This window comes from Curvibacter delicatus NBRC 14919, assembly GCF_001592265.1.
Classification (GTDB): domain Bacteria; phylum Pseudomonadota; class Gammaproteobacteria; order Burkholderiales; family Burkholderiaceae_C; genus Hylemonella; species Hylemonella delicata.
Map to the genome: position 1 here is coordinate 1 of NZ_BCWP01000013.1, position 56,981 is coordinate 56,981.

50 protein-coding genes and 1 pseudogene (1 of these 51 running past the window's edge) are annotated in these 56,981 nt (G+C 61.6%); 32 read left to right on the plus strand and 19 right to left on the minus strand.

The features are described from left to right. The first annotated feature begins 68 nt into the window (after nt 1-68). The 8 genes from CDE01S_RS07895 to CDE01S_RS07930 all read left to right on the plus strand — a co-directional run bounded on the left by CDE01S_RS07895 (nt 69) and on the right by CDE01S_RS07930 (nt 6,690). Entirely contained in the window at nt 69-785 is a 717-nt protein-coding gene (locus tag CDE01S_RS07895; protein WP_066705669.1) for a succinate dehydrogenase/fumarate reductase iron-sulfur subunit, read from the plus strand. Continuing rightward, nucleotides 782-1,138 (plus strand): succinate dehydrogenase, encoded by a 357-nt coding sequence (locus CDE01S_RS07900; protein WP_439648672.1) that lies wholly within the window; start codon nt 782-784, stop codon nt 1,136-1,138. Before CDE01S_RS07895 ends, CDE01S_RS07900 begins: the two co-directional genes overlap by 4 nt. Further along, a complete protein-coding gene (sdhC, locus tag CDE01S_RS07905; protein WP_066705672.1) occupies nt 1,135-1,491 on the plus strand; it encodes a succinate dehydrogenase, cytochrome b556 subunit in 357 nt (118 codons plus the stop codon). Before CDE01S_RS07900 ends, sdhC begins: the two co-directional genes overlap by 4 nt. A gap of 50 nt (nt 1,492-1,541) precedes the next feature. Further along, nucleotides 1,542-2,534, plus strand: coding sequence for a Bug family tripartite tricarboxylate transporter substrate binding protein (locus tag CDE01S_RS07910; RefSeq protein WP_066705674.1), 993 nt, complete (start codon nt 1,542-1,544; stop codon nt 2,532-2,534). Nucleotides 2,535-2,549: 15 nt separating this feature from the next. Further along, complete coding sequence (locus tag CDE01S_RS07915; RefSeq protein ID WP_066705676.1) at nt 2,550-3,425, plus strand: fumarate hydratase; 876 nt, start codon at nt 2,550-2,552, stop codon at nt 3,423-3,425. Nucleotides 3,426-3,435: 10 nt separating this feature from the next. After that, complete coding sequence (locus tag CDE01S_RS07920; protein WP_066705678.1) at nt 3,436-4,047, plus strand: fumarate hydratase C-terminal domain-containing protein; 612 nt, start codon at nt 3,436-3,438, stop codon at nt 4,045-4,047. Further along, nucleotides 4,044-5,780, plus strand: a complete 1,737-nt coding sequence (locus CDE01S_RS07925) for an L-aspartate oxidase (RefSeq protein WP_066705680.1) — start codon at nt 4,044-4,046, stop codon at nt 5,778-5,780. The genes CDE01S_RS07920 and CDE01S_RS07925 overlap by 4 nt, the downstream gene beginning before the upstream one ends. Nucleotides 5,781-5,940: 160 nt before the next feature. Beyond that, on the plus strand, nt 5,941-6,690 hold the full coding sequence (locus CDE01S_RS07930; protein WP_245636134.1) for a sulfite exporter TauE/SafE family protein: 750 nt from the start codon (nt 5,941-5,943) through the stop codon (nt 6,688-6,690). A gap of 63 nt (nt 6,691-6,753) precedes the next feature. Here CDE01S_RS07930 and CDE01S_RS07935 read toward each other — a convergent pair whose 3' ends face one another. Continuing rightward, complete coding sequence (locus CDE01S_RS07935) at nt 6,754-7,791, minus strand: LacI family DNA-binding transcriptional regulator (RefSeq protein ID WP_066705684.1); 1,038 nt, start codon at nt 7,789-7,791, stop codon at nt 6,754-6,756. A 149-nt stretch (nt 7,792-7,940) separates the two neighbouring features. Between CDE01S_RS07935 and CDE01S_RS07940 the strand changes: the two genes are divergently transcribed. The 15 genes from CDE01S_RS07940 to sorU all read left to right on the plus strand — a co-directional run bounded on the left by CDE01S_RS07940 (nt 7,941) and on the right by sorU (nt 22,498). Beyond that, the gene (locus CDE01S_RS07940; RefSeq protein ID WP_245636135.1) at nt 7,941-8,774 is read left to right on the plus strand and encodes an ABC transporter permease; all 834 of its coding nucleotides are present in this window, start codon (nt 7,941-7,943) and stop codon (nt 8,772-8,774) included. Between the two features lie 14 nt (nt 8,775-8,788). Next, a complete protein-coding gene (locus CDE01S_RS07945; RefSeq protein ID WP_369406358.1) occupies nt 8,789-9,556 on the plus strand; it encodes an ABC transporter permease in 768 nt (255 codons plus the stop codon). A 35-nt stretch (nt 9,557-9,591) separates the two neighbouring features. Further along, nucleotides 9,592-10,389 carry an ABC transporter ATP-binding protein gene (locus CDE01S_RS07950; protein WP_066705691.1) on the plus strand — a complete coding sequence of 266 codons (798 nt, stop codon included), beginning with the start codon at nt 9,592-9,594 and terminating at the stop codon, nt 10,387-10,389. Nucleotides 10,390-10,433: 44 nt separating this feature from the next. Then, nucleotides 10,434-11,483 (plus strand): ABC transporter substrate-binding protein, encoded by a 1,050-nt coding sequence (locus CDE01S_RS07955; protein WP_066705693.1) that lies wholly within the window; start codon nt 10,434-10,436, stop codon nt 11,481-11,483. 131 nt (nt 11,484-11,614) lie between these two features. After that, nucleotides 11,615-12,928, plus strand: a complete 1,314-nt coding sequence (gene hpsN / locus CDE01S_RS07960; RefSeq protein WP_066705695.1) for a sulfopropanediol 3-dehydrogenase — start codon at nt 11,615-11,617, stop codon at nt 12,926-12,928. Continuing rightward, a complete protein-coding gene (locus CDE01S_RS07965) occupies nt 12,925-13,692 on the plus strand; it encodes an SDR family NAD(P)-dependent oxidoreductase (RefSeq protein WP_066705697.1) in 768 nt (255 codons plus the stop codon). Before hpsN ends, CDE01S_RS07965 begins: the two co-directional genes overlap by 4 nt. Before the next feature lie 20 nt (nt 13,693-13,712). Continuing rightward, on the plus strand, nt 13,713-14,714 hold the full coding sequence (locus tag CDE01S_RS07970) for a galactitol-1-phosphate 5-dehydrogenase (protein ID WP_084382803.1): 1,002 nt from the start codon (nt 13,713-13,715) through the stop codon (nt 14,712-14,714). 225 nt (nt 14,715-14,939) lie between these two features. Further along, nucleotides 14,940-15,221 carry a UxaA family hydrolase gene (locus CDE01S_RS07975; protein WP_066705702.1) on the plus strand — a complete coding sequence of 94 codons (282 nt, stop codon included), beginning with the start codon at nt 14,940-14,942 and terminating at the stop codon, nt 15,219-15,221. Nucleotides 15,222-15,254: 33 nt separating this feature from the next. Further along, nucleotides 15,255-16,430: a UxaA family hydrolase gene (locus CDE01S_RS07980; protein WP_066705704.1), complete on the plus strand. Its 1,176-nt coding sequence runs from the start codon at nt 15,255-15,257 to the stop codon at nt 16,428-16,430. 109 nt (nt 16,431-16,539) lie between these two features. After that, the gene (locus CDE01S_RS07985; protein ID WP_066705705.1) at nt 16,540-17,508 is read left to right on the plus strand and encodes a Bug family tripartite tricarboxylate transporter substrate binding protein; all 969 of its coding nucleotides are present in this window, start codon (nt 16,540-16,542) and stop codon (nt 17,506-17,508) included. 140 nt (nt 17,509-17,648) lie between these two features. Further along, nucleotides 17,649-18,578 carry a hydroxyacid dehydrogenase gene (locus CDE01S_RS07990; protein ID WP_066705707.1) on the plus strand — a complete coding sequence of 310 codons (930 nt, stop codon included), beginning with the start codon at nt 17,649-17,651 and terminating at the stop codon, nt 18,576-18,578. A gap of 2 nt (nt 18,579-18,580) precedes the next feature. Continuing rightward, complete coding sequence (locus CDE01S_RS07995; protein ID WP_066705709.1) at nt 18,581-19,582, plus strand: Ldh family oxidoreductase; 1,002 nt, start codon at nt 18,581-18,583, stop codon at nt 19,580-19,582. A gap of 190 nt (nt 19,583-19,772) precedes the next feature. Continuing rightward, complete coding sequence (locus CDE01S_RS08000) at nt 19,773-20,789, plus strand: YeiH family protein (protein ID WP_066705823.1); 1,017 nt, start codon at nt 19,773-19,775, stop codon at nt 20,787-20,789. Between the two features lie 75 nt (nt 20,790-20,864). Next, nucleotides 20,865-22,094 carry a SorT family sulfite dehydrogenase catalytic subunit gene (gene sorT / locus CDE01S_RS08005; protein ID WP_084382804.1) on the plus strand — a complete coding sequence of 410 codons (1,230 nt, stop codon included), beginning with the start codon at nt 20,865-20,867 and terminating at the stop codon, nt 22,092-22,094. Nucleotides 22,095-22,135: 41 nt separating this feature from the next. Next, nucleotides 22,136-22,498, plus strand: a complete 363-nt coding sequence (sorU, locus tag CDE01S_RS08010; RefSeq protein WP_084382805.1) for a SorU family sulfite dehydrogenase c-type cytochrome subunit — start codon at nt 22,136-22,138, stop codon at nt 22,496-22,498. A 75-nt stretch (nt 22,499-22,573) separates the two neighbouring features. On the opposite strand, the gene CDE01S_RS08015 is transcribed toward sorU, so the two are convergent. The 3 genes from CDE01S_RS08015 to CDE01S_RS08025 are packed head-to-tail and all read right to left on the minus strand — an operon-like array spanning nt 22,574 to nt 28,429. Next, nucleotides 22,574-23,485 carry a hypothetical protein gene (locus CDE01S_RS08015; protein ID WP_066705713.1) on the minus strand — a complete coding sequence of 304 codons (912 nt, stop codon included), beginning with the start codon at nt 23,483-23,485 and terminating at the stop codon, nt 22,574-22,576. Continuing rightward, nucleotides 23,475-24,287, minus strand: a complete 813-nt coding sequence (locus CDE01S_RS08020) for a hypothetical protein (RefSeq protein WP_157077076.1) — start codon at nt 24,285-24,287, stop codon at nt 23,475-23,477. The genes CDE01S_RS08015 and CDE01S_RS08020 overlap by 11 nt, the downstream gene beginning before the upstream one ends. Then, entirely contained in the window at nt 24,284-28,429 is a 4,146-nt protein-coding gene (locus CDE01S_RS08025) for a hypothetical protein (protein WP_157077077.1), read from the minus strand. The genes CDE01S_RS08020 and CDE01S_RS08025 overlap by 4 nt, the downstream gene beginning before the upstream one ends. Before the next feature lie 629 nt (nt 28,430-29,058). Between CDE01S_RS08025 and CDE01S_RS08030 the strand changes: the two genes are divergently transcribed. Together CDE01S_RS08030 and CDE01S_RS08035 are read left to right on the plus strand one after the other, a co-directional pair. Continuing rightward, complete coding sequence (locus CDE01S_RS08030; RefSeq protein WP_066705720.1) at nt 29,059-30,192, plus strand: ABC transporter substrate-binding protein; 1,134 nt, start codon at nt 29,059-29,061, stop codon at nt 30,190-30,192. Nucleotides 30,193-30,251: 59 nt separating this feature from the next. Beyond that, complete coding sequence (locus tag CDE01S_RS08035; RefSeq protein WP_066705722.1) at nt 30,252-31,445, plus strand: M20 aminoacylase family protein; 1,194 nt, start codon at nt 30,252-30,254, stop codon at nt 31,443-31,445. Here CDE01S_RS08035 and CDE01S_RS08040 read toward each other — a convergent pair whose 3' ends face one another. The 4 genes and pseudogenes from CDE01S_RS08040 to CDE01S_RS08050 all read right to left on the minus strand — a co-directional run bounded on the left by CDE01S_RS08040 (nt 31,446) and on the right by CDE01S_RS08050 (nt 34,442). Next, nucleotides 31,446-32,222 (minus strand): type III pantothenate kinase, encoded by a 777-nt coding sequence (locus CDE01S_RS08040; protein WP_066705724.1) that lies wholly within the window; start codon nt 32,220-32,222, stop codon nt 31,446-31,448. 54 nt (nt 32,223-32,276) lie between these two features. Next, complete coding sequence (locus CDE01S_RS19020) at nt 32,277-32,684, minus strand: rhodanese-like domain-containing protein (protein ID WP_245636138.1); 408 nt, start codon at nt 32,682-32,684, stop codon at nt 32,277-32,279. A gap of 24 nt (nt 32,685-32,708) precedes the next feature. After that, nucleotides 32,709-33,401, minus strand: a pseudogene (locus CDE01S_RS19025) (MBL fold metallo-hydrolase); the annotation flags it as partial. 258 nt (nt 33,402-33,659) lie between these two features. Continuing rightward, complete coding sequence (locus tag CDE01S_RS08050) at nt 33,660-34,442, minus strand: fumarylacetoacetate hydrolase family protein (RefSeq protein ID WP_066705728.1); 783 nt, start codon at nt 34,440-34,442, stop codon at nt 33,660-33,662. A gap of 245 nt (nt 34,443-34,687) precedes the next feature. Between CDE01S_RS08050 and CDE01S_RS08055 the strand changes: the two genes are divergently transcribed. The 4 genes from CDE01S_RS08055 to icmF all read left to right on the plus strand — a co-directional run bounded on the left by CDE01S_RS08055 (nt 34,688) and on the right by icmF (nt 41,916). Beyond that, nucleotides 34,688-35,806: a TRAP transporter substrate-binding protein gene (locus tag CDE01S_RS08055; protein ID WP_066705730.1), complete on the plus strand. Its 1,119-nt coding sequence runs from the start codon at nt 34,688-34,690 to the stop codon at nt 35,804-35,806. A gap of 92 nt (nt 35,807-35,898) precedes the next feature. Then, the gene (locus tag CDE01S_RS08060; protein WP_066705731.1) at nt 35,899-36,519 is read left to right on the plus strand and encodes a TRAP transporter small permease subunit; all 621 of its coding nucleotides are present in this window, start codon (nt 35,899-35,901) and stop codon (nt 36,517-36,519) included. Next, nucleotides 36,516-38,474 (plus strand): TRAP transporter large permease, encoded by a 1,959-nt coding sequence (locus CDE01S_RS08065; protein ID WP_066705733.1) that lies wholly within the window; start codon nt 36,516-36,518, stop codon nt 38,472-38,474. The genes CDE01S_RS08060 and CDE01S_RS08065 overlap by 4 nt, the downstream gene beginning before the upstream one ends. Before the next feature lie 148 nt (nt 38,475-38,622). Then, nucleotides 38,623-41,916 carry a fused isobutyryl-CoA mutase/GTPase IcmF gene (gene icmF, locus CDE01S_RS08070; RefSeq protein WP_066705735.1) on the plus strand — a complete coding sequence of 1,098 codons (3,294 nt, stop codon included), beginning with the start codon at nt 38,623-38,625 and terminating at the stop codon, nt 41,914-41,916. A gap of 99 nt (nt 41,917-42,015) precedes the next feature. On the opposite strand, the gene CDE01S_RS08075 is transcribed toward icmF, so the two are convergent. The 4 genes from CDE01S_RS08075 to CDE01S_RS08090 all read right to left on the minus strand — a co-directional run bounded on the left by CDE01S_RS08075 (nt 42,016) and on the right by CDE01S_RS08090 (nt 46,515). Continuing rightward, complete coding sequence (locus tag CDE01S_RS08075; RefSeq protein WP_066705738.1) at nt 42,016-42,228, minus strand: hypothetical protein; 213 nt, start codon at nt 42,226-42,228, stop codon at nt 42,016-42,018. 132 nt (nt 42,229-42,360) lie between these two features. Next, nucleotides 42,361-44,457: a putative bifunctional diguanylate cyclase/phosphodiesterase gene (locus tag CDE01S_RS08080; RefSeq protein WP_066705740.1), complete on the minus strand. Its 2,097-nt coding sequence runs from the start codon at nt 44,455-44,457 to the stop codon at nt 42,361-42,363. A gap of 27 nt (nt 44,458-44,484) precedes the next feature. Next, nucleotides 44,485-46,080: a GMC family oxidoreductase gene (locus CDE01S_RS08085; RefSeq protein WP_066705743.1), complete on the minus strand. Its 1,596-nt coding sequence runs from the start codon at nt 46,078-46,080 to the stop codon at nt 44,485-44,487. Between the two features lie 18 nt (nt 46,081-46,098). Continuing rightward, nucleotides 46,099-46,515, minus strand: coding sequence for a potassium channel family protein (locus tag CDE01S_RS08090; RefSeq protein ID WP_066705745.1), 417 nt, complete (start codon nt 46,513-46,515; stop codon nt 46,099-46,101). 129 nt (nt 46,516-46,644) lie between these two features. Between CDE01S_RS08090 and CDE01S_RS08095 the strand changes: the two genes are divergently transcribed. Next, nucleotides 46,645-47,397, plus strand: coding sequence for a metallophosphoesterase family protein (locus CDE01S_RS08095; RefSeq protein ID WP_066705747.1), 753 nt, complete (start codon nt 46,645-46,647; stop codon nt 47,395-47,397). A gap of 14 nt (nt 47,398-47,411) precedes the next feature. Here the strand turns inward: CDE01S_RS08095 and CDE01S_RS08100 are convergent, their stop codons facing one another. Next, entirely contained in the window at nt 47,412-48,476 is a 1,065-nt protein-coding gene (locus CDE01S_RS08100) for an RNA-guided endonuclease InsQ/TnpB family protein (protein ID WP_066705749.1), read from the minus strand. Between the two features lie 104 nt (nt 48,477-48,580). On the opposite strand from CDE01S_RS08100, the gene CDE01S_RS08105 reads away from it, so the two are divergent. After that, nucleotides 48,581-50,047, plus strand: a complete 1,467-nt coding sequence (locus CDE01S_RS08105) for a bifunctional serine/threonine-protein kinase/universal stress protein (RefSeq protein WP_066705751.1) — start codon at nt 48,581-48,583, stop codon at nt 50,045-50,047. Nucleotides 50,048-50,088: 41 nt separating this feature from the next. Here the strand turns inward: CDE01S_RS08105 and CDE01S_RS08110 are convergent, their stop codons facing one another. Beyond that, a complete protein-coding gene (locus CDE01S_RS08110; protein ID WP_066705753.1) occupies nt 50,089-51,336 on the minus strand; it encodes an HD-GYP domain-containing protein in 1,248 nt (415 codons plus the stop codon). A gap of 57 nt (nt 51,337-51,393) precedes the next feature. Then, nucleotides 51,394-52,062 (minus strand): hypothetical protein, encoded by a 669-nt coding sequence (locus tag CDE01S_RS08115; RefSeq protein ID WP_066705755.1) that lies wholly within the window; start codon nt 52,060-52,062, stop codon nt 51,394-51,396. Between the two features lie 190 nt (nt 52,063-52,252). Here CDE01S_RS08115 and CDE01S_RS08120 point away from each other — a divergent pair, with 190 nt between their 5' ends. Then, on the plus strand, nt 52,253-53,290 hold the full coding sequence (locus CDE01S_RS08120; protein WP_245636136.1) for a serine/threonine protein kinase: 1,038 nt from the start codon (nt 52,253-52,255) through the stop codon (nt 53,288-53,290). A gap of 6 nt (nt 53,291-53,296) precedes the next feature. Here the strand turns inward: CDE01S_RS08120 and CDE01S_RS08125 are convergent, their stop codons facing one another. The 4 genes in view from CDE01S_RS08125 to CDE01S_RS08140 are tightly spaced (at most 57 nt apart) and all read right to left on the minus strand, a layout consistent with a single transcriptional unit that may run on beyond the window. Then, entirely contained in the window at nt 53,297-54,268 is a 972-nt protein-coding gene (locus CDE01S_RS08125) for a branched-chain amino acid ABC transporter permease (RefSeq protein WP_066705759.1), read from the minus strand. 14 nt (nt 54,269-54,282) lie between these two features. After that, entirely contained in the window at nt 54,283-55,167 is an 885-nt protein-coding gene (locus CDE01S_RS08130; protein ID WP_066705763.1) for a branched-chain amino acid ABC transporter permease, read from the minus strand. Between the two features lie 26 nt (nt 55,168-55,193). Next, nucleotides 55,194-56,390: an ABC transporter substrate-binding protein gene (locus tag CDE01S_RS08135; RefSeq protein ID WP_066705765.1), complete on the minus strand. Its 1,197-nt coding sequence runs from the start codon at nt 56,388-56,390 to the stop codon at nt 55,194-55,196. Nucleotides 56,391-56,447: 57 nt separating this feature from the next. Continuing rightward, nucleotides 56,448-56,981, minus strand: partial view of an ABC transporter ATP-binding protein gene (locus CDE01S_RS08140; protein ID WP_066705767.1) — the 3' portion only. Its footprint extends 183 nt past the window's final position; the window shows 534 of its 717 coding nt (coding positions 184-717); its start codon lies beyond the right edge, outside the window; the stop codon is at nt 56,448-56,450.

Sequence of the window (56,981 nt, forward strand, 5' to 3'; positions counted from 1 at the left end):
TAAATACTTTATCTAAAGTAAATTAATAATAGCTTTTATTTTCTATTGGGCGCATAAAAAATGTGCACATGCATAAAACTCTTAAAGTAAAGGTGTGGCGCGGCAAAGAGGTCGGGGGGTTCACAACTTACGACGTACCACGTAACGAAAGCCAGACTGTGCTGGATGTCGTTACCTTTATCCAGCGCAATCTTGAGCCGTCATTAAGCTATCGGTTTGCTTGCCGCGTGGGCATGTGTGGCTCTTGTGCCATGACCGTCAACGGTCAGGCGCGCTGGACATGCCGCACGCACATCTCCAAGGTGGCGCGAAACGGCGAATTGGAAATTGCACCGCTATCGAATTTGCCGGTGATCAAGGATCTCGCAACCGATATGCGTGAGTTCTTTGATAAATGGGCACGCGCCAAGGGTCAGTTCAAGGGCGCACTGACCCGCCATGATTCTTTTGCCAAGGTCGAGCCGGCTTCGAACGAACGGAAGGCGGCCGACGCTGGTATTGAGTGCATAGGCTGCGGCATCTGCTATGCATCCTGCGATGTGGTGAGCTGGCGGCCTGACTACCTTGGCCCGGCTGCGCTCAACCGCGCGTGGACGCTGGCCAACGACGTGCGAGATGTGCAGCAAGGCGAACGGCTCCGTGCGGTGGCCGGGGACGCGGGCTGTCATTCATGTCACACGCAGGGCTCATGCACGGAGCGCTGCCCTAAGCAGCTCGCGCCCACGCTGTCCATAGCCGGCCTAAAACGCAGGGTGGCCAAGGCGGCCGTGCGGGGTGAGCTGTGAGCGCCGTCCGTGCGGCTGGGGTCACGCAAGCCAAGCGCTGGTATTGGCAGCGGATCAGCGCAATGGTGCTGGCGTTGTGCGTGTTGGTGCATCTGTCGGTCATGGTCTATGCCGTACGCGGCGGGCTTAGTGCTGCCGAAATCCTGGGCCGCACACAGGGCAACTGGGGATTTGCCGCGTTTTACGCTGTGTTTGTCGTTGCCTGCGTGGTGCACGTGCCGGTGGGCCTGGCCAACATCGCCTGCGAATGGTGGGGAATGAGAGAGCCCGCTGCACTGTGGCTCTCGCGGGCGTTCGGGCTGCTGTTGCTCGTGACGGGCCTGCGCGCCGTGTACGCGGTGGTGGCAGTATGAAGCGCCGCAACGATCAACGCGCCCGCTCTCACCCGGCCTACTGGGCCTTTTTGATGCATCGTCTCTCTGGCCTCGGCCTTGCGGCTTTCCTGCCGCTGCATTTCTGGGCGCTGGGTCAGGCGTTGCATGGCGCTGCGGCCCTCGACGGTTTTCTGCGGTTTGCCGACCAGGGCTTCTTCAAGTTCGCCGAATGGGGCCTGGTGGTACTGCTGGCGCTGCACATGATGGGTGGCGTGCGCTTGCTGCTGATCGAATTCGGGAGCACATCGGGACTGCGCAAGGACTGGATCGCTGGCGCGGTGGGGTTCGCCGCTGCCGCCGGAATGGCCTTCGCCCTTTCCCTTTTTTCCTGACATCGCGCAGGCTACGCAATGCCTGTTTTTCACAGCAAGGAGACAACGATATGACCCTTACCCGACGTTCAGCCTTCGGCCGCGTTTTTGTGGCCACCGCCATCATGCTCGCCTCGTGGGGGGCCATACCCGCCACGGCGCAGGATCGCTGGCCCACCAAGCCGGTGCGCATTGTCGTTCCCTTTGCAGCCGGCGGCTCCACCGACGCGATCGCACGCATGGTAGGCCAGAAGCTTGCGGTGCTTTGGGGCCAGCCCGTCGTGATCGAAAACCGTGCAGGGGCGGGAGGTAACTTGGGCGCTGACGCAGTGGCCAAATCCAAGGCCGATGGCTACACGCTCCTGATGGCTTCAGGCAGCATCACGATCAATCCGTACATCTACAAGAGTATGCCCTTCGATACCAAGAAGGATCTGGTGCCGATCACGAATGTCGCCAGCGGACCAATGTTGCTGGTCGTGCCCGAGCGCTCGGCGGTCAAAAGCGTGAAGGAGTTGATTGCGCTGGCCAAGACCACGCCGGGTGCTGTGACTTTTGGCTCCGCCGGCGTGGGTAGCCAGGTGCACCTGGCGGCTGAAAACTTCGCCAATGCAGCTCGCATCGAAATCAACCATGTGCCCTACAGGGGAGAGGCGGTCGCCTACAACGATCTGATTGCTGGCCAGATTCACATGATGGTGGGTAACTTTGCAGCCGCCTCCGCATTGCTTGGCAGTGGCCGGCTGCGCGCGTTGGCCGTTACCGGCAAGGAGCGCTCGCAACAGCTGCCAGACGTTCCCACCGTTTCCGAAAGCGGGGTGCCGGGTTTCGAGAACTCCGGCTGGTTTGGTTTTTTTGCTCCCGCCGGAACGCCTCAGGACATTCTCTCCAAAATACAGAGCGACACAGCCAAGGTGCTGGCTGAGTCCGACACAAAGGCGCGCCTGTACGTTCAAGGCATGACCCCGGTGGGCAACACCTCGGCCGAATTTGCGAAGGCGATGGATGCAGAGTCCAAGCTTTGGGCTGCCGTGGTGAAAAACCGAAATATCACCACCAACTGACGCGAGGAGAACCCAATGAAGATTGACTTGAAAGCGGTGGAAGAGGCCGCCATGACGCTGTATATCCGCGCGCTGAAAGTGCTGCCACCGGATATTAAGGCGGGACTGGATCGTCTGACCACCACTGAAACGGCAGTTACGGCGAAAAGCGTTCTGGCGACCATGGTGACGAATATTCAGGTGGCGGAAGATACGACTAACCTCTTATGCCAGGACACCGGTATTCCCATTTACAACCTGCTGATCGGTTCGAATGTGCAAATTGACGGCTACGCGCTCAAGCAGGCGATACGCCGCGGTTGCGAGCGAGCAACCCGCGAGCATCCCTTGCGTTCTTCGGTCGTGCATCCGCTTACGCGCAAGAACAATCACACATCTTGCGGCATCGAGGTGCCGGTGATTCATATTGACTTTAGCGGGACACCCGACATGCTGGAGATCGAAATGATTCCCAAGGGGAGCGGTTCGGAAAACAATTCGTTTCTGAAGATGGCCATTCCGGCAGAAGGCATAGACGCGATCAAGACCTTTGTGATCGATTGCGTGCTTGCGGCCGGCGGCAAGACCTGTCCGCCGACCATCGTCGGCGTCGGCCTTGGCGGTACGTCTGATTTGAGTGTGGCTCTGGCCAAGCGTGCGGCAACCCGCGAATTGGGCAGCCGTTGCAGCGATCCGGAAGGCGCCAGGCTGGAAGAGGCGTTATCTGCTGCGGTGAACCAGCTGGGCGTGGGCCCTCAGGGTCTGGGTGGAGACTCGACGGCATTTGCGGTGCAGATCGAACTCGCCGCGACGCACATCACGATGAATCCGATCGCAGTCAATATGCAGTGTCATTCGGCGCGGCGCGCCCGCGCAACGTTTACCCCAGCGGGCGTGAGTTACGGCTTTTAAGGAATTTGGCATGGCGCATTACGAACTCCCGACGCCGGTCACTGAGGCGCAAATCCGGCAGCTGCGCATCAACGACACGGTCACTTTGCAGACAACGCTATTCGGCATCCGCGATGCGACTCAGATCCACATGTTCGACCACGGCCGCAAGACACGGTTCGATCTGAACGGTCATGCCGTGATACATACCGCGCCGAATGTGCAGCAGGTGGAGAAGTCCGCCGAGTATCCCGCAGGCTATAAGCCGATATGCATAGGCACAACGACCTCTGACCGAATGGAGCGCTTTACCCGACAGCTCATGACCGACTATGGCGTGCGCATGATCATTGGCAAGGGGGGCATGCGCGACGGTTCGCTGTCCGCATTCAGAGACCTGGGTGGTATCTATCTGGCGATAGTCGGCGGAACCGCCGCGCTGGAGACGACCTGGGTAGAGCAGATTGAAGATGTGGATATGGACGACTTGAACCCGGAGTCGCTGTGGAAATTCCGGATCCGGAATTTCGGTCCGCTGCTGGTGGCCATGGACAGTCATGGCGGCAGCCTGTATGACGTGCTCAGGGAAAGCATGGCCGGGAAAAGGGCCAAAGCGCTGGCCAGTCTTGGAGTGAAAGCATGAACGTTAAACGACTACAGACCGACATTCTGATTCTCGGTTCCGGAGGCGCCGGCCTGTTCGCAGCCTTGCATGCGCACCAGACGGCATCCGATTTGTCGATCACCGTCGCCGTCAAGGGCTTGCTCGGAAAATGCGGCTGTACCCGCATGGTGCAGGGGGGTTATAACGTTGCGCTGGCCGAGGGTGATTCGGTCGAACGCCATTTTATGGACACGATTGAGGGCAGCAAATGGCTGTCTGACCAGGATCTGGCCTGGACCCTGGTGACCAAGGCGGTCGAGCGGGTGCATGAGCTTGAAAACGAACTCGGTTGCTTCTTCGATCGCAATCCCGATGGCACTGTGCACCAAAAAGCCTTCGCTGGCCAAACTTTCGACCGCACCGTGCACAAGGGTGATCTAACCGGTATCGAGATCATCAGCCGGCTTTCCGAGCAGGTATGGTCGCGCGGCATAGCGCGGCTCGAAGAGCATCGCGCGATCGAGCTGATCAAGACGGCAGATGGCAGCGCGCTCGCGGGCGTGCTGATGCTCGATATGCAGGACGGTGGCTTCGTTTTCGTGCAGGCCAAGGCCGTGCTGCTCGCCACCGGCGGCGGCCCGACCATGTACAAGTACCACACCCCCTCCGGCGACAAGTCCTGCGACGGCCTGGCGATGGCGCTCCGGGCCGGTTTGCCGGTGCGTGACATGGAGATGGTGCAGTTCCATCCCACCGGCCTGCTCGCCGGCACCGGCACCCGCATGACTGGCACAGTGCTCGAAGAGGGCTTGCGCGGTGCTGGCGGCTATCTGCTCAATGGTGACGGCCAGCGATTCATGGATCGCTACGATCCGCGGCTTGAGCGCGCTACGCGAGATATTGTTTCACGCTCCATTTTTTCCGAGATGCGCGCCGGCCGCACGTCGCCGAACGGCGGCGTGTACATCCAGATGTCGCACCTGGGGCAGGAGAACGTGCGCAAGCAGTTCAAGGGCATGGTCGAGCGTTGCGGCGACTGCGGTTTTGACCTGGCGGGCGGCCTGGTGGAAGTGGTGCCGACGGCCCACTACATGATGGGCGGCGTCGTGTTCAAGGCCGACTGCACCACGGCGCTGACCGGATTGTTCGCCGCTGGCGAGGACACCGGCGGTGTGCACGGCGCGAACCGGCTCGGCGGCAACGGCGTGGCCAATTCCACGGTGTTCGGCGGCATTGCCGGCGATAGCATGGCGGTGTGGGTGCAGGAGCACGGGAGCCTGCGCGAGCCGGATGAGGCTGCCATTGAACAAAGCGTTGCCTGGCACCTCGCTCCGTTTGCGAATGCGCCCGGCAACCTCGAAGCGATCCGTGAGGCGCTGTTCGATTGCATGTGGCAGGACGTCGGCATCCTGCGCACCTCAGAAGGTCTGCAGCGCGCGCTCGTCACTCTGGCCGAGCTCGATGCGCGGCTTTCGCGTACCGGCGTGGCTGATGGCGACCGCGCGTTCAACCTGAGTTGGCACGACTGGCTCAACCTGAAGAGCCTGATCGCCGTGAGCCGCGTGATCGCAACCTCCGCGCTGGCCCGCGAAGACTCGCGTGGTGCGCATTTCCGGGAAGACCATCCGCACACCGGTGACCTGGCAGGCTCCAGCTACATTGTCGTAACGCAGGCAGGCCAAACGCTTTCGATGCGCCGTGAGCCAGTCCACTTCACCCGCGTCGGCCCCGGCCAGACGATCCTGGGGGAAGAGCCGGAAATTGTCTCTTGATTAGAGCGGCACTTATGGCTTTTGCTTGTGGGGCGAGGAGCAGTTCTCACTCTGCGGTGGCCGAAGTGTTGAGCACTCGGTTGCCTTCGGGCTACCGGGCGGGCACTGCAATGGTGGCGGCGCCTGCCGCGTGCGCGCGCCAAAGCAGAGCGGACAGCGCGTGATCGACCTGCCCTGGATCACGCTGCTGAGCGCGGCGCTGATCGTGACGGTCGCGTACACCGTGTACGGCCTGACCGGATTTGGCGCGGCCATCATCGCGATTCCGCTACTGGCGCACTTCTTTCCGCTGCGCTTTGCAGTGCCGATGATGCTGATTTTTGATCTTTTTGCCGGCTTTTTGCTCGGCCTGAAGAATCGTAAGCACCTGGATAAGCAAGAGCTGCTGCGTTTGCTGCCGTTTCTGTTGCTCGGTATGGCGGCCGGCGTGACGCTGCTTGTGCAGGCCAGCGAACGGTGGCTGTTGCTGGTGCTTGGCACTTTCGTGCTGAGCTATGCCAGTTGGAGCCTGCAAAGGAAGGTGGCGCCTGCACCCGTTTCGCCGGGATGGGCCATGCCTGCCGGCGTGATCGGCGGCGCCTTCACCGCGCTGTATGGCACCGGCGGACCGATCTACATGATCTACCTAGCACGGCGCCTGTCCGACAAAACCGTGATGCGCGCGACCATTGGCGTGTTGATCTTCGGTACCGCCTTGATCCGGCTCGTGCTCTTCACCGGCAGCGGATTCTACTTGCAACGCGGCCTGCTGCCTCTCGCATTTGCGTTGCTGCCCTGTGCACTTTTAGGCTATCTGGCGGGTAGTCATCTGCATGCACACATGCCCCCACAGCGCGCGGTGCAGGCCGTGTGGCTGCTGCTGATTGTCGGCAGTACAAGCCTGCTTTGGCGCGGCCTGACTATGTCCTGAGGGCTGGCTTTAAGGCGAAGAAGGCGTCGCGCACCGTGGAAAACTGGTGAATGCCGCCCTAAATCAGCCTGGTGTGCTTGAGTGCGCCGGCCCGGTTGACTGGCGCACCACCAGCGCCACGTCGATTTCCGTGCTGCGCGGAAACGCCTCGCCGCGAATCGCGGCCACGAGACGGTCGGCGGCGGTCGTCCACATGGCTTCGGTTGGAACCCGCACCGTGGTCAGGGCGGGTCGCAGATGGCGCGCCATCTCCAGGTCGTCAAACCCTACGATGGAGAGATCGGATGGAACCTGCAAGCCCAGGCTGGCCGCTTCCAGCATGGCACCAAAGGCCAGCACGTCGTTGCCACAGATCACCGCCGTGGGAGCTGGCTTTTGCGCCATCAGTTGGCGCAGTCCTTCTCGCGCATCGGCCAGGGCATAGGGGCGCTCCACCAGGCGCTTGCTTGGCAAGTCCAGTCCTGCCGCCTGCAGTGTCCGGCGCACGCCTTCGACGCGCTGCGTGGCACGGTCATTGTTTCGCGTCACACCGGCCAGCATGGCGATGTGGCGATGCCCCAAGTCAATCAGGTATTGAGTCGCCTGGGCCATGGCCGCGCTATTGTCGAAGCCGACGCTGATGTGTTCGCCGTCCGGTTCGTACACCATCACATGCACGCAAGGCAGGTCGCGCTGGCGCATAAAGCGCAGCAACTCGGCATGCTGGCTGAAGCCGCACAGCGCCAGCGCATCGGCGCCACGCGTTACCAGGTTGATGGCCTGGCGCATTTCATTCTCTATGTCGTAGCCGCTGGTGGCGATTAAAAGCTGCATGTCCGAGAGCGCCAGGCGGCGCTGCAGCGCATCGATGGCCTTGGCAAAGATGGCGTTGTCCACGGTGGGGAATACCGCGCCCACCGTGCCGGAGCGCCGGAGCATCAGGGCGCGCGCGCCAGCATGCGGCACGTAGCCTAGCCGCGAAACCGCCGTCGTAACTTTCTTGCGCAAGGCTTCGCTCACCGACTCTGGTCGGTTCAAAACACGCGACACCGTGGCGGTCGAAACGCCGGCCATGCGGGCGACATCGTCAATTGTGGGATGGCTATTGTCGGTGGTGGTCATGCAGGATTAAATGTACGCGCTTGCAGGATCAAATCCGGGCAAACAGTCCTCGGGTTAACGCTTATAAGTCAGTGCTTTTAGCAGATTGACAGCATCTGCGATAAAAGGAAATAATGAAAGCGCTTACAAATACATTGCAGGAGACTTCCTTGACAACTGCGCATACGGTTCCACTTACGGCTCGCTGGCTAGACCGCGCCGGTTCACGTTTTCCTGCGATGGGCCGGGCGGCACTGCGCGTGGCCGTGGTGCTGGGTGCCCTGCTTGTGGTGTGGTGGGGCCTGACTGACGCCACGGGTCTGATTTCCAGTATGCGTTTTCCCACGCCAGCCGAGACCTTCGCCGCCTGGCGGCAGATCTTGGTTGAAGGCTATAGTAACGCGCGCTGGCACGAGCATGTGCTGCGTAGCATACGGTTGGTGACGATCGGTTTTGTGGTCGCCTCCACACTGGGTGTGGCCTTGGGGCTGGCTATGGGCGCCAGTCGCACGGTAGAGGCGCTGGCCAATCCCGCCTTTCTTTTCCTGCGCCCCATACCGCCGCTGGCCTGGATTCCACTGGCCATTGTGTGGCTCGGTTTGGGTGATGCGGCAAAAGTGATGGTGATTTTCGTGGCCGCCTTTGTGCCTTCGGTCATTAACACCTTCAGCGGTGTTCGCCAGATCGACCGTCCTCTGTTCGAGGCCAGTGCAATGCTAAACATCACCGGCTGGCGATACTGCAAAGAGGTTCTGATTCCGGGCGCGCTACCCAGCATCTTCACCGGCCTGCGCCTGTCGCTGCAAGCGTCGTGGACCACGCTGGTCGCGGCTGAACTGGTGGGGGCCATCGCGGGCCTGGGGCAAATTCTGAACCAGGGATCCCAAGACATCTACCCACCCATGATCCTCGTCGGAATGATCAGCGTGGCCCTATGCGGCTGGCTGATGACACTGGTTTTGGGCTGGCTTGAGAGGCGCGTCATGCCCTGGAGGAGTCAATAATGTTGCAGCCACGTTTGCCTGCGGGCCGCTTCTGGGCGCTAACTGTGGTGGGCGCTGTCGGTTTCGTCTTCTTGTGGTCCGCCATGGCGGCGTCAGGATGGATGCCACGCACTTTTCTGCCGGCTCCATGGGAGATCCTAGAGCGGCTGGTCCAGTTGACCCGTGAGCCCTTTGCCGGCCACACGCTGCAAATTCACCTGGTTTCCAGCCTGCAGCGTTTCGCCATGGGCTTCATTCTGGCTGTGTGCGTTGGTATCCCGCTGGGTTTGCTAATGGCCTGGTTTCGCTGGATTGACAAGATTGTCGGACCCTTGTTTGAAGCGGTACGTTTTGTTGCCCCGATTGCCTGGGTGCCGTTTGCCGCGCTGTGGTTCGGCACTGGCATCGGGGGGCCGGTGCTGATCATTTTCATGGGTGCGCTGCCGCCTGTGCTCATCAACACTTACCGCGGCGCCAAATACGTGGACCGCAAGTATATCGAGGCATCGAGCATGTTGGGAGCGGGGCCATGGCGCGGCATCACGCAGGTCATGCTGCCGGCGGCGGTGCCGTCCATTGTGTCGGGCCTGCGCATCTCGGCCGGTCTGGCCTGGCAATCACTGGTAGGCGCTGAGTTGATCGTGGCGTCCAGCGGCGTAGGCTATTTGATGGTCAAGGGGCAGGCGGGCCTTTCCACCGCCACGGTGATGAGCGGAATGATCGCCATTGGCATCGTCGGCCTTGTCATTGACGTGCTGCTGCGGCGCGTACAGCAATTCATTGAAACCCGCCGCGGACTGTAAAGCGGCCTCTAAACAACGTTCCGTCAAGGAGACCTATGGCCATCATCCAATTCAACAACGTGGAGCGTACGTTCCGTCAGGGCAACCAAGACTTTGTTGCTCTCAAAGGGGTAAACCTGGAGGTGGGCGACCGCGAGTTCGTCGCCGTCGTGGGGCCGTCGGGCTGCGGCAAGACCACTTGCATGCGTATGGCTGCGGGCCTCGAGCATCCGAGTGGCGGCAACGTAATGGTGGACCGCGAAGTGGTCACCCGACCCGGACCGGACCGGGCGGTGGTTTTTCAGCAGTTCGCGCTATTCCCCTGGAAAACCGTCTGGGACAACATCGAGTTTGGGCTGCACTCTTTGAGTATCGCCTCGGTGGAACGGAAAAAGCGCATCGAGCATTACATCGAACTCATGGGCCTTAAGGGCTACGAAAAAGCTTACCCGCACCAGCTGTCGGGCGGCATGCAGCAGCGGGTGGCGATTGCCCGCGCCTATGTGCTGGACCCCAAGGTCTTGCTGATGGACGAACCTTTCGGCGCGCTCGACGCGCAAACCCGCGTGGTGATGCAGGAAGAACTGGTGCGCCTGGCACGGCGCCATCCCCGCACCGTGTTGTTCATTACCCATGCGGTGGAGGAGGCTGTGTACCTGGCTGATCGCGTGGTGGTGATGTCGCGCCGGCCCGGCACCATCCGGGAAATCATCGACATCAAATCCGTCCGCGAAGCCGAGGGCTGGGACGCCCTGCCGAGCATCGAGGATGTGATGGACCAGCCGTCCTTTGTTCACCTTCGCACCCAGATCTGGAAACTGCTGCGCGAGCATCAGGGTAAAGACGTCCACTGACGTTTCCGTTTTTTTGTCCACCAAACCGTTCTGAGGAGACTTTCATGAAAAACCCATTGCGCAAAACCCTGCTGGCCGCCTTCATCGCCATCACCACTGTGGGCGCACAGGCACAGGCCCCGCTGGTCGAAATCAAGGTCAGCTACCAGCCGGCGCTGTACTGGGCCTTGCCCTTCTTCGTCGCCACCGAGAAGAACTGGTGGGCCGAAGTGGGGCTCAAGCCCGTGTTCAGCATCTTTCCCGCCGGTGTGCCGCAGATGGCCGCTGCTGCGGCCAAGTCATGGGACGTGGGCGGCACCGGTTCGGTGCCTGCCGTGCTCGGCCATGTGCGCTTTGGGGTCAAGACCATTGGCCTGACCAATGACGAATCCGACGCCAACGCGTTGATGGTCAGCAAGACGGTGGCCGACCAGATCGCCAAGAACCCGGCTTCAATGAAAGGCCAGACAATCTTGCTCACCAGCAATTCCACCGGAGACTATGCGGTGCAGTCGTGTCTGAAGAAATATGGCCTGACCAAGCAGGACGTCACTATCAAGAACATGGGCCAGGCCGAAATCATCTCGGCCCTGGCCTCTGGCGGGGCCAACCTGGCCGGGCTGTGGGCGCCCAACACCTACGCGGTGGAAGAAAAAGCCGGCGCCACCCAACTGTGCTCGGGCAAGGACGGCGGTGCCATCGTACCGGGCGCCCTGATTGCACGCGGCGAATACGCCGAACAGAACCCCGAGAGTGTAGCCAAATTCCTCGCGGTCTATCTGCGTGCCTGGTCGTGGATGAATGCCAACCGACCCGAAGCCGTGGCGATGATGCGTAAGTTTTATGAGCAAGGCGGTGTAAACATCACCGACGTCTCTCTGCAGAAGGAATTTGCCAAGCGCCCAACCTTCAGTCTGGAGCAGCAGATCGCTCGCATGGACCGCAGCCGCGGCAATTCCGACATGGATACTTGGTTCGGTCAGATTTCCACCTTTATGCGCGGCACCGGCGCCATTAACACAATTCCGCTGAGCAGCGAGTACATCACCGACGCCTACATGAAGCGCGTCAACGCTGACCCAAAACTGCGCGAATTCGCCAACCGCGCCAAATAAACCGCCGGAAGTGCATAAACGCCCAGCGTTGACGTGCTTCCGCTTTTTTTAAGCCCTATTTGTAAGCGCTTACATATTCGCTTGGTTTTCGCACAAGTGGCTGTTGTTTACCGTAATTAAAGGAGATTGAAATGACCGTGACCTACCTGAAAAAAGCCGACAAGACGCCGGACACCGAAACTGCCAGCGCGCAGCAGGTGGTGACCACCATGCTGGCTGAGATTGACGCCAAAGGCGAGGACGCCGTCCGCGCCTACGCCAAACAGCTCGACAAGTGGGAGGGCGACATCGTGGTGCCGCGCGCGGAGATAGAGCGACGCAGCGCCGAGGTGCCTGCCCAGGTGCGGCGTGACATCGACTTTGCGATCAAGCAAGTGAGTGATTTCGCGCTCGCGCAGCGCGACTCGATGCGTGAGTTCTCCGTGGGCTTGCACCCCGGCGTTACTGCCGGGCAGCGCGTGCTGCCCGTCAATGTGGCCGGTTGCTACGCACCCGCCGGCCGCTACGCGCACATCGCCTCGGCCTACATGGGCGTGGCCACCGCCAAGGCCGCCGGTGTGAAGACCATCATCGCCTGTTCTGGACCGTTCCGCGGCGGGCCGATGCACCCGTATGTGCTCTATGCGTTCGACCGGGCCGGCGCCGACGTCATCATGACGCTGGGCGGCGTGCAGGCGATTGCCGCCATGGCCTACGGCCTTTTCTCGGGCAAGCCCGCGGATGTCATCGTCGGCCCCGGCAACAAGTTCGTCGCCGAAGCCAAGCGTACGCTGTTCGGCAAGGTGGGCATCGACGTGTTTGCCGGCCCGTCAGAAGTGGCGGTGATTGCCGACGACAGCGCCGATGCGGCGATTGTCGCCAGCGATTTGGTAGGCCAGGCCGAACACGGCCATGAATCGCCGGCGTGGCTTTTTAGTACCTCCAGGACGCTGGCCGAGAAGGTGATGGAGCTGGTGCCGGTATTCATCGACAAGCTGCCGCCGACAGCGCGCGATGCTGCCGCCAGCGCCTGGCGCGACTACGGCGAAGTGATCGTTTGCGACACCCGCGAGGAGGTGGTGGAAGTCTCGGACCGCTACGCCAGCGAACACCTGGAAGTGCACACCCGCGATCTCGATTGGTGGCTGGCCAACCTCACCTCCTACGGCTCGTTGTTCCTGGGTGAAGAGACCACGGTGGCCTTTGGTGACAAGGCCAGTGGTCCCAACCATGTGCTGCCGACGAAGGGGGCAGCGCGCTACTCGGGCGGTCTTTCGGTGCACAAGTTCATGAAGACCCTGACGTGGCAGCGAATGACACGCGAAGGCGCGCGCGACATTGGGGAAGTCACCGCTCGCATCTCGCGCCTGGAAGGCATGGAAGCCCATGCACGTACTGCCGACGACCGGCTGGGCAAATACTTTCCTGGCGAAACGTTTGAGTTGGGCGAGTCGGTGTCCGTATGAAGATTGAGAAGTTGTTTGACCTATCGGGCCGCCGTGCGGTGGTGACGGGCGGCAATTCCGGCATCGGTGAGGCCATGGCACGCGCGCTGGGTCTGGCGGGCGCGCAGGTGCTGCTGGTGGCGCGCCGACAACGCGAGCTGGATGCCGCCGCCGCGCGCCTGCGAGCCGAGGGTATCGCGGTCAGCACGCTGGCTGCGAATCTTGCCGACGCGGCAGCTGCGCGGCAGGCCGCGATCTCGGCCGAGGCGTCGTTTGGTGCGGTGGATATCCTTGTCAACGCGGCCGGCATCAATATGCGTCAGCGATTTACCGAGGTCACGCCCGAGAGTTGGGCCACGCAGATCGCGCTGCACCTTGCTGCGCCTTTTTTCATGACGCAGGTGCTTGCGCCCGGCATGAAAGAGCGCCATTGGGGCCGCATAGTCAACATTGCCTCGCTGCAAAGTTATCGCGCATTTGCCAACAGCGCGCCCTACGGTGCTGGCAAAGGCGGTGTGGTGCAACTAACGCGCGCCATCGCGCAGGAATGGTCGCCATACGGTATCACCTGCAACGCCATTGGCCCGGGATTTTTCCCGACGGCGCTCACGGCCGCTGTGTTCGACAACGCCGAGTTGGCGCAGCGCAATGCCGCGCAAACCTGCATTGGCCGCAACGGCGAACTGACTGACCTGTACGGCGCCACCGTGTTCCTGGCGAGTGACGCCAGCGCATATATCACTGGGCAAACGCTGATGGTGGATGGCGGCTTCACTGCGCGTTAAAACTTACAAAGGATGGATTGATGAAAGCCCTCGTTTACACCCAACCGAAAGAACTCCAATTGCAGGAGCGCCCGCAACCTGAGCTGGCCGACGGCGAAGTGGTGCTGAAAATCGACGCCGTCGGCATCTGTGGCTCCGATATGCATGCTTGGAATGGGCACGACCCACGCCGCAAGCCAGGGTTGGTGCTGGGCCATGAATTCGTGGGTACGGTGACCGAGTCGGCCGTGCCCGGTTTTACGCCGGGCACGCGCTTTACCGGCAACCCGCTCATTACTTGCGGCGTGTGCGACTACTGCGTGCAGGGCCGTAACAACCTCTGCTCCGACCGCACCATGGTGGGCATGACACGCCCCGGGGCTTATGCGGAGTACATGAGCATTCCGGCCGCTTCGCTGATCGCCATGCCGCAGGACATGTCCGATGTGGCGGCCGCCCTCACCGAGCCGGCGGCCACCGCCTGGCATGCCATCAACTTGTCCATGCGTGTCCTGCCGCGGCCCGTGCACGAGTGCTGCGTGTTGGTGATCGGCGGCGGCGCCATCGGCATGCTGGCAGGATTGCTGCTCAAGCACCTCGGTGTTGTCCGGCTCACCATCAGCGAGCCCAATCCTTTACGTCGCGAGACCTTGCAGACCTATGTCGGCTGCGAAACCCTGGATCCACGCCAGCAGGCGCCCGCCGAAAACCAGTACGACTACGTGCTCGATGCCGTGGGCGCCAAGGTGACGCGCCAGCAAGCCTTGGCCGCCATCAAGCCCGGCGGCGTGATCATGCATGTGGGCCTGCAAGACTGGGCCAGCGAAATCGACATGCGCAAACTCACGCTCGCAGAAATCACGCTCTTGGGAACTTACACCTACACCACGGCCGATCTGCGTGCCACCGTGGCGGCTCTGCATGCGGGCGTGTTTGGCGACCTTGCCTGGGTCGAACAGCGGCCGCTGGCGGAGGGGCAGCGTACCTTCGAAGACCTCGACAAGGGGCGTACCGCAGCGGCCAAGATCGTTTTACGGCCCTGATTCGCTGCAGCAAGGTTTCACCAGCCTTCAGGGCTGCCAGGTCTCTGTTTGTGTGAAGTGGGCCGCCGGTCCGCACGGCGCCGCGCGCCACCTGGCGAAAAGGCGTTCTTTTTTCTATTTTCAAGAGAGGAAACACTAATATCGCCAATAAGTCATATAGATGATATAGTTGACTTTGTGATTCGAAAGATCGACACGTCCCCAAATTTTTTTGAAGGAGCAAGCATGATTCACTGCGTATTGCACGACCCCAACGACAGCGTCGCGGTCGTGGTCACTGAAGGCGTCAAAGCCGGCCAGACCCTCACCGCGCTCATCCTCGATGAGGACCGCACCATTCAGATTCCCTGCGCGTCCGACATTCCGTTGGGTCACAAGGTCGCCATGAAAGACCTTGCTGTAGGCGACACGGTCATCAAGTACGGGACCGACATTGGCAAGGTGGTTGCTGCCATCAAGACCGGTGAACACGCCCACGTACAGAACATCAAGACCAAGCGCTGGTAAGCCCTCGTAGATAACGTTTCAAGGACTATCGTCATGTCATTTCTAACCAAAGACTCATCCTTTTGGGGATTCCGCCGCGAAAACGGCCGTGTGGGCGTGCGCAATCACGTCTTGATTCTTCCGCTGGACGATTTGTCCAACGCGGCTTCTGAGGCCGTGGCTTATGCCGTCAAGGGCACGATGGCCATCCCCCATCCTTACGGCCGCCTGCAATTTGGCGCCGACCTGGACCTGCACTTCGCAACCCTGATCGGTGCTGGTTGCAATCCCAACGTGGCGGCTGTCGTTGTCATCGGCATTGAAGACAGCTGGACCAAGAAAGTCGTAGACGGGATCGCTGCGACCGGAAAACCAGTAATCGGCTTCGGCATCGAAGGTCACGGCGATCACGAGACCATCATGAAGGCGTCCAAGGCTGCAAAGGAATACGTGCAGTGGGCCACCGAAAAGCATCGCGTGGAATGCCCGATTTCCGAGCTGTGGGTGTCCACCAAGTGCGGTGAGTCCGACACTACCTCCGGCTGCGGCGCTAATCCCACCGTGGGCGATGCATTCGACAAGCTGCACGCGCTGGGTACCACGCTGGTGTTTGGTGAAACGTCCGAGTTGACGGGCGGCGAGCAGATCGTGGCCAAGCGCTGCGCCAATGGCAAGGTGCGCGAGGATTTCATGAAGATGTTCAACCGCTACCAGGACATGATCCAGCGCAACAAGACGACCGACCTGTCCGAGTCGCAGCCCACCAAGGGCAACATTGCGGGCGGGCTGACCACCATCGAAGAAAAAGCCCTGGGCAACATCCAGAAGATTGGCCGGAAGTGCACCGTCGACGGTGTGCTCGACAAGGCAGAGCGCCCCAGCCACCCCGGCCTGTGGTTCATGGACTCGTCCTCCGCCGCCGCCGAAATGGTCACGCTGTGCGCGGCCTCGGGCTTCGTGGTCCACCTCTTTCCCACCGGCCAGGGCAACGTGATCGGCAACGCCATCGTGCCGGTCATCAAGATCTGCGCCAATCCGCGCACTGTGCGCACCATGAGCGAGCACGTCGATGTTGATTGTTCAGGCTTGCTGCAACGCGAGCGCACCATGGACCAGACCGGCGATCAGCTGCTGGAAGTGATGATGCGAACCATCAATGGTCGTTTCACCGCCGCTGAAGCGCTGGGCCACCGTGAATTCGTGATGACCCGTTTGTTCGAGAGCGCGTAAACCCCGCGAACGCGCGGCGACTAGCCGCGCGTCAATTGAATGGCACGCGGCTCCCCGCGTGCTGGATCCAATCAATGTTTTGTCGCCCACTGTTTTTCTGGAGAGTCGCATGAATACTCGCCGCAACGCGCTTCACGTCATGGCGGCCGCCCTGGCGGCCGTTCCGCTGGGCGCCCTGGCCCAAGCTGACTACCCGAACAAGCCGGTTCGCTACATTGTGCCGTTCGCCGCAGGCGGACTCACCGATGTGATGGCACGCCTTGTCGGGCAGAAGCTCACTGAGCCGCTCAAGCAACCCGTGGTGATCGATAACAAGCCGGGCGCCAACGCCAACCTGGGCGCCGACATGGCGGCCAAGTCGGCAGCCGACGGCTACACCTGGCTGGCCATCACGCTGACCCATGCGGTGAACCAGTCGTTGTTTCCTGGGTTGCCCTACAGCCTGGAAAAAAGCCTGACGCCGGTTGCTCATCTGGCGACAAGTCCCTTGGTGCTGGTGGTCAACGCGAGTAATCCGGCCAGGAATCTGCAGGAATTTCTGGCGCAGGCCAAGGCCAAATCACTCAATGGCGGTTCGTCGGGCAACGGCACGCCGCCGCACCTGGGGCTTGAACTTCTGGCGCTGAACGCCAAGATCGATGTGCAGCATGTTCCCTACAAGGGCGGCGCCCCGTCGCTCAACGACCTGCTGGGTAGTCAGCTTGATTTCATTGTCTCCAACCTGCCTGAATCGCTTCCCTACATCAAGGGCGGCAAGCTGCGTGCGTTGGCCGTTACGTCGGTAAAGCGACACGCCCTGCTGCCAGACGTACCAACCTTTTCTGAAGCCGGGTTGGCAGGTATGGAAATCGAGAACTGGACGGGCCTGGTGATGCCGGCCGGCACGCCCAAGTCCATCGTCGACAGGGTCGCAGCCGAGGCGATCAAGGCCGTCAAACTTTCCGATGTGAGTGAGCGCGTGGCCGGCATGGGCTTTACGCCCACCGGCATGGGGCCGAACGAATTCGGTGCCGTCATTCAGAAAGACGTGGCGCGTTGGCGCGAAATCGTCAAGGAACGCAACATTAAGGCGAACTAACGGTTCGGCCAAGAAGCCGTGCGCTTCAGGCAAGAGTGCTTTCGTACCCTTTGATCAATAGGTCGGCTTCAGCGATTAAAGCTGAAGCAACCAACATCTGTGTTTCATAGCCGGTTCACCGGTTATTTCTTTAGCCCATCATGAAGAAAATCGTCATCACCGAGTTCATGGACTTGCCTGCGGTCGAATCGCTCAAGCCCCAATTCAACGTCGTCTATGACCCCACGTTGGTCGATGACGCGGCCCGCCTCGTCGCCCTGGTGCAGGACTGCGACGCACTGGTGGTGCGCAACCGGACCCAGGTGCGCGGCGAGCTGCTGGCGGCGTGTAGGAAAGCCACCGTCATCGGCCGACTGGGCGTAGGGCTGGACAACATCGACGTGCCGGCTTGCGAAGCCCGCGGCATGAAGGTGATCCCTGCGACAGGTGCCAATGCGCTGGCTGTGGCCGAATATGTGATTGGCACCACCATGGTCTTGCTGCGCGGCGTGTACCAGGCCAGCGCAGAGGTTACCGCCGGCGCCTGGCCGCGCGCGGCACTCTCCAGTGGCCGTGAAATATCAGGTAAGACGCTGGGCCTGATCGGCTTTGGCGGTATTGGCCGGCTCACCGCCCGCCTGGCGCAAGGCCTGGGCATGCAGGTGATTGCGCATGACCCGATGCTGAAGAGAGATGACGCGGTGTGGGCGCAGACCGGTGTAAAGAGCGCTACGTTGGAGGAACTGCTGGCCCAGGCTGACGCCGTCAGCCTGCATGTGCCACTGACACCGGAAACCAAGAACCTACTCTCAAGCGAACGCATCGCCAAGATGAAGAAGGGCGCCATCGTTATCAACACAGCGCGCGGCGGTATTACTGATGAGGCCGCTGTCTCCGCCGCCATCAAGACTGGCGCGCTGGGCGGCGCGGCCTTCGATGTGTTCGAGCCTGAGCCGCTGAAAGCTGGCAACCCCTGGGTCGGCTGCCCCAACGTCATCCTCACGCCGCACGTGGCCGGCGTCACCGCCGAAGCCAACGAGCGGGTCTCCACCCTGATCGCCGCCGAAGTGGCGAAAGCTCTAGGGGTCTGACCATGGCACTTCACACCCTTGACCAACTGCAAACCCTGACCCAACGCGCGCTGGAGAAAGCCGGTGCCTCCGCCGTCCAAGCCGCGCCCACCGCCCGCGCGCTGGTGGCGGCCGAGGCGCAGGGTCTGGCCTCACATGGCCTCTCGCGCGTTCCCATGTACGCCGGTCATATCCAAGCAGGCCGCGTAATAGGCAATGCGCAGCCGCGCATCCAGGCCGAGCGCGCTGGCGCGGTGCTGGTGGATGCAGGTAATGGGTTTGCCTTCCCGGCCTGCGAACTGGCGGTAAAGGAAGCGATTGCCCGCGCCAAAAACTGCGGCATTGCCATTGGTGCCGTCTGTAACAGCCACCATTTCGGCGCCGCGGCCTACCACCTGGAGGCGGTCGCCGCCGCTGGGCTGGTGGGACTGGCCTTTGGCAACTCACCTGCCGCCATGCCGGCTGCGGGCGGCAAGCGCGCTATCTTCGGCACCAACCCCATTGCCGCGGTGTTTCCGCGCCAGGGCGCCAAGCCGGTCACCATCGACCTGTCGTTGTCAGAAGTGGCGCGCGGCAAGCTGATGGTGGCGGCCAAAAAGGGCGAGCCCATCCCGCTGGGCTGGGCGCTGGACGCCCAGGGAAATCCCACCACCGACCCGGCCAAAGGCCTGGAAGGCTCCATGCTGCCGGCGGGCGGCACCAAGGGGGCGATGCTGGCCTTGATTGTGGAACTGCTGGTCACTGCGCTTACCGGCTCGCAATTCGGCGCTGAGGCCGATTCCTTTTTTGTGAAGGAAGGCAACCAGCCCAAGCTGGGCCAGGTTTTTATAGCGATCGATCCGGGTGCTCTGGCCGGTTCTGCCACCTACGTCGAGCGGGTTGAGGCGCTAATTTGTGCCATGCTGGTGGACGACGGTGTGCGCGTTCCGGGCTATCGCCGCTTTGACCTGGCCGATCAGGCCACCAGCCAGGGAATCGAGGTGACCGAAGCGACACTCGCGCCCGTGCGCGCCATCGCAGGGTGATCCCGCACGCCCGCGCCGCGAAATCCGTGCCAGGCGCTCACGCTTTTTTCACCGCCAATCTGCCGAGCTTGATGGTCTGCACAGTGATCGCGCTGGCAGCCACGTTTCTTTCCTTGATGCATGCACGGACCGCAAGCACAGGGCAAATGACATGAGTGCAACCCCCGATGCCAAAAAAAACGTCGTGCCCATGGCTCAACTTGGTTCGCCTCTGCAGCAACTGCTGCTCTTTCTCCCTGGTGCCGCCCTGTCCTGCGTGATCGCCATGGCCGCCACCTTTGTATCCACCCTGCATGGTGGTCCGCAATTGCTGTACGCCTTGTTTTTTGGGGTGGCGTTTCACTACCTGAGTCAGGATCCGAAAGCCAAACCGGGTATTGAGTTCTGCTCGCGTACCGTGTTGCGCCTCGGTGTTGGTTTGTTGGGTGCGCGCATCACCGCGTCCCAGATTGCCGGATTGGGCTGGTCGACCGCCGCCATTGTGATTGCCGCCGTGGTGACTACCATGCTGTGCGGCAGCCTGCTAGGGCGGCGCCTGGGCCTGACGCGGGCGCAGGGCGTGTTGTCGGGCGGTGCGGTCGCCATTTGCGGTGCTTCCGCCGCGCTGGCGATTTCATCGGTGCTGCCGCGCAACAAGGAAAGTGAGCGCTTCACCCTCATGGTGGTGGTGACGGTGACCGTGCTGTCCACCCTGGCCATGGTGGCATACCCTCTGATCGCTAAAGTGTTGCACCTGCCGCCGGAGTTGGCGGGGCTGTTCATCGGCGGTACCATTCATGACGTGGCCCAGGTTGTCGGCGCGGGTTACATGTTGAACCATGAAACGGGTGACTATGCCACCATCGTCAAGCTGTTCCGGGTGTCCATGCTGGCCGTGGTCGTGGTGATGGTGTCCAGCATGTTCAAGAAAGAGCGTGAGCAGTCCGAGGATGGCACGGCCGTGGCCAAGCAGGCGTTGGTCCCCTGGTTTTTGTGGGTATTTGTGGCCCTGGTGGCGCTCAACTCCATGGGCGGTGTGCCGGTGGTCGTTCAGCAGGGCCTGAGTGATGTGTCACGCATTTGCCTGGTTGTCGCCATTGCGGCTCTGGGCATCAAGACTTCGTTTCGGCAATTGGCCCGTGCAGGCTGGAAACCGTTCACCCTGCTGCTGGTTGAAACCCTGTGGATGGCCGCGTTTGTGCTGGCTGCGATTTATCTGAGACCTTGAGCGGACTCTCGGCGTCCGCCCGACCCCAGTGCCTTTCCCGTTCCATGTCGCTATTAATCAAAAGAGAGACAAAACATGTACACGCAAGCCCCTCGTCAAATCGCCCCAGCGATGGTGCCCTCGGCGCTCAACCGTCGCCACCTGTTGGCGGGCAGCGCCAGCGCCCTGGCCGCCCTGGGCCTTGCCAGCTGGAGCACCGGCGCAGCAGCCCAGGCCAAAACGCTGCCGGCTTACGTTGCCTGGAAAGATGCCAACAGCACGATCGTGCACAGCGCCACCACCATCGAGACCAAGCGCAGCGCCTTTGGCACCAGCGTCATCACGCCGGCCGAGCAACTCTACATCCGCAACAACCTGCCCGCGCCCGATGCCTCGATCGTGGCCGACCGGGATGCCTGGGAGATCAGCATCGAAGGGGTCGGCAATCCGCGCAAGGTGAGCTTGCGCGAGCTCAAAACGCTGGGGCTTGAAACCGTGGCCATGGTGCTGCAGTGCTCCGGCAACGGCCGCGGTTTCTTTCCCAGCAAACCCAGTGGAACACCCTGGACCGTTGGCGCGGCCGGTTGCGTGGTCTGGAGTGGGGTGCCGGTGCGCGCTGTGGCCGAGGCGCTGGGCGGTGTGGCGGGCGGCATGCGCTTCATGACCGGCACGGGCGGCGAAAAGTTGCCCGATGGGCTGGATCCAAAAAGCATCATCGTCGAGCGCTCGGTTCCTGCCTCGGCCATGGCCGATGCCTTGCTGGCCTGGGAGATGAATGGGGCGGCGATCCCGCTCGCGCACGGCGGACCGCTGCGTCTGATCGTGCCCGGCTACACCGGTGTCAACAACATCAAGTACATCAAGCGGCTGGCGTTCACCGCGCGGGAAACCGACGCCAAGATCATGTCGCACGGCTATCGCATTTCCCCACCGGGCGGCCAGGGCGATCCGAACCAGCCTTCGGTGCAGGAGATGAGCGTGAAATCCTGGATCAACTCGCCGGGCCCCGACAGCGCGCTTCTTGGGACAGGGCGTGTGCAGATCAGTGGTGTGGCCTTTGGGGGCCTGCATGCGGTCAGGCGTGTCGAAGTCTCCGTTGACGGCGGCAAGACCTGGGTCGATGCGCGCTTTGTGGGTCCCGATCTGGGCAAATATGCCTGGCGGCAGTTTGTGCTGGAGACCCGGCTGCCTGCCGGGCAGCATGTGCTGGCCAGCCGCGCCACGGACGCGCTGGGCAATGTCCAGCCGCAGCAACGCCTGGAAAATGCCGCCGGCTACAACAACACCAGCTGGTCCGACCACGCAGTGACGGTCAAGGTGGCCTGAGGCACCTGCTTGCATCCTTTTCATTTCTGAACCGAGGCCCCATGAAGCTGAACTTTTTATGCCTTGCCGCAGCGCGCCACACGCTGGCCGGCTTGTTCTGTCTGACAGCCTTTGTGTCCTTGCCGGTCTGGGCTCAGGATGATGCCGCCCGGCTTGCACTGGGTAAAAAACTGTTCATGCAGGCCGCCGTACCGGCGTGCGCGGTCTGTCATACCCTGAAAGATGCGGGGGCCAGCGGCGCCATTGGCCCTGTGCTGGACGAGCTCAAACCCGACGCCGAGCGCGTGGCCAAAGCGCTGCGCAATGGCATCGGGCAAATGCCGTCCTACAAGGCCAGCCTGAGCGAGGCGCAAATCCTGGCACTGGCGCAGTACGTTTCAAAGGCCAGCGGCGCCTCGAACTGATTTAGAACTAATCCGTAAATTATGTTGACCTTCAACGATACCTTACGGAACGCGATGATCGCGGCAGCCACAACACTAATCAAACAAACTCTGGTTTTCCGTTTCCATTGTCTTCTTAAGTGAATTCATCGTATCGGCCCGATTGACCAGACGAATCAAAGTCGCGGTGTATCCCAGACCTGCACCGCCAATGTTGACGGAAATTGCCAGCTCAACCGGCACAGACACCCCGTACGCCATACAAAGATTCAGGCAACGCAAATCTCCCGAGTCAGCTATGCGGGTGATGACTTTTCTGAATCCCACGTCATCCTTGGTAAACAATGGGCTGGGCAAGAATTTATCAATCAGGGTGAAATGCGCATCTGCAGACGTCACGTCAACACTTGTGACTATCACCGTGAGGGTGTGCGAATTTGCCGCCGCGTATTTTTTGGGCAGTGGCCTGGCATCGGGAAATGTCAGAATCTCCTGTTCGTCGCGCACCGTCAGGGAATCCCCGTTGAGAGAGAGAAAGCGTCCGCGAGCGACTTTCGGATCGGGTTCATCATTCAACGCCGTCAACAGTTCCTCGGCTGAAAGTACATCGGTTTTTGCTTTATTTATGATCGGTTTTAGACGGGCCAAGGCGGAGCGCCTTGCCACCGTCTCGGCCTCCGCAGCTGCAACAACATGCCCGTCGATAAAATTTTTCTGTTTCGTTTCCGTCCGCGCGAGGACTATTTCCAAAGACCGGATCTGGTCGGCTGGCACTCCGATTAGAGTCGCATCGCCAGGATGCGTTTTGTAGCCTTCGAGGGTGCGCATTGCATGACGTAGCAAATCAATTGAATGCTGAAGCGAAATCAGACTGGCATGGGTGGCCAGATCAATGCTTTGGGTCATCAAAATCTCCGTAGTGGTAAAAAGCTTTTCTGGTGAAATGTGCAGGTCGGCGTAAGTCGTTCTGCAAAACGCACCGTGCGAGGGACAAAATTCAGCCAGCATCACGACCTCCTGTGTTGACAAACTGGACAAGGGCATCAATTGCCAGACAGTAGCTGCGCGCGACGGCCGTTAACCTTGCGCTGACCACCAGGTTTTGCGCATTACGCGGGAACAGGGAAATGACGGGACGCTCGCCGATGCGTGGGTCTGGCACAAGTTTCACGGCGGGGGCGAGGGCGGTCATGTGGCTGATCTCAACGGGCGTCAGATGCTTGGCGCCAATCCGAACGTGGACGGACAGCGCTGGCGGCAATGATTCGGCGATTCGCCGCCAATAAATCACCTTGTCTGGCAAACGATGGCGTTGAGGCTCATCCCTGAAGAAGATTTGCCTGATCATCGAATAGTCCATTGGCTCCATCCCCCGCAACCACGAAAGCAGGATCAATCCTGTCTCAGACAGTGCCATGTTGATGTTGGCGGCCTGACCCCTGGCCTGCGGACCTTGTCTGCCACGTCTGACTGCGGTGGCGATCATGCTCTCGGGAGGCAAAGCTGCTTCCAGGTCTGCTGCCACTCGGAGCCGAATTCCAGTCTTTTCAACAGCCATTTCCTGGCGCAGACCCAGTGACCGCACGGTCAAATAGGTCAGTCGTTCCTGGTCATTGGCTGCAGAAGTGGGGTCACAGATAGTGGCACTTATGGGGTCACTGACGGCCATAGGTGATGCCGGCCTGTCAATTGCCGCCGGCGCGGGGGATGGCGTCGGAACCTCCCCGCGTCGAAAATTCTGCTTGTGCGTCTGGTTGGTCACCCAACGCCACACGTCAAATGCGTTGGCTGAGGAGGTTTCGTCATTCATGGGCGATTACTCCTGGACCGCGCTTGGCGCAAGGTGGCGGGCGAAATGCCGAGCTGCTTCAAAAATCCTGGACCTGGCACCTTTTCATGCAGGCTGGCCATTGCCACCATGGCGTAAATCAGGGGCCAGCCGGCGAGGTAGTTGCCAAGGGCCGCGCGAAGATCCCCCTGGCCGGCCATGGCGACAGCCCTGGAAAGACGCGTCCAATCCTTCTCTTGCTCGTCGAGCCAATCCCGGCATTCGCGCGGACCTGCCTCGGAATTCAGGATCTTCAGGGCGAGTGCTTGCCAGCCAGGCCACGCAATTTCCTGCAGTGTCGCTGAGCGTACGCTGTGGGGTCTGGCCTGCCTATCGCCGGTGGCATCCTTCAGCGCAGCAGCCCAATCGGTGGAAAGGCGCTGATCGCGCAGGCCACTTGCCGTGGAGCCGTCCCCGCGAAGCAGCAGCGGCCGCTCGCCAAAGTACGCCTGGAGTTCGTTCATTTTTCCCCGCAACTGGCTCGCCTGTTCTTGTGTCAGAGGCACCACCCTGATTGCGTTCTCGGTTTTATGGACGTCGTAGCCGACGCGCTCGATGACCAAGCCTCCACTGGGCGTTAAGCAGCGCGTCGTAAGGCTTGAGACATCACCGGCTCGGAGAGGCGCCATTTGACTGACGATGGGGCGAAATGCGGTCAAGGCGTAGTCGCCGGGGAAGTCTTCGTTCCACTCCTTCAGAATGTCGATAGCGCGGGCATGGTTCTTTGTTGTGATCAGGCATGCAGACGCCGACCCATGGAGGGTGATTGTTTTTGCTACAAATTCCAATTTGGCTCGGACTTCGGGCGGCACGTATTCGTGCCGCCGCATAAGACTGCCTACCAAGGCGTGGAGGGCGTGTTTCGCTCGGTCATTCAGATTTCCACCATCGTTGACGGCGAGTGCCGAAGATTCGTCAGTCGCGCAGGCGCGGTTGATCTGCGTCATCCAGGTGGTCCATTCGTCATCCTCCCAGTCCTGCGGATCGACTGACAAATCGATCTCCTTCTGCGCGACTAACAAGGTGGTCGCGTAAGTCAGAATCGAGGAGATCTGATAGCAGCCGTTTGCGCCATCGCGAGACCTGCGAAGCTCATCAACGATCCACGCTTTCAGCCAGAAAATGAATGGGGACCATGCAATGTCGGGATCCTCCAGACCTTCGAGACACTTGATGGCGCGAGCTCTTTTTTCTCCGTGGCGCTCTGCGCTTGACGCGTATTTTCCCAAGGTAGCGATCAGAAATCGCGAGTCTTCACCCTTGCGCGCAGATTTCGCACCGCCTGACTTGCGTGACGGGGTCTGGGATATTGCAGAAACAGGCGCTCCCGCAAGACGGTGAAGTGAGAGCTCAGACAAGCACGGTGCCGCAACGGAAAGATTTGACACAGCGCAAATCGGAGGCGGGAATGTCAGCCTGCGAAAGCCTTCCGCAATCGCAGAGAGCGTGCCCCAACAAGCGCTGTCGGATGCTGGCCACCGGCTGTGCTTGGTTTTGCGTATGGCCGCACAGGTAAGCGCAATGAGAGTGGCGCTCGACATCGCGGAATCCTCCATGCGGTCAAGAAGGTGGGCCGTGGTGGCTTGAATCGGCATCCACGTCGGATGAACGAAATGACTCCTTGCCCAGTTCAAGCCCGCACGCTGATCAACGCTCTTTAAGACCTTGCTCGTCTCAGTCACAGCCGAGATGCAAAGGTTTGGGCATGGAATATGGTCGATGAACATCAGGTGCAGCACAGCCAGGGCACTGCAGGGGGCGTCGATATTGCCAGCGAGGAGATCCGTTCTGATCTGCTCGGCCGCGCGCCATTCAAGTAACGTTTCGACGCTCAGCGGCTCCAGAATGGTCCGCGGGTCCGGGACTGGGCCATTGACCAGCGCATGAGTTCTGAGCCGCTTCATTGCCGGAAGATTTATCGTGGGCAAATCAGTGATGCCGACTTGGATCTCGGCCTCGCCGAAGATCAGCGCACCGGTTTTTTCCATTTCCACACACAGTCGATTGGCCACAACCAGCGGTGGGATATCCAAGTATGGACCATGGGTCCTGGTCACATCGCGCGTGTGACCGGTTAGCGACCGTATCAACCAGCGGTCACAGTCATTCTCATCCAGGTGGGTCACCCACTGACTCCGCCCAAAATTAGCAGCGGATCGGAAGAATTCCGTGGTGATGGATGTCACGGCGGAGGTGCTCAACACCTCAGACGTCGTGACTCCATCCCGCGTTCGCCACTGCAGAAAAACTTCATTGGTGATTTCCCAGCTGAATAAGCTGCCTGCGGCGTGGGGACAGGCCAGGGGGTGCATCACCCTGTGGCATTCGACGGCGCTGAGCAGGATTTTCTTGATGGCAGCCGTTTTGGGCACCAACCTGGGCTGGGCCCGTCCTCCCTCATCTTTGTCCTGAATGACCATGACATCGGGATGAAGGTACAGCGCTCCTGCCGTCAGACATTCGAGGCGCGTTCCGCGGTGAGCGCTCTGAATCACCAGTGCAGCGCACAACAAAGCCATCCAGCGGTTGCAGGACTCCTGGACATCGTTCTGCTGGGTAGCGCTCAATGCCGCTGCTCGGGTTGTGTTGATGGCCTGGGTGAGTTCATGCCAGCCTTGTTGCAGCTGGGCAGTTTCGAGGACCTTTTGACAACCCGCGCGTCCAGAATCAGAAAACAGCCGCGACGGAGCACCAAACCCTAAACGCTCATAGACCATGGCCACGCGACGGGTCATGGTTGTGTATGACGGCCCAAAGTAGAAGAGGGCGGCGGGCGCGGTGGCGGCAAAGAATCCTGCCATCAATGCGGAAGTCATGTCGCTGCCGGTCAATTCGAGATAGACGCGAGGCAGAGACCGAGCGAACCGTCCGCGGTGCGGTGGGTGTGACGGATGACCGCAATTGCGCAAAAACCGCCTATATCCCTTCAGGTCAAAATGATCTGTACCTTGGATGGTAAGAATCAAGTCCTTGAGATTCCGCGCGCCGGGATGGGTGTCATTTGCGGTCCTTAAAGGTGCGTCGACGATATCTGGCCAGGGACAGAATATGGGCTGGACGTCATCAGACGCGGAGAGGTCGCCCTTCGACATTCGGTAGGACGTGAAGTTCCAGGCCCAAGCGCCTTGCTCAAGGTCAAGCCAAATACTGTGGGCTGGGTGGAATTGCAACTCCAGAGCGATCACGTCGGTGCAGCCGGTCACCAGGGACAAGATTGCCAGGAGTGCGAAGCCGCGTTCACGGGGTGTGCCGCTCTCGATGAATTTCACAAGCTGGACAGTTACTTCTGCAAGGTCGCCCAACAGTAGCTGGTCGCGGTGATAGAGTCCCAATTTTTCCGCAAAACCCGCGTAGTCAGCGGCAGCCAAACGCGCCGAGATGTCCGGTGTGATCTCCTCTTGATCGGCCATTTCCGCGGGCTTGATCACCTCTCGCGAGAGTGATGCGGGTGACCGGGGGGATTCGTCTAGGAACTCGGTTTCGGAAAGCTGTCCCGATTCGACACTCTGATCAATAACGATCAAGTCCGGTGGCGGGATCAAGGTCTCAAGCACCGCGATGGCTGTTGTGATGAAGCCCAGCGTGGGACTGTCCGGCGGCACCGTCTCCAAGATTTTCTTCAAATCTTCGCTACGCGCGAAACTGGCGTCGAGCAGCAGCGTCCAATCTTTCGACCGCCGCCCTTTGTTCTGCCTTGCGAGGTTCAGCGTCTGCAAGCCATTGAGAAGCTCTTTAGCCAGCACCTCGTTGCGTGCGGCGGCATGGATTAACGCTCGGCCAAGCAGACCATGTGCCTCGTAAACGGGGCCGACTTTCGATGCCGGGGGGCGCCAGTTAAGGAACTGTCCGTATTGCGGCGGCAAATTTTCTGGTTTGTTGAAGAGATGAAGGGGTGCTGTGTTGGAGGTAGGCGATGCAAATTTCAAGGTGCCCTGCATCTGCTTTGTGATCAGGCTCCACTTCTTGATGGCTTCATTCGGCCATAGCTCCGTCGCTGCTTGAATGCAGGACAAAATGCCGGTCAGCGAGTGGGCTGCGCCGGTTAGATCGGTGGGCGTGCTTACAGCGCGCAAAAGCGCAATTGACGGAGGATTAAATAGTGGTGTTGTAGCTTCAATAGACATTGCATGACACGTGCATGCAGGCGCACGTGCTCCAGCTCAGGGACCAAAAGGAGGGGTGGTTTTTCGCCCGGTGTTGGGCGCTGAACTGGACGCTTTAGTCCATACCAATGACAGATGCCATTAGCCGAATCCATGCGGACTCTTGGTAATGCGGGAAGCACTTCGGCTGGGTTTGTGTCACAAGGACACAGGTTCTCCTAGCTACCTGACCGAATTATTGCCAGACTAATTTTGCGAGTCAAGCTTTTGTTGGCGATCGTCAACATTTTCAAATTTGGAGTTTGATTTATTGGTGACCCCAATGGTCATGATCATTGGAATGTCAAGAAATCTGGTGTGACATCGAATCGATTCGCGAGAGAGCTAAATAGGTGTCATGTCACGCCACTAGGCAATTGAGAAAAGTGCTGAAATACTGATAAAATCCCTTTATAGAGTGTGAAGAAAAGCATTTGGCACCGACTAAAACCTAACGAGTTACACGTTAGGTTTGAACTCTCATAACCCAAAGCTCCTCGCGCAACCAAAACAAAAAAGCCCTCATACGAGGGCTTTTTCGTATCTGCCAAGTCTTCGCATATGGGGCGCAGACACTTGCATTTCCGTCTACTTCACTTCCTCGCTCTCCAATGATTTCGCGTCGCCAATTCACTGTCATGGGCTCTGCGGCTGTTCTTTCCGGCTTTCACACGGCCAAAGCCCAGACAAGCAGCAAGATCATTCTGGGGCAGTCTGCGCCGTTCAGTGGGCCCGCGGCGCAGCTGGGGATCCAGTTTCATCAAGGGGCGAAAGTCTGGTTCGATCAGCTCAATGCCCAAGGCGGCGTGGGAGGTAAATCCATTGAGCTGCGCAAGATGGACGACGGTTATGAGCCGGAACGTTGTGTCGCCAACACGCGCAAGATGATCGAGGAAGACGTCTTTGCCTTGTTTGGCTACATCGGAACACCGACCAGCCTGGCGGCCTTGCCCTTGACTACCAAAGCCCAGATTCCGTTCATTGCCCCGTTCACAGGCGCCATGGCGCTGCGTGAGCCGTTCAACCGGTATGTGTTCCACCTGCGTGCCTCTTACAACGACGAAACAGCGCTGATCGTCAAGCAACTGACGAATCTGGGGCTGAAAAAGATAGCAGTGTTCTACCAGAATGATGCCTACGGCAAGGCGGGGTTGGATGGCGTGAACCTGGCACTGGCCGAGCTTGGTCTCAAGCCTGTGGCGCAGGCAACGGTGGAACGGAATTCCGTGGATGTGAACGCTGCCGTCAAGACGTTGGTGGCTGCTGCCCCCGATGCCGTGGTGCAAGTCAGTGCTTACAAAGCCAGCGCAACCTTCATCCGCGCTGCTCGCAAGGCGGGTTATGGTGGTACTTTCTACAACGTTTCCTTTGTCGGGACACAGGCGCTGGCTGACGAGCTGGGCAAAGAAGCCGCGGGCGTGGTTGTATCGCAGGTGGTGCCTTCGCCCTACAGCGCAGCACGGCCGATCACCCGCGAATTTGTGGAAGCTGTGAAGAAAGCCGGTGGTGATGCACAGATCAACTACTCCAGCATGGAGGGTTATCTCGCCGCGAAACTTGTCACGGAAGGTCTGAAGCGCACGGGCGCCAAGGGCATGAGCCGCGAGGGGCTCATTCACGGCATCGAGTCGATCGGTACGCAGTCCTTCGGGGGCTTCGCGATGCAGTTCAGTGCGAATGACCATGTGGCGTCGAGTTTTGTCGAACTGTCCATGTTGACGGGCGACGGCAAGGTGCGGACCTGAGGAGGCCAGCGCTGGCAACTTGTGCCAGACGCGACTAGACTTGCAGGTCAGGAGTGCACATGAAAGTCATCGATTCCATCGTCAGTCAGGCCGCCAGCATCGCGGCGATACGGCGTGACATCCATGCCCATCCGGAACTGTGCTTCGAGGAGATTCGCACCTCCGACCTGGTCGCTCAGACACTCACGCAGTGGGGTATTCCGGTGGTGCGAGGCCTGGGCGGAACCGGGGTGGTGGGCATCGTCAAGAGCGGCACTTCGGCACGTGGCATCGGTCTGCGTGCAGACATGGATGCACTGCCAATGCAGGAGTTCAATACCTTCGAGCACGCCAGCCGTCATGAAGGAAAGATGCATGCTTGCGGCCACGATGGTCATACGGCCATGCTGCTGGCCGCCGCACAGCACTTGGCCAAGGAGCGCCATTTTGATGGCACGGTGTACCTGATCTTCCAGCCGGCCGAAGAAGGCGGGGGCGGGGCGCATGAAATGATGCGTGACGGGTTGTTCGAAAAATTTCCTATGGAGGCCGTTTTCGGCATGCACAACTGGCCAGGCATGCCGGCAGGCAGCTTTGCCGTCAGCGCCGGCCCCGTCATGGCCTCCAGCAACGAGTTCAAGATCACGATCCGCGGTAAAGGGGGCCATGCAGCCCTGCCGCACAACGCCATTGACCCGGTACCGGTCGCCTGTCAGATGGTGCAGGCCTTCCAGACCATCATCAGTCGCAACAAGAAGCCGATTGATGCAGGCGTGATTTCAGTCACCATGATCCATGCGGGCGAGGCGACCAATGTCATTCCGGACAGCTGTGAATTGCAGGGGACGGTGCGCACATTCACCCTGGAGGTGCTGGACATGGTGGAGCAGCGCATGCGCCAGATTGCGGAGCACATCTGTGCCGCATTTGATGTGAGTTGCGAGTTCGAATTCGACCGCAACTATCCGCCGACCATCAATTCGCCGCATGAGGCGGACTTCGCGCGCAAGGTGATGGCTGGTATCGTCGGCGAGACGCTGGTGTTGCCGCAGGAGCCCACGATGGGCGCCGAGGATTTCGCCTACATGCTGCAGGCCAAGCCGGGGGCTTACTGCTTTATCGGAAACGGTAACGGCGTGCACCGCGAAATGGGGCACGGCGGCGGGCCTTGCACACTGCACAACCCGAGCTACGACTTCAATGACGAGTTGATCCCGTTGGGGGCGACTTACTGGGTCAGGCTCGCGGAAGCCTGGCTTGCCGCGGACGAGTGATCAGGGCTGTTGGCAGAAGCCGCGGCTCGCGGCAATCTGCAGCAAACCGTCAAAGATCAGGCTATCGACCAGCTCAAACGGCACGGCCATGCTGGGGGCCATCTTCCAGCCGGCGCCGCCGGCCATGACACACCAGGGCTCGGTGCCACAATGCTGGCGCAGGTGCAGAACCATGCGTTCCATGGCGCCGGCAATGGCGTAGGTGCCGCCACTGGTCAGCGCATCGCTGGTATTGGTGGGGAACGGGCGCACTTCGCCCGTGGGGACATGCAGGCCTGCCGTACCGGACTCCAGCGCACGCAGCATGATCCCGTGGCCAGGCAGGATGTAGCCGCCAAGGAATTTCCCCTGGGCGTCAATGGCTTCCACGGTCACGGCCGTGCCCACCATCGTGACCACGATAGGGCGGGGCGCACCCATGGCGAGCATGCGGTGCCAGGCCCCGATCATGGCAACCCAGCGGTCCGGCCCCAGGCGGGCGGGGTGGTCGTAGCCATTCGTCAAGCCAGCTTCGAAGGCGCTGGAAACGACCCACTGGGGAGCGACATCCCACATTTCCATCTGATCCTCGACACGGTGCTTGACGGCATCGCTGGCGACCACGCAGCCCAGCATGCAGTTCGGGGCGGGGAGTTGGGACCAGGCACCTTCAGCCAGTTTGTCAATGTTGTCGAGGAATTCGGCGCCTTGCGCCAGCAGGTTGGCACCGGGGCGCGGTGCGTCAAACAGTGCCCACTTCAAGCGGGTGTTGCCAACGTCAATAGCCAGGAAAGTCATGGTTCTCGTTCACTTTACGTGCATTATCAAGGCTGGGGCCGTTGGCCGGCTGTCTCAACCTTGACGCCACGGCAGTCCGTGGTAACGCCAGCCACCCCGTCGGCCACGGTGCGCTTGATCATCCGGATCACCTTCGAATCCTTCAAGAATGTTGTAGGCCTCAATGCCGAGTTCCGAGGCGCGCTTGGCGGCGGCAATGGAGCGCACGCCACTGCGGCACAGCAGCACGGCCTTGGTGCCGGGTGGAACGGCCGCCCGGATGCCGGTATCGAAGTCGGGGTTCAGGGCCATGCCCGGCCACTGTTTCCAGGCCAGGGCGATGGCTTCGGGGACAAAACCGACCCATTCGCGCTCGGCATCGGTGCGCACGTCAATCAGTACCGCCTGGCCGGTTTTCCACCATTCGTAGGCGAGTTGCGGTGAAACATCGCCGGCATAACCCGTCGCGGCCCGTACCGTCATCAGCAAGGCACCTCCGGCGTCATGGCGCATGCCGGAACTCAGGTTGGCGGGCACGGCCTCGTCGATACGGCGCGGCTTCGGCAGATTCAGCGAATCCATGGTGGCCTTGAACTCGGCCAGGGTCTTGCCCGCGACGCGGGCGTTGGTGGCCTTTTCTGCGCCGATGGTCGAGTGGGTACGGCCCTGGTAGTCGTGGCCAGGCCAGACCAGCGTGTTGTCAGGCAGCGCAAACAGCACCTGGGTCAGGCTGCGGTAAAGCGCCTCCGCGCTGCCGGATTGGAAGTCGGTGCGGCCGCAGCCGTTGATCAGCAGTGTGTCGCCAGTGAACACATGGGCTTGCCCGCCCTCCTGCCACAGGTAACTCATGCTGCCGGCCGTATGGCCCGGGGTGTGCAAGGCGCGCACGGTCTGGCTGCCGAAGTGCAGCGCACGGCCGTCGGCGAGCTGGACGGCCGCGGTACGAATGCCGCAAGCTTCCGGTGCCGCCGTCTGGGCGCCGGTGTGTTCGGCCAGACGTCCGGCGCTGGTGATGTGGTCGGCATGCGCGTGGGTCTCGACGGCCCAGACCAGCTTGAGGCCGTACTCGCGCAGCACCTGCAGATCGCGCTCCAGCTGCTCGTCCACCGGATCGATGATGAGGGCTTCCCGCGAAGCTTCATCAAACAGCACGTAGGTATAGGTGCTGGACGCCGGGTCGAAAAGCTGGATGGGTTTCATGGTGTGCGCAAGAGATGTGGCAGAAACGCCCTGCCGGAAGCCGAACTCTAAGGCATTTTAGAGAAGGCGTACCGGCCGGCGCCGTTTCCATGGCAATCCAATTTGCTATTGTTTTGATAGCTGTTTGCGCAATGGCGTCAATGTCTGGTGGTTGAAAATGCTTGGGGCCGACGTGCGAGCGTCGATTGCCCGCGGCGGTGCCGCCGCTCATTGTCACCTTTGCCATGGCGATGGCCATGGCAAAGGGCGTGTCGCGCGTCAGACGATTTTCACGCTGAGGTTGGGCAGGCCGTCGATGTGCATTTCGATCACATCGCCACGAACCACCGGCCCCACGTTCTCGGGGGTGCCCGAGTAGATGATGTCGCCAGGGAAGAGCTCGTTGGCTTCGGACAGCTTGCTGATCTGCTCGGCCACGCTCCAGATCATCTGGTTCAGGTTGGCGTTCTGCTTGATCTGGCCATTGACCTTGAGCCAGATGGCGCCTTGGGTGAAATGCCCCGTCTGAGAGACCTTGTGGACGGCGCCGATCGGTGCCGATCTGTCGAAACTCTTGCCAATTTCCCACGGCTTCTTCTGATCGCCCATGGCGCGCTGCAGGTCGCGCCGTGTCATGTCCAGGCCCAAGGTGTAGCCATAGACCAGATCCAATGCCTTGGCCACCGGAATGTTGCGTCCCCCCGCACCCAAGCATGCGACCAGTTCGGCTTCGTAGTGGTAGTTCTGCGTGAGGGGTGGGTAAGGATGGTCGACAACCGTGCCGGCGGGGACGAACTGGATGGCGTCGGTCGGCTTCTGGAAGAAGAAGGGCGGCTCACGGGTCGGGTCCGAGCCCATCTCGCGTGCATGGGCCGCGTAGTTGCGGCCGATGCAGTAAATGCGGCGGACCGGGAACACCTCGTCTGACCCAACGATGGGAATATTGACGGCCGGCACATGGAAAGGCGTTTTGGCTTGTTGGGCCACACCGGGCAGGGCGCAGCCGGCCAATGCACCGCTGGTCACCAGGGCTGAACTTTGAAAGAAATTACGTCTATCCATGTGGGTGTCTCCTCGTTTCTGGATCGATCAATGGCGGCGTCCCGCTGCCGGCATTGTGTTCGTTTTTCGCCAGTTTGGCTGACGGCGCCGCTTGGGGGCAAACGTGTATGGAAAAGTGAAAACTGTTTTGTGGGAGGCACCTGGCGGAACTTGGTGAAAACCCCTAGGGTCTGCCGCCGAGCAAAGACGAGAATCTCCGCCGAGATGGCAAACAAACTCAGCTTTTCTACAACAGGAGACTTACCGTGACCGATAACAAAACTCCCCGTCGCCGCAGCCTGCTCAAAGGAGCCGCCCTGGCCGCAGGTGCCATGTCCGCTCCCATGGTGGCAACGGCGCAGACTGCGACCACCCTGCGCTTTCAGAGCACCTGGCCGTCCAAGGACATCTTCCACGAATATGCGCTGGACTTCGCCAAGAAGGTCAACGACATGGCCAGCGGCAAGCTCAAGATCGAGGTGCTGCCCGCCGGTTCCGTGGTGCCGGCATTCCAGCTATTGGATGCTGTGAGCAAAGGGACGCTGGATGGCGGTCACGGCGTGATCGCCTACTGGTATGGCAAGAACTCCGCGCTGGCACTGTGGGGCTCCGGCCCGGCCTTCGGCATGGACCCGAACATGGTGCTGGCTTGGCACCAGTACGGTGGTGGCAAGGCGCTGGTCGAAGAGATCTACAAGAGCCTGAACTTGGACGTGGCGTCCTACATGTACGGCCCCATGCCCACCCAGCCGCTGGGCTGGTTCAAGAAACCGGTGGCCAAGGTCGCCGACATGAAGGGGCTGAAGTTCCGTACCGTCGGTTTGGCGGTGGATGTGTTCACCGAACTGGGCACGGCCGTCAACCCGCTGCCGGGTGGTGAAATCGTGCCGGCACTGGACCGCGGTCTGATTGATGCTGCCGAGTTCAACAACGCATCGTCCGACCGTGTGCTGGGCTTCCCGGACGTGGTGAAGAACTGCATGCTGCAGAGTTTCCACCAGTCAGGTGAGCAGTTTGAGATCCTGTTCAACAAGACCAAACTCAACACCCTCCCGGCCGAACTCAAGTCAATCATCGAGTACGCCGTGCAGGCGGCCAGTGCCGATATGAGCTGGAAAGCGATTGACCGCAACTCCAAAGACTACATCGAACTCAAGACCAAGGACAAGGTCAAGTTCTACAAGACGCCGGATGCGATCCTGCGTGCCCAGCTGGAAGCTTGGGACAAGGTGATTGCCAAGAAGTCTGCTGAGAACCCCCTGTTCAAGAAGGTGCTTGAGTCGCAGCGTGCTTTTGCGGCACGTGCTGGCCAATGGCAGAACGACTATGTGGTCGATTTCAAGATGGCCTACAACCACTACTTCAGCAAGGGCAAGAAAGCCTAAGCAGTAGAAGCGCCCGCCTGCGCCCCTGAGGGCGCTGCGGTGCAAACCGCAGCGCCCTCAGTGTATTCAATCGATTACAAGCTGGAAAAGCAATGCAGAACTTACTGCTCTCGGTGGATCGACTCTCCACCTTCATAGGCAAGGTCTTTGCCTGGACCGCTCTCATTCTGACCCTGATGATCAGTTGGGAGGTGTTTTCACGGTACGTCCTGAACAAGCCGCACGCCTGGATGTTGGATTTTCAGATCATGATGTATGGAACCCTGTTCATGACCGCCGGCGCCTACACGCTGTCGAAAAACGGGCATGTGCGCGGCGACGTGTTGTATGGTTTTTTCCGACCACGGACGCAGGCGACCATCGACCTGATCCTTTATTTCGTCTTCTTCCTGCCCGGCATTGCCGCCTTGACCTGGGCCGGCTGGCAGTTTTTCAACGAATCGCTGGCGATCCGGGAACAGACGTTCTCGGCTGAAGCGCTGCCTCTCTATCCGTTCAAGTTCATCATCCCCCTGTCGGGCGGCATCCTGTTGCTGCAGGGCGTGGTGGAGATCATCCGCTGCATCATCTGCATCCGCGATGGCGAGTGGCCGTCGCGCGAGGAAGACGTCGAGGAAGTGGACGTCGAAAAACTCAAGGAAATGGTTCACGTGAAAGATGAAGACATCCAGGCGCTGGACAAGTATGTCGTTCAGGAAGGCGCCCACAAATGAAAATCCGCAAAGAACTCTGGTTTGGTTTCAGCCTGATGGCGCTGATCATCGTCGGTGCGCTGGCCATGCTGGTCGGTGCCGACAAGATCACCAACGGCCACATCGGCCTGCTGATGCTCTCGCTGGTGGTGGTGGCCATCATGCTAGGCTTCCCGACCGCCTTCACCCTGATGGGCATGGGCATGATCTTCACCTGGATCGCCTATGAGGAGAACACCACCAAGACGCTCGACCTGATGGTGCAGTCGGCCTACAAGGTCATGGGCAACGACGTGCTGATTTCGATTCCGCTGTTCGTGTTCATGGGCTACCTCGTGGAGCGCGCCAACCTGATCGAAAAGCTGTTCAAGAGCCTGCACCTGGCGCTGGTGCGCCTGCCGGGCGCCCTGGCCGTGGCCACCCTGGTGACCTGTGCCGTGTTCGCCACCGCGACCGGCATTGTCGGCGCCGTGGTGACGCTGATGGGGTTGTTGGCCTTGCCCGCTATGCTGCGTGCAGGCTACGACGTCAAGATGTCCGCCGGTGCCATTACCGCTGGCGGCTGCCTGGGCATTCTGATCCCGCCCTCCGTCATGCTGATCGTCTACGGTGCCACCGCCGGTGTATCGGTGGTGCAGCTGTATGCCGGCGCCTTCTTCCCCGGCCTCATGCTGGCGGGCCTGTATATCGGCTACGTGATCATCATGGCCAAGCTCAAGCCGTCGATGGCGCCGCCGTTGTCGGCCGAGGAGCGGTTCATCCCGCTGCCGCCACTGATGGAAAAGATCGCGCCTGCTCACAGCGCGCGTGCCCTGCCGTCGCTGCTGAGTGCGCTTAAAGGCCAGCGCAACCAGGACGTGCCGACCAGCTACATCCTGAAGCAGCTCGGCGTGGTTCTGTTGCCGGCCATCCTGTTCGTGGTTGTCGCGCTGTGGAGTTACGCCAGCGTGACCTCGGTGCCGCCGGTGGAGGAGCAGGAAGCCAGCCTGCAGGCCATGGGTGATGGCGATGCCGTTGAACGCAAGTCCGAAGACGAGGGCGGCTTGGCCGCGCCGCCGGGGGCCGAAGAAGAGGAAGATGGTCTGGCGCCGCCGCCCGGTGCCGACGACGACAAGAAGGCGCCGCAGGCTGCCGCTGTGGTGCAAGAGCCTGCGGCGGCTGCCAAGGATGCTGTTCCCGTAGGCGCTGTGGCGAATGCGGCCGGTGCAGCCAGCCAGACCCAGCCGGCGCCGGCCGGCTACTGGATCGGCACCGGTGTCGGCGCGCTGGTGCTGGTGGCCTACTACGCCTTCCTGAGCTTCACGCGGCTGGAAGTGTTCAAGATGCTGCTCACCAGCTTCTTCCCGCTGCTGGTCCTGATCCTGGCCGTGCTGGGGTCGATCGTGATGGGCCTGGCCACGCCGACCGAGGCCGCCGCCGTGGGGGCGCTGGGTGGTTTCCTGCTGGCTGCTGCCTACAAGCAGTTGACCCTCAATGTGCTGAAGGAGAGCGTGTACCTGACCGCCAAGACCTCCGCCATGGTGTGCTGGCTGTTCGTCGGTTCGGCCATTTTCTCCGCTGCATTTGCCCTGCTGGGCGGTCAGGAGCTGGTGGAGCACTGGGTCATGTCCATGAACCTGACCAAGACCGAGTTCCTGGTCCTCAGCCAGGTCATCATCTTCATCCTGGGCTGGCCGTTGGAGTGGACTGAGATCATCGTGATCTTCATGCCGATCTTCATTCCGCTGCTGGACAACTTTGGTGTCGATCCGCTGTTCTTCGGCCTGCTGGTGGCGCTGAACCTGCAGACCGCCTTCCTGAGCCCGCCGGTGGCCATGGCAGCGTTTTACCTGAAGGGTGTCAGCCCGCCGCATGTGACGCTGAACCAGATCTTTGCCGGCATGCTGCCTTTCATGGGCATCCAGGTGCTGGCGATCATCCTGCTGTATCAGTTCCCGGCCATCGGTCTGTGGTTGCCGCAGGTACTGTACAAATAAGCACAGTGATCGACTGAAACAAGGGGCGCGCAGGCGCCCCTTTTTCTTGGGAAAAACGGTAAGATTGACGTTTACGTAAACGTCAATTCAATGACGTGCCGCACACTGCGACCGCCATGACGGCCGCGCGCACCGAGGAGTCCGAGTCATGACCGATCTGTCTGCCGAGTACAAGGCACTTGCCAATTACCGCCCCACGCACAAGGTGCGTTTCGTCACGGCAGCCAGCCTGTTCGATGGGCACGACGCAGCCATCAACATCATGCGTCGCATCCTGCAAAGCATGGGCGCCGAGGTGATTCACCTGGGGCACAACCGCAGCGTCGATGAGGTGGTGACCGCCGCCTTGCAGGAGGACGTGCAGGGCATTGCCATCAGCTCCTACCAGGGTGGCCATGTCGAGTACTTCAAGTACATGGTCGATCTGCTCAAGGCCCGCGGCGGTGAGCACATCCAGGTGTTTGGCGGCGGTGGCGGCGTCATCGTGCCGGCGGAGATCCGTGAGTTGCAGGACTACGGCGTGGCCCGCATCTACAGCCCGGAGGACGGGCAGCGCATGGGTCTGGCCGGCATGATTGGCGAGATGGTCATGCGCTGCGACAAGGACCTCAGCCGGCATGCACCGAAATCCATGGAGGTCATCCGGGGTCATGGTGAGATGGCGTGGCGGGCACTGGCGCAGCTGATGACCGCACTGGAAAACGGGCAGGCCGACGCCGCACTGCTCGATGACGTGCGCAAGCAGGCTGCAGCCAGGAAGGTCCCCGTGCTGGGTATCACCGGAACCGGTGGCGCTGGTAAATCTTCTCTGACCGATGAGTTGATCCGTCGTCTACGCCTGGATCAGGACGATGCCTTGCGGGTGGCGCTGATCAGCATCGACCCCTCGCGTCGCAAGAGCGGCGGCGCCCTGCTGGGCGACCGCATCCGCATGAACGCCATCGCACCGTGGCAGCAGGGCGCGCGCGTCTTCATGCGCAGCCTGGCCACGCGCGACACCGGCAGTGAGATCAGCGCCGCGCTGCCGGATGTGCTGGCCGCTGCCAAGTGTGCCGGTTTCGATCTCGTCATTGTCGAGACCTCGGGCATCGGCCAGGGAGATGCCGCCATCGTGCCGCATGTGGACGTGCCGATGTACGTGATGACCCCGGAATTCGGGGCTGCCAGCCAGCTTGAGAAGATCGACATGCTCGATTTCGCCGAGTTTGTGGCGATCAACAAGTTCGACCGCAAAGGCGCGAGTGATGCGCTGCGGGACGTTGCCAAGCAGGTGCAGCGCAACCGCGAGGCCTGGGGTGTGCCCCCGGAGCAGATGCCGGTGTTTGGCACCATGGCCTCGCGTTTCAACGACGATGGGGTGACGGCGCTTTATCAGGCGCTCAAGTCCCGTCTGGTGGAACTGGGCTTGTCGTTGCAGGCAGGGCAGTTGCCGTCGGTGACAGTGCGTCACAGCAGCAACCAGACCCAGATCGTGCCGGGAGGACGGACCCGTTACCTGGCCGAGATCTCCGACACCGTGCGCGGCTACAAGCGGCGCGCGCACGACCAGGCCCGTTTGGCGCGGGAAATCCAGCAACTGCGTGCGGCAGCGCGCATGCTGGAGGTCGACAAACCCGGCAAAGCCAAAGCGGCCGAAGCTTCACTCGATCTGGCAAAGCAGCGTGAGCAGCGCATGGGGGCGGCCGAACTCAAGCTGCTGGCCCAGTGGCCCGAGATGCAGCAGGCCTATGCGGGTGACGAGTACGTGGTGAAGATTCGCGACAAGGAAATCCGTACGGCGCTCACGACCAAATCGCTGTCGGGCACCACCATCCGCAAGGTGGCGTTGCCCAAGTACGAGGATCATGGCGAAATCCTCAAGTGGCTGATGCTCGACAACGTGCCGGGCAGCTACCCCTACACCGCCGGCACCTTTGCCTTCAAGCGCGAGAACGAGGACCCGACCCGCATGTTTGCCGGCGAGGGCGATCCTTTCCGTACCAACCGCCGCTTCAAGCTGTTGAGCGAAGGCATGCCGGCCAAGCGCTTGTCCACCGCCTTTGACTCGGTCACGCTCTACGGCAGCGATCCCGATCCGCGGCCCGACATCTACGGCAAGGTCGGCAATTCGGGCGTCTCGATCGCCACGCTGGACGACATGAAGGTGCTGTATGGCGGTTTCGACCTGTGCAATCCGAGCACCTCGGTCAGCATGACCATCAACGGTCCGGCACCGAGCATCCTGGCCATGTTCATGAACACGGCGATCGACCAGAACATCGACAAGTTCAAGGCCGACAACGGCCGTGCGCCCACCGATACCGAAATCGAGAAGATCCGCGAGTGGGTGCTGGAGAACGTGCGCGGCACGGTGCAGGCCGACATCCTGAAGGAAGACCAGGGGCAGAACACCTGCATCTTCTCCACCGAGTTCAGCCTCAAGGTGATGGGCGATATCGCCGAGTACTTCGTGCACCACGGCGTACGCAACTTCTACAGCGTCTCGATCTCCGGTTACCACATCGCCGAGGCCGGCGCCAACCCGATCAGCCAGCTGGCCTTCACGCTCTCCAACGGCTTCACGCTGGTGGAGGCCTATCTGGCGCGCGGCATGCACATCGATGACTTCGCCCCGAACCTGAGCTTTTTCTTCTCCAACGGCATGGACCCCGAGTACAGCGTGATGGGGCGCGTGGCGCGCCGCATCTGGGCCGTGGCGATGAAAGAGAAATACGGGGCCAACGAGCGTTCCCAGAAACTCAAGTACCACATCCAGACCTCGGGCCGCAGCCTGCACGCGCAGGAGATCCAGTTCAATGACATCCGCACCACGCTGCAGGCGCTGATTGCCATCTACGACAACTGCAACAGCTTGCACACCAATGCGTTTGACGAGGCCATCACGACGCCGACCGAAGACTCGGTGCGGCGGGCCATGGCGATCCAGCTCATCATCAACCGCGAATGGGGGCTGGCGAAGAACGAGAACCCTAATCAGGGGGCCTTCATCATTGAAGAGTTGACGGAATTGGTGGAAGAGGCTGTGCTGGCCGAGTTCGAACGCATCAGCGAGCGTGGTGGCGTGCTCGGTGCCATGGAAACCGGCTACCAGCGGGGGCGTATCCAGGACGAGTCAATGCACTACGAGATGCTCAAGCACACCGGCGAGTTGCCCATCATCGGCGTCAATACCTTCCGCAACCCGCACGGTGATGCCGTGCTGGAAAAGCTGGAGTTGGCGCGTTCGACGGAAGAGGAAAAGCAGAGCCAGTTGCAACGGCTGGCGGATTTCCATGCGCGCCATGAAGCCGAGGCGCCGGCGCAGCTCAAGCGCTTGCAGCAGGCAGTGATCGAAAACCGGAATGTGTTCGAGGTGCTGATGGATGCGGTGCGCGTCTGCTCACTGGGGCAGATCACCAACGCGCTGTTCGAGGTGGGCGGTCAGTACCGGCGCAGCATGTAAGCCAGTTGACGAGCACTTCGAGGGGCTTTTGCCAGACCAGGCATCCCTGGGGGCGGGCCGGGCTCGGAGGTGGGTGGCCAGCGGCCGACCCGGAGGGGCTCAGTTGTCCAGCTCGTCGTCGCTGTCGTCCACCAGGGCCGCATCATTGCAGACCGTCCGCGCCTTGGCATAAGGGATCAGCGGTTTGTCGAGCGGGCGCAGCTGGCGCCGGCGCAAGCCGCGCAGCGACTGGGAGCGCTCCATGGCCTGGAGCACGCTTTCCGGCTCCATCATCAGGCTGAAAGGGTTGAGTGAAATGGCATTGGTTCGCATGTTTTTTCCCCGCTTCACATCGGTTTTGATGTGGTGAGTGAACTGTAGACAAGCGACCAAGAAATTTAAGTCGGGGTTTGGCGCTTTGCGTTGTAGGAACTTATCCGACAGGGTTGACCCTGCCCCCGCCGATTACCCGGCCACCGTGTCGACAACCGCCTGGGCTTGCCAATGCGCCTGGAACTCGCTGGCGGACACGGGTTTGCCGAACAGGAAGCCCTGGACCTGTTCGCAGCCCAGGCGGCGCAGAAAGGCGAACTGCTCGGCCGTTTCCACCCCTTCGGCGACGCTGGACAGATTCAGGCTGCGGGAGATGTCGACCATGGCCTGCACAATGGCCTCGTCGCTGCGGTTCTTGCCAATGCCGGCGATGAAGCCTTGGTCGATCTTGAGGGTCTGAACCGGCAGCTTGCGCAGGTAGGAGAGCGAGGAATAACCGGTGCCGAAGTCATCCAGCGCCAGCCGAACCCCCAAGGCACGCAGATCGGCCAGCATGGCAAAGGCATCTTCCATGGCCATGATGACGGACTCGGTGATTTCCAGTTCCAGCCGCTCCGGGGTGATGCCCGTTTCCCGCATGATGGTGCGCAGCAGTTCCGGCAGATTGCCGCGTTCCAGCTGCTTGACCGAGAGATTGATCGACACCACTGGCACATGCAGCCCGGCCTCATCCCAGAGGGCGATCTGTCGGCAGGTTTCGCACAGTATCCAGAAGCCCAGTTCCATGATGAAGCCGGTCTCCTCGGCCAGTGGAATGAAACGAGTGGGAGGAATGAGGCCGAGTTCCCTGCTGTCCCAGCGTAGCAGGGCTTCCGCGCCGAGCAAGCGGCCACTTTTCACGTCGACCTTGGGCTGAAAGTGAACACTCAGTTCGTTGGAGGTGATGGCGTCGCGCAGCAGGCCTTCGAGCTGGATGCGTTCCTGCGCGTACGCAGTCATGGCGTTGGTATAGAAGTGGCTGCGGTTGCGGCCGTCGGCCTTGGCCTGGTACATCGCGGCATCCGCCTTGCGCACCAGCACGTCGACTTCCATGCCGTCAATCGGCGCCTGGCTGATGCCGACGCTGGCCGACAGGTAGAGTTGCTTGTCGTCGACCGTGAAAGGCTGACGGAACAGTTCCAGCAACTGGTCGGCCACCTCCAGTGCCGTGGCTGGTCCACCGGTATTTTCAAGAATGCAGATGAATTCGTCGCCGCCGATGCGCGCCAGCGTGTCTCCCGGGCGGATGCAGGCCTGCAGGCGACGGGTGATGATGGTCAACAAGGTATCGCCGATCGAATGGCCGAGCGTGTCGTTGACATCCTTGAAGTGGTCCAGATCAATGAACAACACAGCCAGCTGCGTATGGTGCTGACGGATGCGCTGCAGGCTTTGCGACAAGCGTTCCTTGAACAACAGCCGGTTGGGCAGGTCGGTCAGCGGGTCATGGTGCGCCAGGTAGTCAAGACGCAGCTCGGCACGCCGACGTTCGGAGATCTCGTTCTCCAGGTCGTGTGTGCGCTCCTGCACCCGGCGGTCGAGATCATGGTTGGTTGCCTCCAGCGCACGTGCTTGCGCACGCAGGATGATCTGTGCATGGCGCACGAGCATGAACTGGGCCAGGTACAGCGCGGCCAGCACGCCGGCCACGCCGGCCGAGACCCATTTGAGGTGCTGGTCGGCCTCCTGGACAAAAGCCGTGACGTCCTGGTAGACCTCGAATACGCCGTCGATGCGTTCCTGGCCCTTCTCGGTGCTGTGAATCGGGACGTAGGTCGAAATCACGTCGCGGTCCTGCAGCGTGTCTTCAAAGGTGGCGAACTGGTTGCGGTGTGTCAGCTCGCTGATGGGGGTGCCATTGACGGCCGACAGGAACCCGGGGTTGTCACGCTTGCTGTCGCCGACCTGTCGCGGGTCGGTGGAGAAGGTGGAGATGCCGTTGCGCGTATAGATGTTGATCCGGATGACGCTGGTGCCGCGTGTCATGTTGCTCAGGGTCTCACGGAGCCGGACATTGGCAACGCGTTCCTGCAGCACATCCGGTGTGTCTGTCTGGGCGTTCTCCATGACCGGTTTGAAGAGGGGCCAGAGCGAGTTCTCGAACACCTGGGTGAATTCTTCGGCCCGATTCTGCTCGTGGCGCAGCAACTGCTCGTAGGTGATGTGCCGGAAATAGAAAGTCAGCAGGCCGGCGGCCAGTGCAATCAGCGCAAACGAGAGCGTGGAGAAGTAGCGGGTCAGGTTGAACATGGACACCGGGACATTCTATGCGGGGCCTCAGCGGTTCTGGTCCGCACGGATCATGTCCGCAGCCTTCTCGGCAATCATGATCACCGGTGCATTGGTGTTGCCGCCCACCAGGCTGGGCATGATGGAGGCGTCCACCACACGCAGGCCCTGCAGGCCATGCACCCGCAACTGGGCATCCACCACGTCCATGGGTCCGGGGCCCATGCGGCAGGAGCCCGCCGGGTGGTAGATCGTGTCGGCATGGTCGCGGATGTACTGTTCGATCGCCGCATCACTGCGTGCGGCTGCCGAGGTGGCCAGTTCCCGGCCACCGAAGCCCGCCAGGGCCGGTTGCGACAGGATGTGGCGCAACAGCTTGAAGCCGCGCACCAGCCGTTCCACGTCATCGCGTTCGCCAAGGAAGTTGGGGTCGATCAGGGGGGGCGTCAGCGGGTCCTTGCTGGCCAATTGCACGCTGCCCCGGCTTTGCGGGCGCAGCAGGCAGACATGGCAGGAGTAGCCATGGCCGAAGGCCGTGGTGCGCCCATGATCAATCAGTTTGCCCACCACGAAGTGCAGTTGCAGGTCGGGGATGGGTTCCTCCGGCCGACTCTTGATGAAACCACCGGCTTCCGCAAAGTTGGTGGTCAGCATGCCACTGCGTGAGCGACGCCACTCCAGCAGGCCCTGCAGCATCCGCAGCGCACCGGGCAGGGACAGGCCGAACAACTCGGTCAATCCCGGCGCATTGACTACCTGCACCACGTCGACATGGTCCTGCAGGTTCTGCCCGACGCCAGGCAGGGCGTGCAGGGGGGCGATGCCCTGGTCCAGCAGGTGCGCATGCGGCCCGATGCCCGACAGCATCAGCAACTGGGGCGATTGCAGGGCGCCTGCGCACAACAGCACTTCACGTCGGGCGTGCAGTTGTTTCAGCGTGCCATCCTGCAGGTACTCCACGCCGACGGCGCGTTTGCCTTCCAGCAAGATGCGTGTGGCTTGGGCGCCGGTGATGACATGCAGGTTGGGACGCGCGCGATGGGGTGTCAGGTAGGCCTTGGCGGCGCTGAAGCGCTCGCCGTTCTTGTGCGTCACCTGGTACAGGCCCACGCCTTCCTGGCTGGCGCCGTTGAAGTCGCGGTTGGCCGGGTAGCCTGCCTGTTCTGCTGCGGCAGCGAAGACCGGGCCGAAACGGTTGGGGCTGCGCAAATCCATCACATGCAGTGGTCCCCCCGTGCCATGGAAGGCGTCGGCGCCGCGGGCATTGTCCTCGGCGCGCTTGAAGTAAGGCAGCACGTCATCGAATCCCCAGCCGGGGTTGCCCTGTGCCGCCCAGTCATCGTAGTCACGCCGGTGGCCGCGTGTGTAGATCATGGCGTTGACGGAACTGGAGCCGCCCAGCACCTTGCCGCGCGGCTGGTAGCCGCGGCGGCCGTTGAGGCCGGCTTGCGGAGTGGTGCTGAACGCCCAGTTGGCTTGTCCTGTCTTGGCCAGCAGGGCCAGGCCGGCGGGGCAATGGATCAGCACGCTGTCGTCACGCGGCCCCGCTTCCAGCAAGGCGACGTGGACCGACGGGTCTTCGCTCAGGCGGGATGCGAGGACGCAGCCTGCCGAGCCGCCGCCGATGATGAGGTAGTCCAGCATGGTGTTGCTCCGTCTGGTTCAGGTGGTGGGTGGTCGCTGTCGAGGCTGGAGGGCCCGGACCTCTGAGCGCAGGTTTTGAACCTCGGCACGCAGGGCGCTGAGTTCGTGCAGAAGGTCGCCCTCCATCTGGCGCTCTTCATTTTCGACCAGCATGGCAGCCACCGAAGCGGTGACCAGCGACAGGACGGCCAGACCGAGCAGCACCACCACGACGGCAAAACCGCGTGACAGCATGGTGGTGGGGACCAGGTCGCCATAGCCGACGGTGGCCGCGGTCGTGAAGGCCAGCCACAACCCGTCACTGAAGGAGTGCACATCCGGCTCCACCAGCCAGAAGCCCAGACCACCCAATCCCAGAATCAGGAGGCAGAGCGCCAGCGAGTAGGTCAGCCCGCGCCGCGTGATGAGGTGTCTGTAGGTGGTTCGACGTGCCATGCAGCCACTCTACCGTGTGCCAGGGATGGCGTAAATTGATTTGTGTCAACGACGCGTCAGCCGCCCCGGTGCAAGCTGCTGGCAAGCTAGTGCTAGCAAGATGACGCCTGTCAACGTGATGTGATTCCCATGAAACTTGCCCTGCTGTCCGATATCCATGCCAACCTCCAGGCGCTGGAGGCCTGTCTCGCGCACGCGCAGGGGCAAGGGGCGCAGCAACTGGCGCTGCTGGGCGACTTTGTCGGCTATGGCGCCGACCCCGTGGCCGTCATGCAACGGGTGATGGGCCTGGCGGAACAGGGCGCATGGGTGATCCGGGGCAACCATGACGACATGGCGCTGAACCCGCCGGCCGAGATCAAGACCATCGGCGACAGCACGGCGCAATGGACCCATGAACAACTCGATGCCGCCCAGAAGGCATTTCTGGCCGCGCTGCCGCTGACCCTGCGGCGCGATGCGATGCTGCTGGTACACGCTTCGGCGGAGGCGCCTGAGCGCTGGCGCTACGTCTATGACAGCCGCGGCGCCGCCATGAGCCTGGATGCGGTGCGTGACATGCCCGAGGTACGCTACGTATTTGGCGGTCACGTCCACATGCAAACCCTGTATTACCAAGGCAGTGCCGGCGACTTGATGAAGTTCGAGCCGACTGCCGGCGTGGCGGTTCCGGTGCCGCGCCATCGCCACTGGCTGGCCACGGTGGGCTCGGTCGGGCAGCCGCGTGACGGCAACCCCAAGGCCATGTACGCCCTGTTCGATTCGGAGCGTGCGCAGCTCACCTTCCACCGCGTGGACTACGATCATCATGTGGCAGCGGCCGCCATACGGCGGGCCGGTCTGCCGGAATACTTTGCAGGTCGACTGGAGCAGGGACGTTGACATCCTCCCTGCTCCTAAAGGACCGGGATTCCCTCTGCAGGGGTTCTATGTCCAGAACCGGAAACGAGCTTAGACAGGATATTTTTAGCTGCATTCACATCGCGATCATGCAAGCTGCCACATTCACTGCAAACCCATCTCCTTATTCCAAGGCCTGCGAAACCTCTCGGCCTCGAATCGGGCTGTGCGCCGCAATCCGAGCAGGTCTGGGTGGTGAAACTCTCATTCACTTCCTCAAACCACGCGCCATGCTTAACAGCCTTGTACGCCAGTTGACTACGGAAGCAAGACCAACCCGCATCGAGAACGGACTTGGCCATGTTGGTCCTGGCAAGTCCGGCAGCAGACACATCGCCCACCGCAATCAGATCAAACTCACGCACGATGCGCGTGCTGAGCTTGTGCAGAAAGTCACTCCTGCGGTTCGCCGTCTGAGACTGAATGGCTTTGACACGACGCTTCTTGTTGGCGCGCTGGGCCAGCGCCAGAGCATCCTCGGCACCCCGGTACAGGCCAGGTGCGGCAATCCTCTCTCCATTGGACAGAGTAGCAAAGTCCTTCAAGCCCAGATCGATACCAATGCCGCTTTGGATCGGGCGCGCTGGGGCCGCAGGAACATCAACGCAGACATTGAGAAACCAGTTGCCCCGGCTGTCCTGGGAAAAGTTGGTGCCGTCTTTGATTGTCGCGCCGGCAGGAAGGGTGCGACTCTTGAACACCTTGAACTCACGGCCGTTGAAGTGAAATCCAGCCGGTGTTTCCCTCAGATCCCGACCCTTGAGCGGCACCCAGCCCAGGTGCCTCTTGCCGCGGTAGCGAAGGTAGGGGCGCTTCTTCTGAGATCTGGACTTGGCGTACTGCTCGCACACCGCGTTGATCGTGCCGCTGTGGATGCCAAGCTCTTTGCTGGAGCCGGTGGTGAGCTTGTTGAGGTCAAAGCCGCTGAGCCACTTGCGATCAAAGCGCAGCGCATCCTTTTGGCGATCGTTACAGTAGTTGAAGACAAAGTTCACCGCGCGGGCCTGCTTGTTCAGCAGGCCATTCAAGGATTTGACCCTGTAGCGGTACACCAGCAGCATACTGGATATATTAACAGTACCAGAGCCATCGAGCAAGTATTCCGACGCTTTGCGCCGGCCTTCTACCTCCCCGCCCTGATGGGCGGGGCTTCTCAGGAGTTTTGATGAAGTTGCTGGAGCCCGGGCACGTGCTGGATGGCTTTGTGGTCGACGAGTGCGTGCACTCGGGCGGCATGGCCCACATCTACCGTGTGCATTACGCCGATGGCACGCCCGATCCGGGTTTCCCGATGGTCATGAAGGTGCCGCGCATGACCGCCGGCGATGGAGCGGAAAACATCGTCAGCTTCGAGGTGGAGCACCAGATCATGCAGGTGCTGACCGGCCCGCACGTGCCGCGTTTTGTGGCCGCTGGCGACCTGGAGCGCACGCCCTATCTGGTGATGGAGTATGTGCAGGGGCGCACGCTGCAGCACTGGCTCGACGAACCCGCGTTGCCGCCGATTGACGAGGTGGTGCGGCTCGGTGCCGCCATGTCGCATGCCGCACACAGCCTGCACCAGCAGAACACGGTGCACCTGGATCTCAAGCCGGCCAATGTCCTGATCCGGCCCGACGGCAGCGCGGTACTGCTCGACTTCGGCCTGTCGTGCAACGCGCTCTACCCGGACCTGCTGGCCGAGCAGCTGCGCAAGGCGGTGGGGTCCCCGGCCTGGATCGCGCCCGAGCAGGTGGTCGGGGTGCGCGGCGATCCCCGCAGCGATGTCTTTGCCATCGGTGTCATGCTCTACCAGTTGCTGACCGGCAAGCTGCCCTTCGGTGCGCCGCAAACCAACGGCGGCCTGCGTCAACGGCTGTGGATGGACCCGCCGCCGCCACGCCAGCGCAAGCCGGAACTGCCGCCCTGGTTGCAAGAGGTGGTGCTGCGCTGTCTGGCACAGGAGGCGGCGCAGCGTTATCCCTCAGCGGCGCATCTGGCATTTGACTTGTTGCATCCCGAGCAGGTTGACGTGACAGAACGCGGCCTCGCGACGCAGGGCACGGGGGTCTGGGTTCATTTCAAGCGCTGGATCAAGGCGGCCGGCATGCACTACCAGCCCAGCCCCCTGCCCATGCAGCAGATTGACGAGGTACCGATCGTGATGGTGGCTGTGCCGCATCAGGATGTCAGTGATGCCACGCTGTATTCCTTGCGGCAGGCGGCCGCGCGTTCGCTCGGGACCCGCCCGGGCGCGCGGCTGGCCTGCGTGACGGTGATCTCACCCAGCCAGACCAGCAGCACACGCGAGGAAGACAGCGAAACCAGCGTGCAGCGCCGGTACATGACGCAGCTGCGGCAATGGATGAAGCCACTGGACCTGACCGGGCACCAGACGTCCTGCCATGTGATCGAGTCGGGTGACGCGGCGCAGGCACTGCTCAATTACGCCATCGGCAACCGCGTCAGCGTGATCGTAATGGGGGCCGCCACGCACGGGCTGATGAAGCAACGCTTTGTGGCCACCGTGCCGATCCGGGTCGCCATGGAGGCTCCCTGCACCGTGATCCTGGTCAAGCAGACCCTGCCGTTCGAACAGCTGAAGGTAGAGGAGGATGTGCGGAAGCGGGACGACTGGGATGTGCCTTTCTAGGCGTTGTCGGCCCGCATGTCAAAGGCGAACAGAGCCGGGCACTAGAGGCTGAAGTGCTTGCGGACCATGACCTCCAGCAGCGCCCGGGCCTCGTCTTCGCTGGCATTGATGATGCTGCGGTGGATGTGCTGCGACAGGTCTGAGAACACCCTGACCAGGTGCGGGTCGAAATGCTTGCCGGACCCTTCGGCCAGCACCTGCATGGCGGACTCCAGCGGCATCGGCTCCTTGTAAGGGCGGCGCGCGCACAGGGCGTCGAACACGTCGGCCAGCGCGAAGATGCGCGCCACCAGCGGGATGTCCTCGCCGGCCACACCGCGCGGGTAGCCGGTGCCGTCCCATTTTTCGTGGTGGCCGGCCACCACGGCCCGGCCGCCTTCGAGCCAGCCGGCGCCGGTCACGATGTCCTCGCCCAGGCCGACGTGGGTGCGCATGACGATCATTTCGTCATCGGTGAGGCGACCGGGTTTGAGCAGAATGGCGTCCGGGATGCCGATCTTGCCGACATCGTGCAGAAAACTGCCGGCGATGAGTTCCTGCATGCGGCTGCCATGCAGGCCCACGGCCTCGCCCAGCGTGGCCGCGATCCAGGCCACGCGGTAGTTGTGGGCGCCGGTGTCGGAGTCGCGCCGCGCGATGGCGCGCCCCAGCGCCTCCATCATCGAAATGTGGGACTCCAGCACCTCCCGTGCCTTGCGCTGGTTGTCGGCAAAGAGGCGGATCATCACGGGGTAGAGGATCGCGCCGCACAGCAGGGCCGCCAGCGCCACCAGCAGCGCCACGCGCAGCGCTTCTGTGCGCAGCTGCTCACGCTGCCAGTCCGGCACCAGGCGCACGCCTTCCAGATAGCCGGTGATGGTCTGCTGGTCGCCACGCAGCGGCACGAACACGCGCAACACCCAGCGCTCGCCCGGCAGGCGCTGGCTTTCATAGAACGGGAATTCGTAGGCCGGCGGGCCGTGGGGTGCAATGTCCTTCTCGATCGTACGGCCGGTTGCGGTCATGTCCTCGGCCATCAGCACCCCTTCGGCACTGTAGATCTCGGCGATATCGAACAGGCCGCCGACCAGGGCGCGCGCAGCCGCCTGCGCATGCGGCTGCGCCTGGGTGCCTTCCGGGCGGAAGGGCTCATGGTGCAGCAGGCGCCGCGACTCTTCCACCGCCATGGAGACAATGCTGTCTTCCGCGTTCTCGCGTGCGATCCACCAGACGGGCGGGACCGACAGGCCGGCGAGCATAACGGAGACGCTGCCGATCTTGATGGCCAACCTGCGTTTGAATGAAATCATGGATCTATCCCCTCGGGCGACAGGGGCATTATCCCCTTGCGGGTGGGCGTGGCCGGCTCAACGGGAGCGGACCACCGTCACGTGGTGGACACGCGGGCCGGACGGGTCGCTCAGGCGCAACTGCAGCGTCTGCGGTGCGAAGCCCGCAGGGACCGCAATGCTTCCCTCCATCTTCAGAAAGCGGCTCACATTCAGGTTGAATTTCGGATCGTTCGGGTCGCCGGGATACTCAAGCACGTCGTGCGAACCGTCAACGAGGCCGCCGAGCAGCAGGGTTGCCTTGCCGACAAAGCGCGGGCCGTGATTGACCAGGGTGTACTCGTAGCGGAGCCGGCTGCTGTCGCCGGTCTGGTTCCAGGCCACCAGGTTCTGGACGGCCAAACCCTTGTTGAGGCCCGAGTCCTGCGGCACGTCGGCGGGGGCCGGGCCCTCTTGGCGGAGGTCACCGTTCGCCAGCAGGTCAGGCCCGGCGGGAGCGGTCAGCGCCGTTTGTGGCGATGACAGTGGTGTTGTTTCAGACACCGGGAAATAGCGTCCGGCCGAGAAGCATGCGACCGCTGCCAGGATCGACAGCAGTGCGTGCCCCGCAACGCGGCTCCAGTATTTCCAGGCGGGGACGGGTGGCAGGATGACCGGCGCCGAGGGCTGGGTCAGCCGCGCGTGCAGCATGTGCCAAAGGGTTTTGACGAACGCAGTGTGTTTGCTGTGAGCCAGTGAGGTGTTCATCTCGCTGTGTTGGGTGAAGAATGCCGGTCGACGGTTGCATTGTGCAACACATTGTTGCATTGAGCGGGGCCGTATTCCCGTCTAAAACGTTCACCCACGTGTCCTGCCTTGTGGCGCCGTGAGGCCGGGAACTGCCGCCTCATGCTGGTGCTGGCCTGAATCAGGCAGAAGGATGCGGGACAATCGGGGCATGAACACCGAGCGCCACCTCTTTGAAACGTTGACGCCCGATGTGGTGATGGATGCCCTGGCCAGCGTCGGCCTGTACGGCGACGGTCGGCTGCAGGCGCTGAGCTCCTATGAGAACCGCGTTTACCAGTCGCACCTGGAGGATGGCCAGGTCGTGGTGGCCAAGTTCTACCGCCCCGAACGCTGGAGCGAGGCGCAGATCCAGGAAGAGCACGACTTTGCCGCCGAGCTCGTGGCCGCCGAAGTGCCGGTGGTGGCGCCGTTGGCGTTGCATGGCGCCACCTTGCACCACCACGGCGGTTTTGTGTTTTCCGTCAGCCCGCGTCGCGGCGGGCGTCCGCCTGAACTGGATGACGACGAGGTGCTGGAGTGGATCGGCCGCTTCCTGGCGCGGCTGCACACGGTGGGCGCGGCGCGGCCTTTTGTGCACCGGCCGGCGCTGGACCTGCAGACCTTTGCCCGCGAGCCCTACGACTGGCTGCTGACCCACCAGATGGTGCCGCTGGACGTGCAATCGGCCTGGCAGAAAGCCTGCCAGGATGCTATTAATTCGATAGCTGCTTGCGCCTATTTTTCGGGGTCTGGAGGCCGAAATGATGCTGATTCCGGCGTGGTGCGTTCGCTGCGCCTGCATGGTGACTGCCATGCAGGCAACATCCTGTGGACGCCGGTCGATGTGCCGGCCAGCGTCGGTCCGGGGCCGCACTTCGTCGACCTGGACGACGCGCGCATGGGGCCGGCGGTGCAGGACGTGTGGATGCTGCTGTCGGGCGACCGCGCCCAGCGCACGCGTCAGCTGAGCTGCCTGCTCGACGGCTACGAGCAGTTCCGTGACTTTGACCGCCGCGAGCTGGCGTTGATCGAGCCCTTGCGCACCCTGCGCCTGATCCACTACAGCGCCTGGCTGGCCCGGCGCTGGGACGCCCCGACCTTTCCGCTCAACTTCCCGTGGTTCGGCAGCAGTGATTACTGGCAGGGCCAGGTGCAGATGCTGCAGGACCAGGTGGAGGCCATGCAGGAGGCGCCGCTCAGCGCCTGAGCGGCCTCAGGGTTTGCGTTCCAGCCGGGCGATGAGTTCGCCCATGATGCCGCGGCGGAATGCCAGCACACACAGCACGAAGATCAGGCCGGTGACCAGAGTGACCGACTCGCCCAGCGAAGAGAACCACTCGATGCCGCTGAGGCGTGCCAGCCAGGCGCCCATCTCGCCGATCTTGTTTTCCAGCAACACCACCAGGGCGGAGCCGAGCAGGGGGCCGGACAGGGTGCCCAGGCCGCCCACCAGCGTCATCAGGATCACCTGACCGGAGGCGGTCCAGTGCACGTCGCTGAGGGTGGCAAAACCCAGCACCAGGGTCTTGAGGGAGCCGGCCAGCCCGGCCAACGCGGCCGACAGCACAAAGGCCAACAGCTTGAAGCGGTTGGTGTCGTAACCGAGCGAAATCGAGCGCGGCTCGTTTTCCTTGATGGCCTTGAGCACCTGGCCAAACGGGGAGTGGATGATGCGCACGATCAGCAGGAAGGCCGCCACCACGATGGCCAGCGCCACGTAGTACATGACCAGGTCGTTCTGCAGATCCAGCAGGCCGAACAGCTTGCCGCGCGGCACGCCTTGCAGGCCGTCTTCGCCGCCGGTGAGCGGCGCCTGCAGGCAGATGAAGAACACCATCTGCGCCAGTGCCAGCGTGATCATGGCGAAATAGATGCCCTGGCGCCGGATGGCCAGCACGCCGAAAACCCAGCCCAGGGCGGCAGCGCCCAGGGTGCCCAGCAGCAGGCCGACTTCCGGGGTGAGGTGCCAGATCTTGATGGCATGCCCGGCCACATAGGCCGCACCGCCCAGGAAGGCCGCATGGCCGAAGGACAGCAAGCCGGTGTAACCCAGCAGCAGGTTGAAGGCGGATGCGAAGAGCGCGAAGCACATCAGCTTCATGACGAACACGGGGTAGGCGCCCGCGAACGGCGCGGCCAGCAGGGCCAGCAACAACAGGCCGTACCCGATTTTTTTGTAGTTCATGGGGTCGCAGCCTCTTACTTTTCTTTGCCGAACAGGCCGGCGGGGCGTGTCAGCAGCACGATGACCATGATGACAAACACCACCGTCGAAGAAGCCTCGGGATAAAACACCTTGGTGAAGCCCTCGACGATGCCCAGCCCGAGCCCGGTCAGGATCGAGCCCAGGATCGAGCCCATGCCGCCGATCACCACCACCGCAAACACCACGATGATCAGGTTCTGCCCCATCAGCGGGGTGACCTGCATGACCGGGGCCGCCAGCACGCCGGCAAAAGCGGCCAGCCCCACGCCGAAGCCATAGGTCAGCGTGACCATCAGCGGCACATTGATGCCGAAGGCCTCCACCAGACGCGGGTTCTCGGTGCCGGCGCGCAGGTAGGCGCCCAGGCGGGTTTTCTCGATCACGAACCAGGTCAGCAGGCATACCGTGATGGAGGCCACCACCACCCAGACCCGGTAGTTCGGCAGCATCATGAAGCCGAGGTTGGTGGCGCCTTCGAGCAGCTCGGGCGTGTCATAACCCAGGCCCGACACGCCGTAGACCGAGCGCAGGACGCCCTCGATCAGCAGCGTCAGGCCGAGCGTGAGCAGCAGCCCGTACAAGTGGTCGAGCTTGTAGATCCAGCGCAGCAGAAAGCGCTCGATCACGATACCGAAAATTCCCACCGTCACCGGCGCCAGCACCAGCATCCACCAGTAGTTGATGCCCAGGTAGTTCATGCCCATCCAGGTCAGGACTGCCCCCAGCATGAACAGCGCGCCGTGCGCGAAATTGATGACGTTGAGCAGGCCGAAGATCACGGCCAGCCCCAGGCTCAAGATCGCGTAAAACGAACCATTGACCAGCCCCAGAAGGAGCTGGCTCAGCATGGCGGGCAGAGAAACACCAAAGATTTCCATGGACGGTGGGGATTCGGTTTAGTGGCTTACTTCCAGAGAGCGCACTTGCTCTCGGCCTTGGTGGTGAACACCTGGTCACCCGGCAGCTTCTTGACAACCTTGTAGTAGTCCCACGGCTGTGTGGACTCGGCCGGCGACTTGACCTGCATCAGGTACATGTCATGCACGTAACGGCCGTCCGGGCGGATGCTGCCTTCGGCGTAGAAGTCCTTGAGCTTGGTGCTCTTGAGGTAGGCCATCACCTTGTCGGCGTCCTCGGTCTTGGTGGCCTGCAGGGCTTTCAGGTAGTTCATCGTGGCCGAGTAGTTGGCGGCCTGGATGTCGGTGGGCATGCGCTTGGTCTTCTCGAAGAAGCGTTTGCCGAAGGCGCGGGTCTGGTCGTTCAGGTTCCAGTCCCAGCTGGTGGTCAGCAGCAGGCCTTCCGTGTTGCGCAGGCCCAGGCTGTGCACGTCGGTGATGAACACCAGCAGGCCGGCCATCTTCATGCTCTTGTTGATGCCGAATTCCTTCGCCGCCTTGATGGCGTTGATGGTGTCACCACCGGCGTTGGCCAGGCCCAGGATCTGCGCCTTGGAGTTCTGCGCCTGCAGCAGGAAAGACGAGAAATCGGAAGCGTTGAGCGGGTGGCGCACGGCGCCAGCCACGGTGCCGCCCTTGGCCTTCACCACGTTGGCAGCGTCGGTTTCCAGCAGGTGGCCGAAGGCGTAGTCAGCCGTCAGGAAGTACCAGCTCTTGCCGCCCTGGTCCACCAGCGCGCCGGCCGTGCCCTTGGCCAGGGCCACGGTGTCGTAGGCGTAGTGGATGGTGTACGGTGTGCACTGGGCATTGGTCAGGGCGGAGCCGCCGGCGCCGTTCACCATGAACACGCGCTTCTTCTCATTGGCGACCTGCGCCATGGCCAGGGCGGTGCCGGTGTTGGTGCCGCCGAACAGCATGGTCAGGCCTTGCGTGTCGATCCATTCACGCGCCTTGGAGGCGGCGATGTCGGCCTTGTTCTGGTGGTCGGCCGAGAGCAGCTCGATCGGCTTGCCGTTGACCTTGCCGCCGAAGTCGTCGATCGCCATCTGGATGGCGGTGGCGCCGTTTTTGCCGTCCACGTCGGAATACAGGCTGGACATGTCGGTGACAAAGCCGATGCGGACCTTGTCTTGCGCCTGGGCGGTGCCGGCAGCCAGGCCGGCGAGGCTCAGCATGAGGGCGAGGGTGGTCAGTTTTCTTTTCATGGTTGTCTCCTAGAGGTGGTGGGGAAAAGAATGCGGCGAGAAAGTGGATGGGTGGCGTCAGACGCCCAGCAACGCGTTGAGCACCGGCATCTTGGCCTGTAGTTCGGCTGCCGGGAACTGTTCGACCATGCGGCCGTGCTCCATCACATAAAAACGGTCGGCCAGCGGTGCGGCGAAGCGGAAGTTCTGTTCCACCATGACCACGGTGTAGCCCTTTTCGCGCAGCGTGACGATCATGCGCGCCAGGGCCTGCACGATGACAGGTGCCAAGCCTTCTGAAATTTCATCCAGCAGCAACAGCCGTGCGCCCGTGCGCAGGATGCGCGCCACGGCCAGCATCTGCTGCTCGCCGCCGGACAGCCGGGTGCCCTGGCTGTGGCGCCGCTCAGCCAGGTTGGGGAACATGGCGTAGATCTCGTCGATCGACATGCCGCCCTGCGTGCCCTTGAGCTGCGGCGGGAGCAACAGGTTTTCCTCGCATGACAGGCTGGAAAAAATGCCGCGCTCTTCCGGGCAGTAGCCGACGCCCAGGTGGGCGATGCGGTGGGTCGGCCGCTCGATGGTCTCCACGCCATTGATCCTGATCGAACC

Excerpts from the sequence above, each read along its gene's own strand:
- CDE01S_RS07895 (WP_066705669.1), top strand. The coding sequence starts at position 69 with ATGCATAAAACTCTTAAAGTAAAGGTGTGGCGCGGCAAAGAGGTCGGG.
- sdhC (WP_066705672.1), top strand. The coding sequence starts at position 1,135 with ATGAAGCGCCGCAACGATCAACGCGCCCGCTCTCACCCGGCCTACTGG.
- CDE01S_RS07910 (WP_066705674.1), top strand. The coding sequence starts at position 1,542 with ATGACCCTTACCCGACGTTCAGCCTTCGGCCGCGTTTTTGTGGCCACC.
- CDE01S_RS07915 (WP_066705676.1), top strand. The coding sequence starts at position 2,550 with ATGAAGATTGACTTGAAAGCGGTGGAAGAGGCCGCCATGACGCTGTAT.
- CDE01S_RS07920 (WP_066705678.1), top strand. The coding sequence starts at position 3,436 with ATGGCGCATTACGAACTCCCGACGCCGGTCACTGAGGCGCAAATCCGG.
- CDE01S_RS07925 (WP_066705680.1), top strand. The coding sequence starts at position 4,044 with ATGAACGTTAAACGACTACAGACCGACATTCTGATTCTCGGTTCCGGA.
- CDE01S_RS07935 (WP_066705684.1), bottom strand. The coding sequence starts at position 7,791 with ATGACCACCACCGACAATAGCCATCCCACAATTGACGATGTCGCCCGC.
- CDE01S_RS07950 (WP_066705691.1), top strand. The coding sequence starts at position 9,592 with ATGGCCATCATCCAATTCAACAACGTGGAGCGTACGTTCCGTCAGGGC.
- CDE01S_RS07955 (WP_066705693.1), top strand. The coding sequence starts at position 10,434 with ATGAAAAACCCATTGCGCAAAACCCTGCTGGCCGCCTTCATCGCCATC.
- hpsN (WP_066705695.1), top strand. The coding sequence starts at position 11,615 with ATGACCGTGACCTACCTGAAAAAAGCCGACAAGACGCCGGACACCGAA.
- CDE01S_RS07965 (WP_066705697.1), top strand. The coding sequence starts at position 12,925 with ATGAAGATTGAGAAGTTGTTTGACCTATCGGGCCGCCGTGCGGTGGTG.
- CDE01S_RS07970 (WP_084382803.1), top strand. The coding sequence starts at position 13,713 with ATGAAAGCCCTCGTTTACACCCAACCGAAAGAACTCCAATTGCAGGAG.
- CDE01S_RS07975 (WP_066705702.1), top strand. The coding sequence starts at position 14,940 with ATGATTCACTGCGTATTGCACGACCCCAACGACAGCGTCGCGGTCGTG.
- CDE01S_RS07980 (WP_066705704.1), top strand. The coding sequence starts at position 15,255 with ATGTCATTTCTAACCAAAGACTCATCCTTTTGGGGATTCCGCCGCGAA.
- CDE01S_RS07985 (WP_066705705.1), top strand. The coding sequence starts at position 16,540 with ATGAATACTCGCCGCAACGCGCTTCACGTCATGGCGGCCGCCCTGGCG.
- CDE01S_RS07990 (WP_066705707.1), top strand. The coding sequence starts at position 17,649 with ATGAAGAAAATCGTCATCACCGAGTTCATGGACTTGCCTGCGGTCGAA.
- CDE01S_RS07995 (WP_066705709.1), top strand. The coding sequence starts at position 18,581 with ATGGCACTTCACACCCTTGACCAACTGCAAACCCTGACCCAACGCGCG.
- CDE01S_RS08000 (WP_066705823.1), top strand. The coding sequence starts at position 19,773 with ATGGCTCAACTTGGTTCGCCTCTGCAGCAACTGCTGCTCTTTCTCCCT.
- sorT (WP_084382804.1), top strand. The coding sequence starts at position 20,865 with ATGTACACGCAAGCCCCTCGTCAAATCGCCCCAGCGATGGTGCCCTCG.
- sorU (WP_084382805.1), top strand. The coding sequence starts at position 22,136 with ATGAAGCTGAACTTTTTATGCCTTGCCGCAGCGCGCCACACGCTGGCC.
- CDE01S_RS08015 (WP_066705713.1), bottom strand. The coding sequence starts at position 23,485 with ATGCTGGCTGAATTTTGTCCCTCGCACGGTGCGTTTTGCAGAACGACT.
- CDE01S_RS08020 (WP_157077076.1), bottom strand. The coding sequence starts at position 24,287 with ATGAATGACGAAACCTCCTCAGCCAACGCATTTGACGTGTGGCGTTGG.
- CDE01S_RS08025 (WP_157077077.1), bottom strand. The coding sequence starts at position 28,429 with ATGTCTATTGAAGCTACAACACCACTATTTAATCCTCCGTCAATTGCG.
- CDE01S_RS08030 (WP_066705720.1), top strand. The coding sequence starts at position 29,059 with ATGATTTCGCGTCGCCAATTCACTGTCATGGGCTCTGCGGCTGTTCTT.
- CDE01S_RS08035 (WP_066705722.1), top strand. The coding sequence starts at position 30,252 with ATGAAAGTCATCGATTCCATCGTCAGTCAGGCCGCCAGCATCGCGGCG.
- CDE01S_RS08040 (WP_066705724.1), bottom strand. The coding sequence starts at position 32,222 with ATGACTTTCCTGGCTATTGACGTTGGCAACACCCGCTTGAAGTGGGCA.
- CDE01S_RS19020 (WP_245636138.1), bottom strand. The coding sequence starts at position 32,684 with ATGACGGTACGGGCCGCGACGGGTTATGCCGGCGATGTTTCACCGCAA.
- CDE01S_RS08050 (WP_066705728.1), bottom strand. The coding sequence starts at position 34,442 with ATGGATAGACGTAATTTCTTTCAAAGTTCAGCCCTGGTGACCAGCGGT.
- CDE01S_RS08060 (WP_066705731.1), top strand. The coding sequence starts at position 35,899 with ATGCAGAACTTACTGCTCTCGGTGGATCGACTCTCCACCTTCATAGGC.
- CDE01S_RS08065 (WP_066705733.1), top strand. The coding sequence starts at position 36,516 with ATGAAAATCCGCAAAGAACTCTGGTTTGGTTTCAGCCTGATGGCGCTG.
- icmF (WP_066705735.1), top strand. The coding sequence starts at position 38,623 with ATGACCGATCTGTCTGCCGAGTACAAGGCACTTGCCAATTACCGCCCC.
- CDE01S_RS08075 (WP_066705738.1), bottom strand. The coding sequence starts at position 42,228 with ATGCGAACCAATGCCATTTCACTCAACCCTTTCAGCCTGATGATGGAG.
- CDE01S_RS08080 (WP_066705740.1), bottom strand. The coding sequence starts at position 44,457 with ATGTTCAACCTGACCCGCTACTTCTCCACGCTCTCGTTTGCGCTGATT.
- CDE01S_RS08085 (WP_066705743.1), bottom strand. The coding sequence starts at position 46,080 with ATGCTGGACTACCTCATCATCGGCGGCGGCTCGGCAGGCTGCGTCCTC.
- CDE01S_RS08090 (WP_066705745.1), bottom strand. The coding sequence starts at position 46,515 with ATGGCACGTCGAACCACCTACAGACACCTCATCACGCGGCGCGGGCTG.
- CDE01S_RS08095 (WP_066705747.1), top strand. The coding sequence starts at position 46,645 with ATGAAACTTGCCCTGCTGTCCGATATCCATGCCAACCTCCAGGCGCTG.
- CDE01S_RS08100 (WP_066705749.1), bottom strand. The coding sequence starts at position 48,476 with ATGCTGCTGGTGTACCGCTACAGGGTCAAATCCTTGAATGGCCTGCTG.
- CDE01S_RS08105 (WP_066705751.1), top strand. The coding sequence starts at position 48,581 with ATGAAGTTGCTGGAGCCCGGGCACGTGCTGGATGGCTTTGTGGTCGAC.
- CDE01S_RS08110 (WP_066705753.1), bottom strand. The coding sequence starts at position 51,336 with ATGATTTCATTCAAACGCAGGTTGGCCATCAAGATCGGCAGCGTCTCC.
- CDE01S_RS08115 (WP_066705755.1), bottom strand. The coding sequence starts at position 52,062 with ATGAACACCTCACTGGCTCACAGCAAACACACTGCGTTCGTCAAAACC.
- CDE01S_RS08120 (WP_245636136.1), top strand. The coding sequence starts at position 52,253 with ATGAACACCGAGCGCCACCTCTTTGAAACGTTGACGCCCGATGTGGTG.
- CDE01S_RS08125 (WP_066705759.1), bottom strand. The coding sequence starts at position 54,268 with ATGAACTACAAAAAAATCGGGTACGGCCTGTTGTTGCTGGCCCTGCTG.
- CDE01S_RS08130 (WP_066705763.1), bottom strand. The coding sequence starts at position 55,167 with ATGGAAATCTTTGGTGTTTCTCTGCCCGCCATGCTGAGCCAGCTCCTT.
- CDE01S_RS08135 (WP_066705765.1), bottom strand. The coding sequence starts at position 56,390 with ATGAAAAGAAAACTGACCACCCTCGCCCTCATGCTGAGCCTCGCCGGC.